The 57105-nt window shown below is 70.4% G+C and carries 53 protein-coding genes, 2 pseudogenes and 1 riboswitch (1 of these 56 cut by a window edge); of the genes and pseudogenes, 44 read left to right on the forward strand and 11 right to left on the reverse strand.

Annotated features, from left to right (window positions below; all coding sequences use genetic code 11):
• Window positions 1-294: 294 nt before the first annotated feature.
• From AB0D53_RS33835 to ftsH, 5 genes are all read left to right on the forward strand, one after another.
• Window positions 295-1647: an ammonium transporter gene (locus tag AB0D53_RS33835; RefSeq protein ID WP_362453061.1), complete on the forward strand. Its 1353-nt coding sequence runs from the start codon at window positions 295-297 to the stop codon at window positions 1645-1647.
• Window positions 1644-1982, forward strand: a complete 339-nt coding sequence (locus AB0D53_RS33840; protein ID WP_362453062.1) for a P-II family nitrogen regulator — start codon at window positions 1644-1646, stop codon at window positions 1980-1982. Before AB0D53_RS33835 ends, AB0D53_RS33840 begins: the two co-directional genes overlap by 4 nt.
• 29 nt (window positions 1983-2011) lie before the next feature.
• Window positions 2012-4468: a [protein-PII] uridylyltransferase gene (locus AB0D53_RS33845; protein WP_362453063.1), complete on the forward strand. Its 2457-nt coding sequence runs from the start codon at window positions 2012-2014 to the stop codon at window positions 4466-4468.
• A gap of 113 nt (window positions 4469-4581) precedes the next feature.
• Window positions 4582-6129, forward strand: a complete 1548-nt coding sequence (gene ffh, locus AB0D53_RS33850) for a signal recognition particle protein (protein ID WP_329815066.1) — start codon at window positions 4582-4584, stop codon at window positions 6127-6129.
• A gap of 211 nt (window positions 6130-6340) precedes the next feature.
• Window positions 6341-8254: an ATP-dependent zinc metalloprotease FtsH gene (ftsH, locus tag AB0D53_RS33855; RefSeq protein WP_362453064.1), complete on the forward strand. Its 1914-nt coding sequence runs from the start codon at window positions 6341-6343 to the stop codon at window positions 8252-8254.
• Between the two features lie 16 nt (window positions 8255-8270).
• On the opposite strand, the gene AB0D53_RS33860 is transcribed toward ftsH, so the two are convergent.
• Window positions 8271-9131: a methyltransferase domain-containing protein gene (locus AB0D53_RS33860; RefSeq protein WP_362453065.1), complete on the reverse strand. Its 861-nt coding sequence runs from the start codon at window positions 9129-9131 to the stop codon at window positions 8271-8273.
• Between the two features lie 237 nt (window positions 9132-9368).
• Between AB0D53_RS33860 and proS the strand changes: the two genes are divergently transcribed.
• From proS to AB0D53_RS33955, 19 genes are all read left to right on the forward strand, one after another.
• A complete protein-coding gene (gene proS / locus AB0D53_RS33865; RefSeq protein ID WP_362453066.1) occupies window positions 9369-10784 on the forward strand; it encodes a proline--tRNA ligase in 1416 nt (471 codons plus the stop codon).
• A gap of 228 nt (window positions 10785-11012) precedes the next feature.
• On the forward strand, window positions 11013-11606 hold the full coding sequence (locus tag AB0D53_RS33870; protein WP_030928573.1) for a hypothetical protein: 594 nt from the start codon (window positions 11013-11015) through the stop codon (window positions 11604-11606).
• Between the two features lie 157 nt (window positions 11607-11763).
• Window positions 11764-12207 carry a 30S ribosomal protein S16 gene (gene rpsP / locus AB0D53_RS33875; RefSeq protein WP_093545055.1) on the forward strand — a complete coding sequence of 148 codons (444 nt, stop codon included), beginning with the start codon at window positions 11764-11766 and terminating at the stop codon, window positions 12205-12207.
• Between the two features lie 2 nt (window positions 12208-12209).
• Window positions 12210-12449, forward strand: a complete 240-nt coding sequence (locus AB0D53_RS33880) for an RNA-binding protein (RefSeq protein ID WP_005311361.1) — start codon at window positions 12210-12212, stop codon at window positions 12447-12449.
• Between the two features lie 79 nt (window positions 12450-12528).
• The gene (gene rimM, locus AB0D53_RS33885; protein WP_362453067.1) at window positions 12529-13110 is read left to right on the forward strand and encodes a ribosome maturation factor RimM; all 582 of its coding nucleotides are present in this window, start codon (window positions 12529-12531) and stop codon (window positions 13108-13110) included.
• Window positions 13110-13931 carry a tRNA (guanosine(37)-N1)-methyltransferase TrmD gene (gene trmD, locus AB0D53_RS33890; protein ID WP_329815061.1) on the forward strand — a complete coding sequence of 274 codons (822 nt, stop codon included), beginning with the start codon at window positions 13110-13112 and terminating at the stop codon, window positions 13929-13931. The genes rimM and trmD overlap by 1 nt, the downstream gene beginning before the upstream one ends.
• Window positions 13932-14059: 128 nt before the next feature.
• Complete coding sequence (gene rplS / locus AB0D53_RS33895; RefSeq protein WP_329815060.1) at window positions 14060-14410, forward strand: 50S ribosomal protein L19; 351 nt, start codon at window positions 14060-14062, stop codon at window positions 14408-14410.
• Between the two features lie 45 nt (window positions 14411-14455).
• Complete coding sequence (gene lepB, locus AB0D53_RS33900; RefSeq protein WP_362453068.1) at window positions 14456-15226, forward strand: signal peptidase I; 771 nt, start codon at window positions 14456-14458, stop codon at window positions 15224-15226.
• A complete protein-coding gene (lepB, locus tag AB0D53_RS33905) occupies window positions 15219-16307 on the forward strand; it encodes a signal peptidase I (RefSeq protein ID WP_362453069.1) in 1089 nt (362 codons plus the stop codon). Before lepB (AB0D53_RS33900) ends, lepB (AB0D53_RS33905) begins: the two co-directional genes overlap by 8 nt.
• Window positions 16216-17106, forward strand: a complete 891-nt coding sequence (gene lepB, locus AB0D53_RS33910) for a signal peptidase I (RefSeq protein ID WP_362453122.1) — start codon at window positions 16216-16218, stop codon at window positions 17104-17106. The genes lepB (AB0D53_RS33905) and lepB (AB0D53_RS33910) overlap by 92 nt, the downstream gene beginning before the upstream one ends.
• 545 nt (window positions 17107-17651) lie before the next feature.
• Window positions 17652-18467: a signal peptidase I gene (gene lepB, locus AB0D53_RS33915; protein WP_362453071.1), complete on the forward strand. Its 816-nt coding sequence runs from the start codon at window positions 17652-17654 to the stop codon at window positions 18465-18467.
• Window positions 18468-18519: 52 nt separating this feature from the next.
• Entirely contained in the window at window positions 18520-19263 is a 744-nt protein-coding gene (lepB, locus tag AB0D53_RS33920) for a signal peptidase I (protein ID WP_362453072.1), read from the forward strand.
• On the forward strand, window positions 19253-19741 hold the full coding sequence (locus tag AB0D53_RS33925) for an NUDIX hydrolase (protein ID WP_362453073.1): 489 nt from the start codon (window positions 19253-19255) through the stop codon (window positions 19739-19741). Before lepB (AB0D53_RS33920) ends, AB0D53_RS33925 begins: the two co-directional genes overlap by 11 nt.
• A gap of 64 nt (window positions 19742-19805) precedes the next feature.
• A complete protein-coding gene (locus AB0D53_RS33930) occupies window positions 19806-20114 on the forward strand; it encodes a DUF2469 domain-containing protein (RefSeq protein ID WP_003965949.1) in 309 nt (102 codons plus the stop codon).
• A 127-nt stretch (window positions 20115-20241) separates the two neighbouring features.
• Window positions 20242-20601 (forward strand): YraN family protein, encoded by a 360-nt coding sequence (locus AB0D53_RS33935; protein WP_329815054.1) that lies wholly within the window; start codon window positions 20242-20244, stop codon window positions 20599-20601.
• A complete protein-coding gene (locus AB0D53_RS33940) occupies window positions 20601-22226 on the forward strand; it encodes a YifB family Mg chelatase-like AAA ATPase (protein WP_362453075.1) in 1626 nt (541 codons plus the stop codon). The genes AB0D53_RS33935 and AB0D53_RS33940 overlap by 1 nt, the downstream gene beginning before the upstream one ends.
• A complete protein-coding gene (gene dprA / locus AB0D53_RS33945) occupies window positions 22223-23383 on the forward strand; it encodes a DNA-processing protein DprA (protein ID WP_362453077.1) in 1161 nt (386 codons plus the stop codon). Before AB0D53_RS33940 ends, dprA begins: the two co-directional genes overlap by 4 nt.
• A gap of 240 nt (window positions 23384-23623) precedes the next feature.
• On the forward strand, window positions 23624-24460 hold the full coding sequence (gene whiG / locus AB0D53_RS33950) for an RNA polymerase sigma factor WhiG (RefSeq protein ID WP_362453079.1): 837 nt from the start codon (window positions 23624-23626) through the stop codon (window positions 24458-24460).
• A 117-nt stretch (window positions 24461-24577) separates the two neighbouring features.
• The gene (locus AB0D53_RS33955) at window positions 24578-25144 is read left to right on the forward strand and encodes a helix-turn-helix domain-containing protein (protein ID WP_362453123.1); all 567 of its coding nucleotides are present in this window, start codon (window positions 24578-24580) and stop codon (window positions 25142-25144) included.
• An 89-nt stretch (window positions 25145-25233) separates the two neighbouring features.
• Here the strand turns inward: AB0D53_RS33955 and AB0D53_RS33960 are convergent.
• Window positions 25234-25878: pseudogene (locus AB0D53_RS33960) on the reverse strand (M23 family metallopeptidase); the annotation flags it as partial.
• Between the two features lie 286 nt (window positions 25879-26164).
• Here AB0D53_RS33960 and rpsB point away from each other — a divergent pair.
• The 10 genes from rpsB (at window position 26165) to AB0D53_RS34010 (ending at window position 36728) form a co-directional block, all read left to right on the forward strand.
• Window positions 26165-27067 (forward strand): 30S ribosomal protein S2, encoded by a 903-nt coding sequence (gene rpsB / locus AB0D53_RS33965; protein ID WP_362453080.1) that lies wholly within the window; start codon window positions 26165-26167, stop codon window positions 27065-27067.
• Between the two features lie 99 nt (window positions 27068-27166).
• Entirely contained in the window at window positions 27167-28003 is an 837-nt protein-coding gene (tsf, locus tag AB0D53_RS33970) for a translation elongation factor Ts (protein WP_362453081.1), read from the forward strand.
• Between the two features lie 159 nt (window positions 28004-28162).
• A complete protein-coding gene (pyrH, locus tag AB0D53_RS33975; protein WP_266911580.1) occupies window positions 28163-28939 on the forward strand; it encodes a UMP kinase in 777 nt (258 codons plus the stop codon).
• Window positions 28940-29117: 178 nt separating this feature from the next.
• On the forward strand, window positions 29118-29675 hold the full coding sequence (gene frr, locus AB0D53_RS33980; RefSeq protein ID WP_072487217.1) for a ribosome recycling factor: 558 nt from the start codon (window positions 29118-29120) through the stop codon (window positions 29673-29675).
• Complete coding sequence (locus AB0D53_RS33985; protein WP_362453082.1) at window positions 29675-30760, forward strand: phosphatidate cytidylyltransferase; 1086 nt, start codon at window positions 29675-29677, stop codon at window positions 30758-30760. The genes frr and AB0D53_RS33985 overlap by 1 nt, the downstream gene beginning before the upstream one ends.
• 93 nt (window positions 30761-30853) lie before the next feature.
• Window positions 30854-31960, forward strand: coding sequence for a 23S rRNA (adenine(2503)-C(2))-methyltransferase RlmN (gene rlmN, locus AB0D53_RS33990; protein ID WP_072487215.1), 1107 nt, complete (start codon window positions 30854-30856; stop codon window positions 31958-31960).
• A 55-nt stretch (window positions 31961-32015) separates the two neighbouring features.
• Window positions 32016-32132: riboswitch (TPP riboswitch) on the forward strand.
• Window positions 32133-32206: 74 nt separating this feature from the next.
• Complete coding sequence (locus AB0D53_RS33995; RefSeq protein WP_362453083.1) at window positions 32207-33319, forward strand: thiamine ABC transporter substrate-binding protein; 1113 nt, start codon at window positions 32207-32209, stop codon at window positions 33317-33319.
• 125 nt (window positions 33320-33444) lie between these two features.
• Window positions 33445-35058, forward strand: a complete 1614-nt coding sequence (locus AB0D53_RS34000) for an iron ABC transporter permease (RefSeq protein ID WP_362453084.1) — start codon at window positions 33445-33447, stop codon at window positions 35056-35058.
• A gap of 2 nt (window positions 35059-35060) precedes the next feature.
• Complete coding sequence (locus AB0D53_RS34005; protein WP_362453086.1) at window positions 35061-36086, forward strand: ABC transporter ATP-binding protein; 1026 nt, start codon at window positions 35061-35063, stop codon at window positions 36084-36086.
• Between the two features lie 189 nt (window positions 36087-36275).
• Window positions 36276-36728: an SRPBCC family protein gene (locus AB0D53_RS34010; protein ID WP_362453087.1), complete on the forward strand. Its 453-nt coding sequence runs from the start codon at window positions 36276-36278 to the stop codon at window positions 36726-36728.
• A 10-nt stretch (window positions 36729-36738) separates the two neighbouring features.
• On the opposite strand, the pseudogene AB0D53_RS34015 reads toward AB0D53_RS34010, so the two are convergent.
• From AB0D53_RS34015 to AB0D53_RS34035, 5 genes and pseudogenes are all read right to left on the reverse strand, one after another.
• A pseudogene (locus AB0D53_RS34015) lies at window positions 36739-37806 on the reverse strand (Rossmann fold nucleotide-binding protein).
• 52 nt (window positions 37807-37858) lie between these two features.
• Complete coding sequence (locus AB0D53_RS34020) at window positions 37859-39043, reverse strand: hypothetical protein (protein ID WP_362453089.1); 1185 nt, start codon at window positions 39041-39043, stop codon at window positions 37859-37861.
• Complete coding sequence (locus AB0D53_RS34025) at window positions 39025-39762, reverse strand: ATP-binding cassette domain-containing protein (protein ID WP_362453091.1); 738 nt, start codon at window positions 39760-39762, stop codon at window positions 39025-39027. Before AB0D53_RS34025 ends, AB0D53_RS34020 begins: the two co-directional genes overlap by 19 nt.
• Before the next feature lie 279 nt (window positions 39763-40041).
• Window positions 40042-41421, reverse strand: coding sequence for an aspartate aminotransferase family protein (locus AB0D53_RS34030; RefSeq protein WP_329814219.1), 1380 nt, complete (start codon window positions 41419-41421; stop codon window positions 40042-40044).
• Window positions 41406-41897 carry an Lrp/AsnC family transcriptional regulator gene (locus AB0D53_RS34035; protein ID WP_176729251.1) on the reverse strand — a complete coding sequence of 164 codons (492 nt, stop codon included), beginning with the start codon at window positions 41895-41897 and terminating at the stop codon, window positions 41406-41408. The genes AB0D53_RS34030 and AB0D53_RS34035 overlap by 16 nt, the downstream gene beginning before the upstream one ends.
• A gap of 178 nt (window positions 41898-42075) precedes the next feature.
• On the opposite strand from AB0D53_RS34035, the gene AB0D53_RS34040 reads away from it, so the two are divergent.
• The 3 genes from AB0D53_RS34040 to AB0D53_RS34050 all read left to right on the forward strand — a co-directional run bounded on the left by AB0D53_RS34040 (window position 42076) and on the right by AB0D53_RS34050 (window position 45476).
• Window positions 42076-43515, forward strand: a complete 1440-nt coding sequence (locus AB0D53_RS34040) for a gamma-aminobutyraldehyde dehydrogenase (RefSeq protein WP_362453092.1) — start codon at window positions 42076-42078, stop codon at window positions 43513-43515.
• A gap of 189 nt (window positions 43516-43704) precedes the next feature.
• Window positions 43705-44865, forward strand: a complete 1161-nt coding sequence (locus AB0D53_RS34045; RefSeq protein WP_362453124.1) for an extracellular solute-binding protein — start codon at window positions 43705-43707, stop codon at window positions 44863-44865.
• A gap of 53 nt (window positions 44866-44918) precedes the next feature.
• Window positions 44919-45476 carry a hypothetical protein gene (locus tag AB0D53_RS34050; protein WP_362453094.1) on the forward strand — a complete coding sequence of 186 codons (558 nt, stop codon included), beginning with the start codon at window positions 44919-44921 and terminating at the stop codon, window positions 45474-45476.
• Between the two features lie 89 nt (window positions 45477-45565).
• Here AB0D53_RS34050 and AB0D53_RS34055 read toward each other — a convergent pair whose 3' ends face one another.
• The 3 genes from AB0D53_RS34055 to AB0D53_RS34065 all read right to left on the reverse strand — a co-directional run bounded on the left by AB0D53_RS34055 (window position 45566) and on the right by AB0D53_RS34065 (window position 48334).
• Window positions 45566-46369, reverse strand: a complete 804-nt coding sequence (locus tag AB0D53_RS34055; protein ID WP_362453095.1) for an SAM-dependent methyltransferase — start codon at window positions 46367-46369, stop codon at window positions 45566-45568.
• Window positions 46370-46437: 68 nt separating this feature from the next.
• Complete coding sequence (locus tag AB0D53_RS34060) at window positions 46438-47142, reverse strand: glycerophosphodiester phosphodiesterase (RefSeq protein WP_362453096.1); 705 nt, start codon at window positions 47140-47142, stop codon at window positions 46438-46440.
• Window positions 47143-47164: 22 nt separating this feature from the next.
• Complete coding sequence (locus AB0D53_RS34065; RefSeq protein WP_362453097.1) at window positions 47165-48334, reverse strand: adenosine deaminase; 1170 nt, start codon at window positions 48332-48334, stop codon at window positions 47165-47167.
• Here AB0D53_RS34065 and AB0D53_RS34070 point away from each other — a divergent pair.
• Window positions 48333-49061 carry a DUF4190 domain-containing protein gene (locus AB0D53_RS34070; protein WP_362453099.1) on the forward strand — a complete coding sequence of 243 codons (729 nt, stop codon included), beginning with the start codon at window positions 48333-48335 and terminating at the stop codon, window positions 49059-49061. The genes AB0D53_RS34065 and AB0D53_RS34070 overlap by 2 nt on opposite strands.
• 114 nt (window positions 49062-49175) lie before the next feature.
• Here the strand turns inward: AB0D53_RS34070 and AB0D53_RS34075 are convergent, their stop codons facing one another.
• On the reverse strand, window positions 49176-49724 hold the full coding sequence (locus AB0D53_RS34075) for an NADAR family protein (protein ID WP_362453100.1): 549 nt from the start codon (window positions 49722-49724) through the stop codon (window positions 49176-49178).
• A gap of 207 nt (window positions 49725-49931) precedes the next feature.
• On the opposite strand from AB0D53_RS34075, the gene AB0D53_RS34080 reads away from it, so the two are divergent.
• The 6 genes from AB0D53_RS34080 to AB0D53_RS34105 all read left to right on the forward strand — a co-directional run.
• Entirely contained in the window at window positions 49932-51446 is a 1515-nt protein-coding gene (locus tag AB0D53_RS34080; RefSeq protein ID WP_362453101.1) for a gamma-aminobutyraldehyde dehydrogenase, read from the forward strand.
• A 42-nt stretch (window positions 51447-51488) separates the two neighbouring features.
• The gene (locus tag AB0D53_RS34085) at window positions 51489-52739 is read left to right on the forward strand and encodes a spermidine/putrescine ABC transporter substrate-binding protein (RefSeq protein ID WP_362453102.1); all 1251 of its coding nucleotides are present in this window, start codon (window positions 51489-51491) and stop codon (window positions 52737-52739) included.
• Window positions 52740-52814: 75 nt separating this feature from the next.
• A complete protein-coding gene (locus tag AB0D53_RS34090) occupies window positions 52815-53963 on the forward strand; it encodes an ABC transporter ATP-binding protein (protein WP_362453103.1) in 1149 nt (382 codons plus the stop codon).
• Window positions 53960-54889 (forward strand): ABC transporter permease, encoded by a 930-nt coding sequence (locus tag AB0D53_RS34095; protein ID WP_362453105.1) that lies wholly within the window; start codon window positions 53960-53962, stop codon window positions 54887-54889. The genes AB0D53_RS34090 and AB0D53_RS34095 overlap by 4 nt, the downstream gene beginning before the upstream one ends.
• On the forward strand, window positions 54889-55689 hold the full coding sequence (locus AB0D53_RS34100; RefSeq protein ID WP_093540672.1) for an ABC transporter permease: 801 nt from the start codon (window positions 54889-54891) through the stop codon (window positions 55687-55689). Before AB0D53_RS34095 ends, AB0D53_RS34100 begins: the two co-directional genes overlap by 1 nt.
• A 24-nt stretch (window positions 55690-55713) precedes the next feature.
• Window positions 55714-57105: the 5' portion of an FAD-dependent oxidoreductase gene (locus AB0D53_RS34105; RefSeq protein ID WP_362453106.1), read on the forward strand. It continues 24 nt past the right edge of the window; the window shows 1392 of its 1416 coding nt (coding positions 1-1392); it begins with the start codon at window positions 55714-55716; its stop codon lies off the right edge, out of view.

Genomic DNA, 57105 nt, shown 5'->3' on the forward strand with positions numbered 1-57105 from the left:
GGTGGTCGGCGTGGCCGGTTCGCGTTGCCGTGCCCGTACGCAAGAGTCGTAACCGCACCGTATGCGGCCCCGGCCGCGGGGTGGGCCCGGCACCGGTCGCGCCACCGGCGGTTCATGGCGGCGTAACACACCCGACCTCTTCGTCACCGCCGTGAAACACCGTGCGGCATCGGCGGAAACCGCGCTGGGTGAATCTCGTGGCCATAACCGGCCCGCACCTTTTCCCAGTGGTCCCGCACGTGGTGCCGCTCCCAATCGCCCGCACGCGGCCGCACCGACGACGAGGAGACGCCGATGCCCCCAGGCATCACGACGCTTGCCGCAGACACCCCGACCCTGTCTGCCGCCAACACCGGGTTCATGCTCATCTGCTCCGCCCTGGTGATGCTCATGACCCCCGCCCTGGCCTTCTTCTACGGAGGCATGGTCCGCGTCAAGAGCACCCTCAACATGCTGATGATGAGCTTCATCAGCCTCGGGATCGTCACGGTCCTGTGGGTGCTCTACGGATTCAGCCTCGCCTTCGGCGCCGACATCGGCTCCGTCTTCGGCTGGAGCTCGGACTACCTCGGCCTCAGCGGGATCGGCGTCACCCAGCTCTGGGACGGTTACACCATCCCGGTCTACGTCTTCGCCGTCTTCCAGCTGATGTTCGCCGTGCTCACCCCGGCCCTGATCAGCGGCGCCCTCGCCGACCGGGTCAAGTTCACCTCCTGGGCCCTGTTCATCACGCTCTGGGTCACCGTCGTCTACTTCCCCGTCGCCCACTGGGTCTGGGGCGCGGGCGGCTGGCTGTACGAGATGGGGGTCATCGACTTCGCGGGCGGTACCGCCGTCCACATCAACGCCGGTGCGGCGGCGCTCGGCGTGATCCTCGTCATCGGCAAGCGCGTCGGCTTCAAGAAGGACCCGATGCGGCCGCACAGCCTGCCGCTCGTCATGCTCGGCGCCGGTCTGCTCTGGTTCGGCTGGTTCGGCTTCAACGCCGGCTCGTGGCTCGGCAACGACGACGGCGTCGGCGCGGTGATGTTCGTCAACACCCAGGTCGCCACCGCCGCCGCGATGCTCGCCTGGCTCGGCTACGAGAAGCTGCGCCACGGCTCCTTCACCACCCTCGGCGCGGCCTCCGGCGCGGTCGCGGGACTCGTCGCCATCACCCCGTCCGGCGGCGCGGTCAGCCCGCTCGGCGCCATCGCGGTCGGCGCGATCGCCGGTGTGCTCTGCGCCATGGCCGTCGGCCTGAAGTACCGGTTCGGCTACGACGACTCGCTGGACGTGGTCGGTGTCCACCTCGTCGGCGGCATCGCGGGCTCCCTCCTCGTCGGCCTCTTCGCCACCGGCGGCGTCCAGTCCGACGCCAAGGGCCTCTTCTACGGCGGCGGCCTCGAACAGCTCGGCAAGCAGGCCGTCGGCGTCTTCGCCGTGCTCGCGTACTCTCTGGTCGTCTCCGCGGCCCTGGCCTTCCTGCTGGACCGGACGGTCGGGATGCGGGTCCCCGAGGACGACGAGATCTCCGGCATCGACCAGGTCCAGCACGCCGAGACCGCGTACGACTTCAGCGGAGCGGGGGGCGGCGCGGCCGCGCGCACCACGAGCCCGGCCCCGGGCAGCACGGCAGCAGCGAAGACGAAGAAGGTGGACGCATGAAGCTCATCACCGCAGTCGTGAAGCCGCACCGGCTGGACGAGATCAAGGAGGCCCTCCAGTCCTTCGGCGTCCAGGGCCTCACGGTCACGGAAGCCAGCGGATACGGACGCCAGCGCGGCCACACCGAGGTCTACCGGGGCGCCGAGTACACCGTCGACCTCGTACCCAAGATCCGTATCGAGGTCCTGGTCGAGGACGAGGACTCCGAACAGCTCATCGACGTCGTCGTGAAGGCCGCCCGCACCGGCAAGATCGGTGACGGCAAGGTCTGGAGCGTGCCGGTCGACACCGCGGTCCGGGTACGGACCGGCGAACGCGGCCCGGACGCACTCTGACCGACGCTCCCGAGACGAAAGGCAGCCGGGTGACGAGCACCGGAACGACCACCGAGTCCGCGGACTCGCAACCCGGCGGCTACGCGGCGGCCCGGCTGCGCCTCCTCCAGGGGAAGGCGCGGTCCGGGCCGCCGCGCCGCGCCGCCCTCGCGTCGCTCACCGACGACTGGCTCACCGCGCTGTTCACCGCCGCCGCCGGACAGGCGGGTGTCCACGGTGCCGCCCTCGTCGCCGTCGGCGGGTACGGACGCGGCGAACTCTCCCCGCGCAGCGACCTCGACCTGCTGCTCCTGCACGACGGGAACGCCGACCCCGCGGCCGTCGCCGCCCTCGCCGACCGCGTCTGGTACCCGGTCTGGGACCTCGGCCTCGCCCTCGACCACTCCGTACGCACCCCCGCCGAGGCCCGCAGGACGGCCGGCGAGGACCTCAAGGTCCAGCTCGGACTGCTCGACGCCCGGCCCGTCGCCGGGGACCTCGGACTCGTCGCCACGATGCGCACCGCGATCCTCGCCGACTGGCGCAACCAGGCCCCCAAGCGCCTGCCCGCACTCCATGAGCTCTGCCGCGAACGCGCCGAACGCCAGGGCGAGTTGAGGTTCCTCCTCGAACCCGACCTCAAGGAGGCCCGCGGCGGACTGCGGGACGCCACCGCCCTGCGCGCCGTCGCCGCGTCCTGGGTCGCCGACGCCCCCCGCGAAGGGCTCGCCGAAGCCCGCCGCATCCTGCTCGACGCCCGCGACGCCCTCCACCTCACCACCGGCCGCGCCACCGACCGCCTCGCCCTCCAGGAACAGGACCAGGTCGCCGGCGAGCTCGGCCTGCTCGACGCCGACGCCCTGCTCCGCCAGGTCTACGAGGCCGCCCGCACCATCTCGTACGCCACCGACGTCACCTGGCGCGAGGTCGACCGCGTACTGCGCGCCCGGTCCGTGCGCCCCCGGCTGCGGGCCATGCTGGGAGGCGGGCGGGGGGCCGCGCCGGAACGCACCCCGCTCGCCGAGGGCGTCGTCGAGGCCGACGGCGAGGTGGTCCTCGCCCGCACCGCCCGCCCCGAACGCGACCCCGTGCTCGTGCTCCGCGCCGCCGCCGCGGCCGCCCAGGCCGAGCTCCCGCTCTCCCGCCACGTCGTACGCCGGCTCGCGACCGCCGCGCGCCCGCTCCCGGTGCCCTGGCCCGCCGAGGCCCGCGAGGAACTCGTCACCCTCCTCGGCGCGGGCGAGGCCACCGTCCCCGTCTGGGAGGCGCTCGAAGCCGAAGGACTGATCACCCGGCTGCTCCCGGACTGGGAACGCGTCCACTGCCGTCCCCAGCGCAACCCCGTCCACACCTGGACCGTCGACCGCCACCTCGTCGAAGCGGCCGTCCGCGCCTCCGCCCTCACCCGCCGTGTCCACCGCCCCGACCTCCTCCTCGTCGCGGCCCTCCTGCACGACATCGGCAAGGGCTGGCCCGGCGACCACTCCGCGGCCGGTGAGGTCATCGCCCGGGACATGGCCGCCCGGATCGGCTTCGACCAGCACGACGTGGGTGTCATCGCCACCCTCGTACGCCACCACCTGCTGCTCGTCGAGACTGCCACCCGGCGCGACCTCGACGACCCGGCGACCGTCCGCTCGGTCGCCGACGCGGTCCGGAGCACCACCACCCTGGAGCTCCTGCACGCGCTCACCGAGGCCGACGCCCTCGCCACGGGGCCCGCCGCCTGGTCGGCCTGGCGCGCCTCCCTGGTCGCCGACCTCGTGGGGCGGGTCGCCGCCGTGCTCGCCGGCCAGGCCCCGGAGGAACCGGAACCCGCCGCACCCGGCGCCGAACAGGAGCGCCTCGCCGTCGAGGCCCTGCGCACCGGCGGACCCGTACTCGCCCTGCACGCCCGGAGCGAGGCCCCGGACGAGGACGGCGAACCGGAACCCGTCGGCGTCGAACTCCGGATCGCCCTGCCCGACCGGCCCGGCGTGCTGCCCGCTGCGGCCGGCGTCCTCGCCCTGCACCGCCTCACCGTGCGCGCCGCCGACCTGCGCGCCGTGGAGCTCCCCACCGAGCTGGGCGAGAGCGCGGACCTGCTGCTGCTCAGCTGGCGGGTCGCCGCCGAGTACGGCTCACTGCCGCAGGCCGCCCGGCTCCGCGCCGACCTCGTGCGCGCCCTGGACGGCTCCCTGGACATCCGGGCCCGGCTCGCCGAACGCGAGGCCGCCTATCCGCGGCGCCGCGGGGTGAAGGCCCCGCCGCCGAGGGTGACCGTCGCGGCGGCCGGCTCCCGGCTGGCCACCGTGATCGAGGTACGGGCCCAGGACGCCCCGGGACTGCTGCACCGGATCGGCCGGGCGCTGGAGAACAGCGGGGTACGGGTGCGCAGCGCGCATGTGTCGACCCTGGGCGCGAACGCGGTGGACGCCTTCTACGTCACGGACACCGACGGGAAGCCGCTGCCCGAGGAGCGGGCGTTCGCCGTGGCGGACGCGGTGGAGGCCGCGCTGCGGGCCTGAGGCGTGCGGCCCGCGTCCGGGATTTCCCGGGCAGGGGCCATCGTTTCTTCCGAGCCGGATACCCTGGGGTACCGAATCCACTTTGCCCCCGACCCTGAGGACCGACGAGCGCCGTGTTCGATACTCTCTCCGACCGCCTTGCCGCGACTTTCAAGAACCTCAGGGGCAAGGGCCGCTTGTCCGAGGCGGACATCGACGCCACGGCTCGCGAGATCCGTATCGCCCTGCTCGAAGCGGATGTCGCGCTGCCCGTCGTCCGCGCCTTCATCGCCAACGTCAAGGAGCGGGCGCGCGGCGCCGAGGTCTCCCAGGCGCTGAACCCGGCCCAGCAGGTCGTCAAGATCGTCAACGAGGAGCTCGTCGGGATCCTCGGCGGCGAGACCCGGCGGCTGCGGTTCGCCAAGAACCCGCCCACCGTGATCATGCTCGCCGGTCTCCAGGGTGCGGGTAAGACCACCCTCGCCGGAAAGCTCGGCCTCTGGCTCAAGGGCCAGGGCCACTCCCCGCTGCTCGTCGCCTGTGACCTCCAGCGTCCCAACGCCGTCAACCAGCTCAGCGTCGTCGCCGACCGCGCCGGTGTCGCGGTGTACGCGCCCGAGCCGGGCAACGGGGTCGGTGACCCGGTCCAGGTCGCCAAGGACTCGATCGAGCACGCCCGTACCAAGCAGTTCGACGTCGTGATCGTCGACACCGCGGGCCGCCTCGGTATCGACCAGGAGCTGATGCAGCAGGCCGCGGACATCCGCGACGCCGTCAGCCCGGACGAGATCCTCTTCGTCGTCGACGCGATGATCGGCCAGGACGCGGTCAACACCGCCGAGGCCTTCCGCGACGGCGTCGGCTTCGACGGCGTGGTGCTCTCCAAGCTCGACGGCGACGCCCGTGGTGGTGCGGCCCTGTCGATCGCCCATGTCACGGGCAAGCAGGTCATGTTCGCGTCGAACGGTGAGAAGCTCGACGAGTTCGACGCCTTCCACCCCGACCGCATGGCGTCCCGCATCCTCGACATGGGTGACCTGCTCACCCTGATCGAGCAGGCGGAGAAGACCTTCAGCCAGGAAGAGGCCGCCAAAATGGCCTCCAAGCTGGCGTCCAGCAAGGGCAAGGACTTCACGCTCGACGACTTCCTGGCCCAGATGGAGCAGGTCAGGAAGATGGGCTCCATCTCCAAGCTGCTCGGCATGCTGCCCGGCATGGGGCAGATCAAGGACCAGATCAACAACATCGACGAGCGCGACGTGGACCGCACCGCCGCGATCATCAAGTCGATGACCCCGAAGGAGCGCGCCGAGCCGACGATCATCAACGGCTCGCGCCGGGCCCGCATCGCCAAGGGTTCCGGCGTCGAGGTCAGCGCGGTGAAGAACCTGGTGGAGCGTTTCTTCGAGGCCCGCAAGATGATGTCGAAGATGGCCCAGGGCGGCGGCATGCCGGGGATGCCCGGGATGCCGGGCATGGGCGGTGGCCCCGGCCGGCAGAAGAAGCAGGTCAAGCAGGCCAAGGGCAAGCGCAAGAGTGGCAACCCGATGAAGCGCAAGGCCGAGGAGCAGGCCGCGGCGGCCCGTCGCGAGCAGGCGGCGCAGGGCGGCGCGTTCGGCCTGCCGGCGCAGGACGACAAGAACTTCGAGCTGCCGGACGAGTTCAAGAAGTTCATGGGCTGAACCGGCCCGTTGCCCGACGGGCCATGACGGCCCGGTGATCTCCCCGAAGGGGGCGCCCGCTTTCCGGCGGGCGCCCCCTTCGGCGTACGTCCGCCGCGGCCACGGCTGTCGTACGCCGTCCCTCCAAGCGCCCATCCGGCAGACTCTGGGAGGGCTTTGCCCGCATTCCTCCCTTACTGTCGCTTCAACGGCTGTCGGCAGAGGAGCGCGCGTGACCAACCCCGTACCTCCCCGCGACCGGACCGATCAGCCCTGGCGCTCCGAGGGCGCCCCGCCGCCCCCGACACCCGGCCGGAAGATGCCGGGAGGCTGGGGCGGACTGCTGCTGACCGCGCTGGCCGTCTATCTGATCGCCAATCTGGTGCTCTCCTTCTTCAACGGGGAGGAGGAGCGGACGATCGCGTACACCGAGTTCAGCAAGCAGGTCACCTCGGGCAATGTCTCCAAGATCTACTCCAAGGGCGATGCCATCGAGGGGCAGCTCAAGAAGGAGGCGAAGGTCCCGGGGAGCGACGAGAAGTACACCAAGTTCGTCACCCAGCGGCCGGCCTTCGCGGACGACAACCTCTGGGCCGAACTGGTCAAGGACGACGTCACGGTCACCGCCGAGCCGGTCGTCCAGCAGCGCAGCTTCCTCGCCAACCTGCTGATCTCGCTCGCGCCCATGCTGCTCCTCGTCGTGCTCTGGGTGTTCATCGCCCGGCGGATGTCCAGGGGCATGGGCGGCGGGATGGGCGGCTTCGGGCGCAAGCCCCCGCCCAAGCCCGTCGAACTGGAGGGCGCCAAGCGCACCACCTTCAAGGACGTGGCCGGTATCGACGAGGTCGAGGGCGAGCTCAACGACGTCGTGGACTTCCTGAAGAACCCGCAGGCGTACCGGAGGATGGGCGCCCGGATGCCCGGCGGGGTGCTGCTGGCGGGACCGCCCGGCACCGGCAAGACCCTGCTGGCCAGGGCCGTCGCCGGGGAGGCCGGAGTGCCGTTCTTCTCGGCGTCGGCCTCCGAGTTCATCGAGATGATCGTCGGCGTCGGCGCGAGCCGGGTCCGGGAACTCTTCGCGGAGGCGCGCAAGGTCGCCCCCGCCATCGTCTTCATCGACGAGATCGACACCATCGGCCGGGCCCGGGGCGGCGGCTCCGGCATGGGCGGCCACGACGAGCGCGAACAGACGCTCAACCAGATCCTCACCGAGATGGACGGCTTCTCCGGTTCGGAGGGCGTCGTCGTGCTCGCCGCCACCAACCGCGCCGACGTGCTCGACCCCGCGCTCACCCGGCCCGGCCGCTTCGACCGGATCGTCCAGGTCAGCCCGCCGGACCGGAGCGGCCGGGAGGCGATCCTGGAGATCCACACCCGGCAGATCCCGCTGGCCGACGATGTGAATCTGGCCCAGGTGGCCGGTACGACCCCCGGGATGACCGGCGCGGATCTGGCCAACCTGGCCAACGAGGCCGCGCTCCTGGCGGTCAAGCGTCAGCAGTCCGAGGTCACCCAGCCCGACTTCTCGGACGCCCTGGAGAAGGTCCAGCTCGGCGCGGAACGCTCACTGGTCATGTCCGAGGAGGAACGCCGCCGGACCGCGTACCACGAGAGCGGCCACGCCCTGCTCGGCATGGTCCAGCCCGGCGCCGACCCGGTCCGCAAGGTCACCATCGTGCCGCGCGGCCGTGCCCTGGGCGTCACGCTCTCGACGCCGGACGCCGACAAGTACGCGTACACCGAGGAGTATCTGCGCGGCCGCATCGTCGGGGCGCTCGGCGGCATGGCGGCCGAACAGGTGGTCTTCGGCATGATCACCACCGGCGCCGAGAGCGATCTGGAACAGGTCACCAACCTGGCCCGCGGCATGGTCGGCCGCTGGGGCATGAGCCACAAGGTGGGCAGGCTGACGGCGATCCCGGGCGACGCCCAGCAGGCGTACGGACTCTCGGCGGCCCCCGCCACGCTCGACGCCGTGGACGGCGAGATGCGGCGGATCGTCGACGAGTGCTACGAGGTGGCCTGCCGGCTCCTGCGCGAGAACCGGGACCGGCTGGACTCGCTGTCCGCCGCGCTCCTGGCCAACGAGACCCTGGACGAGGCCCAGGCCTACCGGGCGGCCGGCATCACCCGCCTGTCCAAGTAGCGGACCCCGCGGTCGCTCAGGTGGTGCACACGAGATAGCGGAAGACGTTCGGCATCCAGATCGTGCCGTCCCGGCGCCGGTGCGGGTGAAGGGCCTGCTCGACCTCCTTCTCCACCCGGGCCCGGTCCGTCGCCAGCACCGCCGCGTCGAAGAGCCGGGTGGAGAGCAGCCCACGCACCGCGCTGTCCGTGTCCGCGTACCCGAACGGGCAGGCCACCCGGCCCGAGCCGTCGGGATTCAGGCCGGCCCGGAAGGCCAGCTCCTCCAGGTCGTCCCGGCCCGACGGCCGCCAGCCGCCGGTGCGCGGGGCCCGGTCCCGGTCGGAGAGCCGCCCCGCCACCCGCAGCACGGGCGCCGTCGCGCAGCGCTCCGGCGGACCCCAGCCGGTGAGCACCACGGTGCTGCCCCGGGCGGTCAGCGGCATCGCGGACCGCAGCGCGGCCACCAGCCCCTCGCCGTCGTCGCAGGAGCAGCCGATCGGGGTGAACGCGGTGATCAGGGTGTACGGCGTTCCGTCGGCCGGCCGGGCCATGGACGGATCACCCTCCAGCAGCCTCGGGTGCCCGGCCGGCGGCCCGGCATCGCTCCCGCCATCGGGCAGCAGCCGGGCCCGGGCGAGCGCCAGCCGTTCGGGATCGGTGTCCACTCCGGTGACGCGCGCCCCGCGGGCGGCCGCGATCAGCAGCGCGAGACCGGAGCCGCAGCCGAGGGAGAGCAGCCTGGTGCCGGCTCCCACTTCGAGCCGCTCGTACACCGCCTCGTACAGCGGTGCCAGCATCCGCTCCTGGATCTCGGCCCAGTCACGGGCACGGTCTGCGGGGTCCGTCCGGGTCGACGTCTCCGCGTGGCTGTGGTGCCGGACGAGCGTTGGTGTCATGGAAAGCGCCCCAATCCGCCGAAGGTCGGCCGAGTCCGGTCGGTAGTGCCCGAGTGGTTGCCCCCGTGCTGTCCGCCCCCGCTTCCCCCCGTATGTCAGAGAACTGCGCATCCGCCGCCGCGTCCAGGGGGCCGATGGCAATGGTTGCGTGGAGCGGTGCTGCGTCCGTGGGGAAGGCCCGTGGCCCCGGGGCCCGTCGCCCCGTGCGGCGGGCCGTGTCGCCGTACGATGCGCGCCATGGCAAAGCCACCCGTTCTCACGCCCCAGGCCGAGGACTTTCCCCGCTGGTACCAGGATCTGATCAACAAGGCAGAACTCGCGGACAACGGCCCGGTGCGCGGCACCATGGTCATCCGGCCGTACGGATACAGCCTGTGGGAGCGGATGCAGCAGGAGATGGATGCCCGGATCAAGAAGGCCGGCGCCCGCAACGCCTACTTCCCGCTCTTCATCCCCCAGTCTTACCTGACACGCGAGGCCGAGCACGTCGAGGGCTTCGCGCCGGAACTCGCGACGGTCACCCACGCCGGCGGGAAAGAGCTCGAAGAGCCCGTGGTGGTGCGGCCGACCTCCGAAACGATCATCAACGAATACTTCTCGAAGTGGGTGCAGAGCTACCGCGATCTGCCGCTCCTGATCAACCAGTGGGCGAACGTCGTGCGCTGGGAGATGCGCCCGCGGGTCTTCCTCCGTACGACGGAATTCCTCTGGCAGGAGGGCCACACCGCCCATGCCACCGACGAGGAGGCCCGGGAGTTCGCCGCGTACATCCACCGCGAGGTGTACGCCGACTTCATGGTCAATGTGCTCGGTATCGACGTGGTCCTCGGCCGCAAGACCCCGGCCGAGCGGTTCGCCGGGGCCGTCAACACGCTCACGCTCGAAGCGATGATGCGGGACGGCAAGGCCCTGCAGATGGGTACGAGCCACGAGCTCGGCACCAACTTCGCCAGGGCCTTCCACACCAGCTACCTCTCCAGGGAGGGCAGGCAGGAACTGGTCCGGCAGACCTCGTGGGGCTCCTCGACCCGGATGGTCGGCGGGCTGATCATGGCCCACGGCGACGACCACGGGCTCCGGGTTCCGCCGAGGCTCGCGCCCGTCCAGGCCGTCGTGCTCGCGGTCAAGGAGGACGAGGCCGTGCTGGGCGCGGTCCGGTCCCTCGCGGGGCGGCTGCGCGCGGCGGGGATCAGGACCGAGGTCGACGACCGCACCGACACCCCGTTCGGCCGCCGTGCGGTCGACTGGGAGCTGAAGGGCGTGCCGGTGCGGATCGAGATCGGCCCGCGCGACCTGGCGGACGGCACCGCGATGCTGGCCCGGCGCGTTCCCGGCGGGAAGGAGCCGGTACCGGCCGAGGCCCTGCCCGCGCTGCTCCCGGCGGTCCTGGAGGAGGATCAGGCGGCGCTGCTGCGGGAGTCCCGGAGCCGGCGCGAGTCGGCCACCAGCGAGGCCGCGACCGTGGAGGAGGCCGTGGAGGCGGCGGTCGCGGGCGGCTGGGCCCGGATCGCCTGGTCGTCGCTCGGCCCGGCGGGGGAGGCCCGGCTCGCGGAACACGGGGTGTCCGTACGGTGCCTGGTCGCCGGGGACGGGTCGGTGCCCGACTCGGACGACGCGCCCGGTACTGTCGCCCTGGTGGCACGCGCCTACTGACGCCCCGCCCCGCCGCCCGGCGCCTCCGCCGCCCCGGCGTACGGTGGCCGCCTACGCGCCCGGCGTACGCGTCGCTACGTACCACCTTGGTGCGAGCTGTGAGGCTTCTCCGCAGTTCTGCGCACCCGCCCTCGTCGGGACGCATCAAGGGCAACTGACTGGTACGTGCAAATTATTTGGGATGGCCCGGAATCGGAACACCGGGGCACTCGTGCTCGTTGTCACGACGTGAGCACGACACCACCTGTACTTGCCGCAGAGCTGGCGCAGGCGTGGGCCGACATTCAGCGGTACCACCCCGAGCTGCCGGATCTTGCCGCGCCCGAGTCCCTGATCGGAGAGTCCTCGTCCGCCTGCGGCGCCGAGCTCTCCTTCGAGCGACTGCTGCACGAGGCAGTCCACGGCATCGCCGCCGCGCGAGGCGTCCGCGACACGTCGCGCGCCGGCCGCTACCACAACCGCAGATTCCTCGCGATCGCCGAGGAGCTGGGCCTCGACCATGCCGAGGAGCCCCACCCCAGCAGCGGCTTCTCGCTCGTCACCCTCAACCCCGAGGCCAAGCGCCGCTACCGCCCGACGATCGAGCGGCTGCAGCGTGCCCTCAAGGCGCACACCGTCGCCACCGCCGCCGACACCAAGCGTTCCTTCCGCGGGCCGGCCGCCCGGCACGGCTCCTCCGGCGGAGGCGTCCGCGTCAAGGCCGTCTGCGACTGCGGACGCAATGTGCGGGTCGTCCCGTCGGTCCTGGCGCAGGCGCCGATCGTCTGCGGAGGCTGTGGAAAGCCCTTCCGGATCCCGGAAGCCGCAGTCGCGGTGGGGTGACCCGACGCGGTGTGGCACAATGGCTAGCTGTACTCGACAGTCGCACAGGACCCCTCTCTCCTCCGGCTGACGCGTCCATCGGGCACCCGAGTACCGCAACCCCACGTGGCATCTTCGTTGTGCCCAACCACGTCATAGACCAGGAGACACCACTTCCGTGGCAGTCAAGATCAAGCTGAAGCGTCTGGGCAAGATCCGTTCGCCTCACTACCGCATCGTCGTCGCCGACTCCCGTACCCGCCGTGACGGCCGGGCCATCGAGGAGATCGGCCTGTACCACCCGGTGCAGAACCCCTCGCGCATCGAGGTCAACTCGGAGCGTGCGCAGTACTGGCTGTCTGTCGGCGCCCAGCCGACCGAGCCGGTTCTCGCGATCCTGAAGCTCACCGGTGACTGGCAGGCCCACAAGGGTCTTCCGGCCCCCGCGCCGCTGCTGCAGCCGGAGCCCAAGGCCGACAAGCGCGCCCTGTTCGAGGCTCTGACCAAGGACGGCGGCGACGAGTCCAAGGGCGAGGCCATCACGCAGAAGGCGAAGAAGGCCGACAAGAAGGCGGACGAGGCTGCTGACGCGGCTGCGCCCGCCGAGTCGACCGAGGCCTGAGCATGCTCGAGGAGGCTCTCGAGCACCTCGTGAAGGGCATCGTCGACAACCCTGACGATGTGCAGGTCGCCTCGCGCAACCTGCGCCGTGGTCGCGTGCTCGAGGTCCGGGTCCACCCGGACGACCTCGGCAAGGTGATCGGCCGCAACGGCCGCACCGCACGCGCGCTGCGTACCGTCGTGGGCGCCATCGGCGGCCGTGGCATCCGCGTCGACCTCGTCGATGTGGATCAGGTTCGCTGAAAGAGTTGAACACCGGCACGGGCCGGGGAGGGCCTTGCGCCCACCCCGGCCCGTCGTCGTACGACAGGAGAGACACAAGGTGCAGTTGGTAGTCGCGCGGATCGGCCGTGCCCATGGCATCAAGGGCGAGGTCACCGTCGAGGTCCGTACGGACGAGCCGGAGCTGCGGCTCGGGCCCGGGGCCGTGCTCGCCACCGAACCGGCGGGCGCCGGACCGCTGACGATCGAGACCGGCCGGGTGCACAGCGGACGGCTGCTGCTGCGCTTCGAGGGCGTACGCGACCGTACGGCTGCCGAGGCCCTGCGCAACACGCTCCTGATCGCCGAGGTCGACCCGGCGGAACTCCCCGAGGATCCCGAGGAGTTCTACGACCATCAGCTCATGGACCTCGACGTGGTCCTCGCCGACGGCACCGAGGTCGGCCGGATCACGGAGATCACGCACCTGCCGTCCCAGGACCTCTTCATCGTCGAGCGGCCGGACGGCAGCGAGGTGATGATCCCGTTCGTCGAGGAGATCGTCAGCGAGATCGATCTGGCCGAGCAGCGTGCGGTGATCACCCCGCCGCCCGGCCTGATCGACGCGAGCCAGGCCGTGATCGCCTCCGCGCGGGACGAAGAGGGCGACGACGAGGCTCCCGCGGCCGGGAAGGACGCCTGATGCGCCTCGATGTCGTCACGATCTTCCCCGAGTACCTGGAACCGCTGAACGTCTCCCTGGTCGGCAAGGCCCGCGCACGCGGGCGTCTGGACGTCCATGTGCACGACCTGCGCGACTGGACGTACGACCGGCACAACACCGTCGACGACACCCCGTACGGCGGCGGTCCCGGCATGGTCATGAAGACCGAGCCGTGGGGCGAGGCGCTGGACGACGCCCTGGCCGGCGGGTACGAGGCCGGGGCGCACTCCCCGGTGCTCGTGGTGCCCACGCCGAGCGGCCGCCCGTTCACCCAGGAGCTCGCCGTCGAGCTCTCCGAGCGGCCGTGGCTGATCTTCACGCCGGCCCGCTACGAGGGCATCGACCGGCGGGTGATGGACGAGTACGCCACCCGGATGCCGGTGATCGAGGTGTCCATCGGCGACTATGTGCTGGCCGGCGGGGAAGCCGCGGTACTGGTGATCACGGAGGCGGTCGCCCGGCTGCTGCCCGGGGTGCTCGGCAACGCCGAATCGCACCGGGACGACTCCTTCGCCCCGGGCGCGATGGCCAATCTGCTGGAGGGGCCCGTCTACACCAAGCCGCCCGAGTGGCGCGGCCGGGAGATCCCCGAGGTGCTGCTCAGCGGTCACCACGGGCGGATCGCCCGCTGGCGCCGGGACGAGGCGTTCCGTCGTACCGCCCTCAACCGGCCCGATCTGATCGAGCGCTGCGAGGCCGCGGGGTTCGACAAGAAGGACCGCGAGATGCTGTCCATCCTCGGCTGGGCGCCCGAGCCCGGTGGCCGATTTTGGCGCAGGCCCGAGGCCGTGGAACAATAGGCCGCTGCTGTACGTCCGGCGTGCGCCCCTGCCACAGGGGGAACGACGCCCGCCCGACGCGATCAGCACCCCCATTTCTCACTATCTCCCGTCGATGACCTGTGGCATCGGCGAAGAAAGCAGACAACATGGCTTCCCTGCTCGATGGCGTCAACGCCGCATCGCTGCGCACCGACATCCCGTCGTTCCGCCCCGGTGACACCGTCAACGTCCACGTCCGAGTGATCGAGGGCAACCGCTCCCGTATCCAGCAGTTCAAGGGCGTAGTCATCCGTCGCCAGGGTTCGGGCGTCAGCGAGACCTTCACGGTCCGCAAGGTCTCCTTCAGCGTCGGCGTCGAGCGCACCTTCCCGGTGCACAGCCCGATCTTCGAGAAGATCGAGCTCGTCACCCGCGGTGACGTCCGTCGCGCCAAGCTGTACTACCTCCGTGAGCTGCGCGGCAAGGCCGCGAAGATCAAGGAGAAGCGCGACAACTGAGCTGACTCCCAGGTCCACAGGACGGCCGGATAGGCTCTGGCCCCGATGGACACGGAAGCAAAGCCCTCGGAGCGCGATCGCTCCTCCGCACCCGCAACGGCGCCGGAGGAGGGGTCGCGCTCCTCGCGTATCCCGGATCGGCCGGCCGCCCCGATGACCTGGCGCCGGACCGCGGCGCTCGGTGCCGTCTGCGCGGTCTTCGTGCTGCTCCTGAGCAACTACGTGGTGCAGCCCTTCCTGATCCCCAGCGGCTCGATGGAGCCCACGCTGCGGGTGGGGGACCGGGTGCTGGTGAACAAACTGGCGTACCGTTCCGGCTCCGTGCCGCAACGCGGCGACGTGGTGGTCTTTGACGGCACCGGATCCTTTGTGCAGGAGCCCCCGCGGACGAATCCCGTCACCGGTCTGATGCACTCGGTGGCCGCGTCCCTGGGCCTCGTGGAGCCCGCCGGGACCGACTACGTGAAGCGGGTGGTGGGCGTGGGCGGCGACCGGGTGGTCTGCTGCGACAAGCGGGGCCGGATCGAGGTGAACGGCCGGCCGCTCACCGAGGGCTATCTGTATCCGGGGGACGCGGCCTCCGGGGTCCGCTTCGACATCGTCGTCCCCGACGGCACGCTGTGGGTGATGGGTGATCACCGGAGCAAGTCCCGCGACTCGCGTGACCACCTGGGGGAGCCGGGCGGTGGCATGGTCCCCGTCGACATGGTGATCGGCCGGGTGGACTGGATCGGCTGGCCGCCCAGCCGGGTGGGCTCGCTGCCGGACGGTGCCGCCTTCTCCGCCGTGCGGACGCCGGGCGGGGGTCATGGGTAACCGCGGTCGCGGACGGCGCGAGCCGTCCGGCCCTGGAATACCGTCGTCCGGTACCGGGGCGTCCCTGGCCGGAACGGGGCCGACGGCGGCGCGTTCGCTGCCCACCAGGGCGGAGCGTCGCAAGCTGGCCCGCAAGGTCCGGCGACGGCGGCGCGGGGCCGCCGCGCGGGAGATACCGCTGCTCGTCCTGGTGGCACTGCTCATCGCGCTCGTGCTCAAGACCTTCCTGGTGCAGGCCTTCGTGATCCCTTCGGGATCGATGGAGCAGACCATCCGGATCGGTGACCGGGTGCTCGTGGACAAACTGACGCCCTGGTTCGGATCCAGGCCCGAGCGCGGCGACGTCGTCGTCTTCAAGGACCCGGGGCGCTGGCTGAACCAGGAGAACGCCGGCAAGAAGGAGTCCCCCGTCGTCGTCAAGCAGGCGAAGGAGGTGCTGACCTTCATCGGGCTGCTGCCCTCCGACGACGAACAGGATCTGATCAAGCGGGTGATCGCGGTCGGCGGCGACACGGTGAAGTGCTGTGGCAAGGACGGCAGGATCAGTGTCAACGGCGTACCGCTCGACGAGCCCTATCTTTATCCGGGGAATCCTCCGTCCCTCATCAAATTCGAGGTAAAGGTTCCGCAGGGCCGGATTTTCGTGATGGGTGACCACCGGTCCGACTCCGCCGATTCCCGCTATCACCTGGATGAGCCGGGACACGGCACGGTCTCCGAGGACGAGGTCGTGGGACGGGCCGTCGTGATCGCCTGGCCCTTCGGCCACTGGCGAAAACTGGAGAAACCGACGACCTTCGGTCAGGTCGCGGACGCGCGCGCCGGGACCGCCGCCGCGCCGGGCCCGTCGAATAGTGTGTCGTCTCGGGATCCGAACGGAATGAGTCCTCTCCCGACCCCTGCGGAACTTCCGCTCGTTATGGGAATGGTGGGCCTGCACCGGCTAGGGCGCAGGCGGTGGCACGGAATAAGGAGTGGATGTGGGGGATTTGGCCGTCGGCGCACGATCCGGACACGAAGAACCCGAGGACCGGCCGGATCATTCGGGTACTGCCGGGGCGACGGGCCACGCGGGGAGTGACGGCGACACCCCGGACGGCCGTGGCAGGCCGGGGGGGAAGCCACGCTCCTTCTGGAAGGAGCTGCCGCTGCTCATCGTCATCGCACTGGTTCTCGCGCTGCTGATCAAGACGTTCCTGGTGCAGGCGTTCTCGATCCCCTCGGACTCGATGCAGAACACGCTCCAGCGGGGCGACCGGGTGTTGGTCGACAAGCTGACGCCCTGGTTCGGATCGGAGCCCGGGCGCGGCGAGGTCGTGGTCTTCCACGACCCGGGCGGCTGGCTGGACGAGACCCCGGAGGTCCATCCGAATGTGGTCCAGAAATTCCTCAGCTTCATCGGGCTGATGCCGTCCGTCGAGGAGAAGGACCTGATCAAGCGGGTCATCGCCATCGGTGGCGACACGGTGGAGTGCAAGGAGAACGGCCCGGTCGTGGTCAACGGCAAGGCCTTGGACGAGCAGTCGTTCATCTTCCCGGGCAACACTCCCTGCAACGACGCGCCCTTCGGCCCGATCAAGGTGCCCGAGGGCCGGATCTGGGTGATGGGCGACCACCGCCAGGACTCCCGCGACTCCCGCTACCACCAGGAGCTGCCGGGCAACGGGACGGTCTCCAACGACGAGGTGGTCGGCCGGGCCATCGTCGTGGCGTGGCCGATCAACCGCTGGGCGACCCTGCCCGTCCCGAAGACCTTCGATCAGCCGGGTCTGAACGCGGCGATGGCCGCGGCGCCCGGCGCGATCGGCCTCGCCGGAGCGATTCCGATCGTGCTCTGGCGACGCAGGCGAGCCGGCCTGGTTTCCGGTCGGCAGCAGTGACTGATGGTCTGCCATGAGCCCTTGGACCGTGCCGATCGACGGGGTGAGTGATGTCTTTGATGTCATTGCGACCAAGGCATCGGCAAGATCGAGTAAATGTGCGGATGCCCGACGGGCGTTCTTCATAGGATCTTGACGGCCGATCAGTACAACTGCGCAGAGTGTGAGGATCTCCGTCCGGGCGGGTCCGGCCCCTACCCGTCCACGGTGGGACCGGTGGTTTCGGCTCCGGCCGGACGGTACGGAAGCACCGCCCTCCGGTTGCTCGGCGAGCACGTCGAGCAACCGGAGGGCGGTTGCCGGTGGTGGGAGGCCGGGGATGCCCGGTGACACACCGTCGGCAAAGCGGTCGGGGACGCAGGAGCGCTGCGGAACTCCCGCTCGTTGTTCGGGGCAGTGGGCCTTTGAACGGACAGGGCCCTGGAGCAGGCCTGGGCGCAGAGTGAGGACTGGATGTGAGTGACGTGGCTGCCGGTGCACGACCTGGACACGAAGAGCCCGCGAAGGGGCCCGACCAGTCCGCTGAGTCCGTCTCCGCTCCGCCGGTGGAGGCTCCGGGCCAGGACGGGGACGGAGACCGGGACGAGGGCGGTGCGAAGGTCAGGAAGCAGCGCCCCTTCTGGAAGGAGCTGCCGCTGCTGATCGTCGTCGCGCTGGTTCTCGCGCTGCTGATCAAGACGTTCCTGGTGCAGGCGTTCTCGATCCCCTCGGACTCGATGCAGAACACGCTCCAGCGGGGCGACCGGGTGATGGTGGACAAGCTGACGCCCTGGTTCGGTTCGGAGCCCGAGCGCGGCGAGGTGGTCGTGTTCCACGATCCTGACAACTGGCTGGCCGGGGAGCCGACCCCCGAGACGAACGCGGTGCAGGACTTCCTGAGCTTCATCGGGCTGATGCCGTCGTCCAAGGAGAAGGACCTGATCAAGCGGGTCATCGCGGTCGGCGGCGACACCGTGCAGTGCGCGAAGGGCGGCCCGGTCGTGGTCAACGGGAAGGCGCTCGACGAGCCCTACATCTTCCCGGGCAACTCGGCGTGCGACGACAAGCCCTTCGGGCCGTTCCAGGTGCCCGACGGCAAGATCTGGGTGATGGGCGACCACCGGCAGAACTCCTTGGACTCGCGCTATCACACCGACGAGGCGACCAAGGGTTTCGTGCCCGTCGACGATGTCGTGGGGCGGGCCGTGGTGGTGGCATGGCCCATCAACCGCTGGGCGACCCTGTCGGTCCCGGACACCTTCGACCAGCCGGGGATCGGCGCGGCCGCGGCCCTGGCCCCGGGGGCACTCGGTGTGGCCGGTGCGCTGCCCCTCGTACTGCTGCGCCGCAGGAGGCTGACCAGCGGGCGTACCGCCGGGTAGGGTGCCGACTCGGATCAGCGATTGTCGATCTCCGAGGTGGGGGGACGCTGGGATGAGCGGAAAAGGACGTACGGGTGACGGTCACGGCCGGCTCGGCAGCATGCTGTCCGGGCTGGCCGTGGCCGTCGGCTGTGTGCTCTTCCTCGGCGGGTTCGCCTGGGGGGCGGTGGTGTACAAGCCGTACACCGTGCCGACCCGGTCGATGACCCCGACGGTGCACGCCGGTGACCGGATACTCGCGCAGCGGATCGACGGGAGCGAGGTGCACCGCGGCGACGTGGTCGTCTTCACCGATCCCGCGTGGGACGCCAACCTGCCGATGGTGAAGCGGGTCGTCGGGATCGGCGGCGACAAGATCGCCTGCTGCGGGAAGGACGGCCGGCTCACCGTCAACGGCAAGCCCATTGATGAACCGTATCTGCATGTGAAGGACCCCGCCTCGGCCCAGAACTTCACGGCGGAGGTCCCCAAGGGGAAGCTCTTCCTCCTGGGCGACGAACGCACCGCCTCACTGGACTCCCGGGTCCACCTGGACGACGCGGGACAGGGCTCCGTCCCCCGCGACGCGGTTCAGGCCCGGGTGGATGCCGTCGCCTGGCCCATGAACGGCATGGTCGAGCGTCCGCAGGCCTTCGCCTCCCTCCCCGGCGGGGTGTCGTCGCCCGGACCGCTGAGGCTTCAGCTCGGCGCGGTGCTCGTGGGCGTGGCGCTCATCCTGGGCGGCGCGGCATACGGCCCGATCGCGGCACGGTCCGCCCGGAAGAGGCGCGCGAAGGAGCCCGCCGGTGCGCGTTGAGAAGCGGAAGGTCGCCCGTGTGGTGCTCCTGGACCCCGATGACCGCATCCTCCTGATCCACGGGTTCGAGCCCGGGGATCCGCGGAGCACCTGGTGGTTCACGCCCGGTGGCGGTCTGGAGGGCGACGAGACCCGGGAGCAGGCCGCGCTGCGCGAACTGACGGAGGAGACCGGCATCATTGATGTCGAGCTGGGCCCCCTCCTCTGGCAGCGGATGTGCTCGTTCCCGTTCGACGGACGCCGCTGGGACCAGGACGAGTGGTACTTCCTGGCGCGTACGACGCAGACCGCCACCGACACCAGTGGGCTGACCGGGCTGGAGCAGCGCAGTGTCGCGGGTCTGAGGTGGTGGACCTCCGCCGAACTGTCGGCGGCGCGTGAGACGGTGTACCCGACCAGGCTCGCCGAGTTGCTGCGCACGCTGCTCGACGAGGGTCCTCCGCATACGCCACTGGTTCTGGACCCCGAAATCGCCTAAGCGCCCGGGGGGCCCGGGGCCTGGCGCACAATGGGGGGACGCACGGCTGAAGGGGAACATGCCAATGAGCGCCGAGGACCTCGAAAAGTACGAGACCGAGATGGAGCTGAAGCTCTACCGGGAGTACCGAGATGTCGTCGGTCTGTTCAAATATGTGATCGAGACCGAACGGCGCTTCTACCTCACCAACGACTACGAGATGCAGGTGCACTCGGTCCAGGGCGAGGTGTTCTTCGAAGTATCGATGGCGGACGCCTGGGTCTGGGACATGTACCGGCCCGCGCGGTTCGTCAAGCAGGTACGTGTGCTGACGTTCAAGGACGTCAACATCGAGGAGCTCAACAAGAGCGATCTCGAACTTCCGGGTGGCTGAGCCCACTCCGGGAAGGGAGTGATTCGCACATCCGGGTGGCCGGGTTATCCACAATCCCGGAGTTGTCCACCAAGATCCACAAGCCGGGGCCGGACGCGTCAGAGTCGGTCCCGGAGGTGGTGCCGAAATGAACGCACGGGGGGCACTCGGGCGGTACGGCGAGGATCTGGCGGTGCGGCTGCTGGCCGGGTCCGGCATGTCCGTACTGGAGCGGAACTGGCGCTGTCGCGCCGGTGAGATCGACATTGTCGCGATGGACGGCGACGCACTCGTGGTCTGCGAGGTGAAGACCCGCAGGGCGGGTGCCTTCGAGCACCCGATGGCGGCCGTCACGCCGGTCAAGGCGGAGCGGCTGCGGAGGCTGGCCGGCATCTGGCTGGACCGGCACGGCGGTCCGCCGCCCGGTGGGGTCCGGATCGACCTGGTCGGAGTGGTGCTGCCCAGGCGCGGAGCGCCCGTCGCCGAGCATGCGCGGGGGGTGGCCTGATGGGGTTCGCGCGGGCGTGCTCGGTGGCGCTCGTCGGCGTCGAGGGCGTGGTGGTGGAGGTCCAGGCGGACCTGGAGGCGGGGGTGGCCGCGTTCACCCTGGTGGGGCTGCCGGACAAGAGCCTGGTGGAGAGCCGGGACCGGGTCAGGGCCGCGGTGGTGAACTCCGGGGCCGAGTGGCCGCAGAAGAAGCTCACGGTGGGCCTGTCACCGGCCTCCGTGCCGAAGGGCGGTTCCGGGTTCGACCTGGCCGTCGCCTGCGCGGTGCTGGGGGCGGCCGAGCGGATCGATCCGGCGTCCATCGCCGATGTGGTGATGATCGGCGAACTCGGGCTCGACGGCCGGGTGCGGCCGGTGCGCGGCGTGCTGCCCGCCGTGCTCGCCGCGGCGGAGGCCGGATACCGGCAGGTGGTCGTGCCCGAACAGACCGCGGGGGAGGCGGCGCTGGTCCCCGGCGTCTCCGTCCTCGGGGTACGGAGCCTGCGGCAGTTGATCGCCGTGCTCTGCGAGGAACCGGTGCCCGACGAGCGGGAGGCGCGCGACGAGGGGCGCCCCGACACCATGCTGGCCGGGCTGATGGTGCCCGGCGCGGGTATCGGTACCGGGCTCACCCGCGGGGCCGGGCAGGGCGAGGGGAACCCACCCGATCTGGCGGACGTGGCGGGGCAGGAGCGGCCCCGCAAGGCTCTGGAGGTCGCCGCGGCCGGCGGTCACCATCTGCTGCTCTCGGGACCGCCGGGCGCAGGCAAGACCATGCTGGCCGAGCGGTTGCCGGCGATCCTTCCGGCGCTGACCAGGAAGGAGTCCCTGGAGGTGACCGCGGTGCACTCGGTGGCGGGCATCCTGCCGCCGGGGGAGCCACTGGTCGCCAGGCCGCCCTACTGCGCGCCCCACCATTCGGCGACGATGCAGTCGCTGATCGGCGGGGGCAACGGGCTGCCGCGGCCCGGCGCGGTCTCGCTGGCCCACCGGGGGATTCTCTTTCTGGACGAGGCGCCCGAATTCTCCGTGCGAGCACTGGACGCGCTGCGCCAGCCGCTGGAATCGGGGCACGTGGTGGTGGCACGCAGCGCCGGTGTGGTGAGGCTGCCCGCCAGATTCCTGATGGTGCTGGCCGCCAACCCCTGCCCGTGCGGCCGGCACAGCCTCGGCGGGGCCGGCTGCGAATGCCCGCCGTCGGCGGTCAGGCGCTACCAGGCACGACTCTCCGGGCCACTGCTCGACCGGGTGGATCTGCGGGTGGTCGTCGACCCGGTCAGGCGCCAGGACCTGATGGGCCAGGGCGGCCGGGGCGAGCCGACCGCCTCCGTCGCGGCCCGGGTCCGGGAGGCCAGGGCCCGGGCCGCCGACCGGCTGGCGGGCACCGCGTGGTCCTCCAACAGCGAGGTGCCCGGCCATGAGCTGCGGACCAGACTGGTCGCGGCACCGGGCGCGCTCATGGAAGCCGAACGGGACATGGAGCGGGGCCTGCTCACCGCACGGGGCCTGGACCGGGTGCTCCGGGTGGCGTGGACGGTCGCCGATCTGCGCGGCGCCGACCGCCCGGACGCCTCCGATGTCGCGGTGGCGCTGGAACTGCGGACGGGGATCCCGCGGGGCGCCCTGATGAACGCGGGGGTGTCATGACGGTGAGCGGTCAGGAGCGGCTGGCGCGGGCCGCCCTGACCCGCATCATCGAGCCGGGGGACGAGCGCGGTGGCCGCTGGCTGCGCGAGTGCGGTGCCGTCGAGCTGGTGCGGCGGATCACCACCCGGGACGGCACCGCGGAGCAACTGAGCGGAATGACCCCGAAACGGCTCGCCGGATACCGGCTACGGGCCGAAGGCGTCGACCCCGGCCAGGACCTCTCGGCGGTCGCCGCGCTCGGCGGGCGGTTCGTCTGCCCCGGGGACCGGGAATGGCCCACCCAGCTCGACGACCTCGCGGACGCCAGGCCGACCGGCCTGTGGGTGCGGGGCCCCCGCGATCTGCGGCTCTGGGCGCTGCGCTCGGTCGCCGTGGTCGGCGCCCGCGCCTGCACCCCCTACGGATCGCACATGGCGGCCGGCCTCGGCGCGGGACTCGCGGAGCTGGGATGGGTGGTCGTGTCGGGAGCCGCGTTCGGGGTCGACGGGGCGGCGCACCGGGGCGCGCTCGCCGCCGGCGGGGCGACGACGGCGGTACTGGCCTGCGGGGTGGACGTCCCCTACCCCCGGGGACACGCCGAACTGATCGGGCGAATCGCTGAACAGGGGCTCGTCATCGGCGAATTGCCGCCATCCGATCATCCCACCCGCAGCAGATTCATTCTCCGGAACCGGGTCATCGCCGCGTTGACGCGCGGGACGGTCGTGGTCGAGGCCGAATACCGCAGCGGTTCACTGGTCACCGCGCGCTGCGCACAGCGGCTGGGCCGCTTCACCATGGGCGTGCCGGGCCCCGCCACCAGCGGGCTGTCGGCAGGGGTCCATGAACTCCTGCGCGGAGAGGCCGTCCTGGTGACCGATGCCTCGGAAATCGCCGAACTGGTGGGGGACATCGGCGAACTGGCTCCGGTCAGGCGAGGCCCCGTGCACCCCCGGGACCTGCTGGACGCGGTCTCCGCCAGAGTTCTCGACGCACTGCCGTACCGGGGCTCCGTCAGCGGGCGGGACGTGGCCCGCACCGCCGGAACCAGCACCGACGAGGCGCTCGGCAGGCTGTACGAACTGCACTCACTGGGGTTCGTCGAACGGGATGGCGATGGATGGCAGTTGACGCCGCGGCCGACTTGCAACGGCGACGCGCGGCGAGGCGGTACTTGACCTGGAGCATTCGGGTGAAAAGGTGATGCAGATGACCTCGGCGGATCCTTCAGCGGCGCCTCCGGGGCCGGCGCACACGGCGACGGCCCCGGACCCCAGTCATGTCGGACCGGCCGGAATCGCACGGCGCCGATCACCTATCCTGCGCGGACCGCGACATCACAGTCACGCTACGCTCGCAAGGATTTCGACTCAGACATACGTCCCAGCACTTCACAGCAGAACGGCTCAAGGCACCACATGCCCCAGCACACCTCCGGGTCTGACCGCGCGGCAGTACCACCGGCTGCGCGTGGCACTGTGCGCCCCCCTGCGCCCTCCTCGCTCGACGAGTTGTGGCGTTCGTACAAGTCCACGGGTGACGAGCGGCTGCGGGAGCAGCTGATCCTGCACTACTCACCGCTGGTGAAGTACGTCGCGGGCCGGGTGAGCGTGGGCCTGCCTTCCAACGTCGAACAGGCGGACTTCGTCTCCTCGGGGGTCTTCGGACTGATCGACGCGATCGAGAAGTTCGACATCGAGCGCGCGATCAAGTTCGAGACATACGCGATCACCCGCATCCGCGGCGCGATGATCGACGAACTGCGGGCGCTGGACTGGATCCCGCGCTCGGTGCGGCAGAAGGCGCGGGCCGTGGAACGCGCCTACGCCACGCTGGAGGCGCAGCTGCGGCGTACCCCCTCCGAGGCGGAGGTCGCCGCGGAGATGGATATCGCGCTGGAGGAACTGCACGCGGTTTTCAGCCAGTTGTCGCTGGCGAACGTGGTCGCGCTGGAAGAGCTGCTGCATGTCGGCGGCGAGGGCGGCGACCGGCTCAGCCTGATGGACACACTGGAGGACACCGCCGCCGACGATCCGGTGGAGGTCGCCGAGGACCGCGAGCTCAGACGCCTGCTCGCCCGGGCCATCAACACGCTTCCGGAGCGAGAGAAGACAGTCGTGACGCTCTACTACTACGAGGGCCTCACCCTCGCCGAGATCGGCAATGTACTCGGCGTCACCGAGAGCCGGGTCAGCCAGATCCACACCAAATCCGTGCTCCAGCTGCGCGCGAAACTGGCCGACGCCGGACGCTGAGAGACGCTCGCGGCCGTGCCGGTCATGGCCGCTTCGGCCACGGATCGGGGCCGTACCCGTTCTCTCGAACAGCGGTCGCCGTAGAGTGGACACGTGCCCAGGATTCGAGCGGCCTCGGTGGCCGAGCACCGGACCATGCAGCGCGGCGCCCTCCTGGACGCCGCACGCTCCCTGCTGTCCGAGGGCGGTACGGAGGCGTTGACCTTCCCCGCACTCGCCGAACGCACGGGCCTCGCCCGGTCCTCCGTGTATGAGTACTTCCGCTCCCGCGCGGCCGTGGTCGAAGAGCTCTGCGCCGTCGACTTCCCCGTCTGGGCGGCCGAGGTCGAGAACGCGATGGAGCAGGCCACCACACCCGAGGACAAGATCGAGGCCTATGTGCGCCGGCAGCTCGATCTCGTCGGGGACCGCCGCCACCGGGCGGTCGTAGCCATCTCGGCCAGCGAGCTGGACGCCGGGGCACGCGAGAAGATCAGGGCCGCGCACGGCGGGCTGATCGCCATGATCGTCGAGGCGCTCGGCGACCTCGGCCACGCCCAGCCGAGACTGGCGGCGATGCTGCTCCAGGGTTCGGTGGACGCCGCGGTGCGACGTATCGAACTGGCTGTGGCAGAGGAGCCGTCCGTGATCGCGGACACCGCCGTCGCCATGATTCTCCGAGGCGTGCAGGGCGCACAGGACTGACGCCGCCGCGTCGCGGCGAGCGCGAGCAGAACGCCGGGGGCGGCGAGCCCGTCCCCGGTCCCCATCGCCGAGCGCCCGGACCCGGGCTCGGGTTCGGGCACCCCGAACACCGGAAGCAGCCGGGACGGGCCCCGCCGAAGCAGCGACGGCGGCAGCAGTGACAGCGGATCCAGATAGGTGTCACCGCGCCGCAGCCCCCAGTGCAGACAGCCCGACGCGCAGTGGAAGGGCCCCGTCTCCACGACCGCCACCACCTGCTCCGCCGTCACCTTCTCGCCCTTCGTGACGAGAGCGCGCACCGGTTCGTACGTGGTCCGAAGCGGCGGATCGCCGCTTCCGGCCACCTCGATCGCCAGCACCCCGCGCCCCGCCACACGTCCCGCGAACGACACCTCTCCCGGTGCGGCGGCGAGGACCGTCGCCCCCGGCTCCGTGGCGAGGTCGACGCCGCGGTGCCCCCGCCCGTAGGGACCGGCCGGGGGCTCCCACCCGCGTACGACCGCGGGCCTCCCCGCCAACGGCCAGGCCCGGTCGCCGTCCGCCGCCGGTGCGGGAGCCGGTGCCGGAACGGGCGCGGGGACGGGGGCCGGTGCCCGTGCGGTGGCGACCGACGGGCCGCACACCACCGCCAGCAGGACCACCACCGCCACCACGAGTGCCTCCCGCAGATGAAGGGAAGCGGGCTCCGGGGAACCGGCCGGACCGGTCGGATCAGTTGTGCTCGGATCAGGCATGCATCGCATGGCAGAACCGTCCCGCAGTCCCACGATCCGCGGGGATCATGAACCGGATCTGTGGACAACCAGCCGGTTGTGGACAGCGCCGTCACCCGGCACCCGGGCCGTCCCGTACACTTCCTATGGCGATCCGGGTCACCGGGTCGACTTCGCACGCCCCGCCACCTCCCTCTCTGCGGACGGTGGCCGCGCTCCTCGGTCCCTCGTGGCACGGCGCGTCGGGGCGTCAGGCGCGACAGCAATCCTGCGGTCGCGACAACCGAGCACCTCAAGGAGTACGGCCATGGCCGTCGTCACGATGCGGGAGCTGCTGGAAAGCGGCGTCCACTTCGGTCACCAGACCCGTCGCTGGAACCCGAAGATGAAGCGCTTCATCTTCACCGAGCGCAACGGCATCTACATCATCGACCTGCTCCAGTCGCTGTCGTACATCGACCGCGCCTACGAGTTCGTCAAGGAGACCGTCGCCCACGGCGGCTCCATCATGTTCGTGGGTACGAAGAAGCAGGCCCAGGAGGCCATCGCCGAGCAGGCGACGCGCGTCGGCATGCCGTACGTCAACCAGCGTTGGCTCGGTGGCATGCTCACCAACTTCTCCACCGTCTACAAGCGCCTTCAGCGTCTGAAGGAGCTCGAGCTCATCGACTTCGAGGACGTGGCCGCCTCCGGCCTCACCAAGAAGGAGCTCCTGGTCCTCTCCCGCGAGAAGGCCAAGCTGGAGAAGACCCTCGGTGGTATCCGCGAGATGCAGAAGGTGCCGAGCGCCGTCTGGATCGTCGACACCAAGAAGGAGCACATCGCCGTCGGTGAGGCGCGCAAGCTCCACATCCCGGTCGTCGCGATCCTCGACACCAACTGTGACCCCGACGAGGTCGACTACAAGATTCCGGGCAACGACGACGCGATCCGCTCCGTCACCCTGCTCACCCGCGTGATCGCCGACGCCGTCGCCGAGGGCCTCATCGCCCGTTCCGGTGCCGCCACCGGTGACTCGAAGCCGGGCGAGAAGGCCGCCGGCGAGCCGCTCGCCGAGTGGGAGCGCGACCTGCTCGAGGGCGACAAGAAGGCCGACGCCGAGGTGCAGACCTCCGCCGAGACCGAGAAGGTCGCGGACGCCGAGGCCGCCGCGGCCCCCGCCGCCGAGGCTGCTGCCGAGGCTCCGGCCGCGGACGCCGAGCAGGCCTGACACCCGTCACGGCTGAAGACGGCGGGGGCCGGTGCCACAAGCACCGCCCCCGCCGTTCACCCGTAGATCTTTCAGACTTCGAGAGAGAAACACAGACTCATGGCGAACTACACCGCCGCTGACGTCAAGAAGCTCCGCGAGCTGACCGGCGCCGGCATGATGGACTGCAAGAAGGCGCTCGACGAGGCCGACGGTATCGTCGACAAGGCCGTCGAGGCGCTCCGTATCAAGGGCCAGAAGGGCGTCGCCAAGCGCGAGGGCCGTTCTGCCGAGAACGGTGCCGTCGTCTCCCTCATCTCCGAGGACCAGACGTCCGGTGTTCTGCTGGAGCTGAAGTGCGAGACGGACTTCGTCGCCAAGGGTGAGAAGTTCCAGAACGTCGCGAGCACCCTCGCCGCGCACGTCGCCGCCACCTCCCCGGCCGACATCCAGGCGCTGCTCGCCTCCGAGATCGAGGCCGGCAAGACCGTCCAGGCGTACGTCGACGAGGCCAACGCCAACCTCGGCGAGAAGATCGTCCTGGACCGCTTCGCGCAGTTCTCCGGCGCGTACGTCTCCGCGTACATGCACCGCACCATGCCCGACCTGCCGCCGCAGATCGGTGTTCTGGTCGAGCTGGACAAGGCCGACGCCGAGCTGGCCAAGGGCATCGCGCAGCACATCGCCGCGTTCGCCCCGAAGTACCTGTCCCGCGAGGACGTCCCGGCCGAGGTCGTCGAGGCCGAGCGCCGCGTCGCCGAGGAGACCACGCGCGCCGAGGGCAAGCCCGAGGCCGCGCTCCCGAAGATCGTCGAGGGTCGCGTCAACGGCTTCTTCAAGGAGGCCACCCTCCTCGGCCAGCCGTACGCGCTGGACAACAAGAAGTCCGTCCAGAAGGTCCTGGACGAGGCCGGTGTCACCCTGAAGCGCTTCTCGCGCATCAAGGTCGGCATCTGAGTCCGTCCGCGAACAACGGTGGACCCCGATAGGGTCTAGTGCAGTCGTCGGCCGCACTCACGCCGTACGACCGCAGATCTGACGAGGAGGCCATTGCCGCTGAGGGACACCAGACCCACCGGCAATGGCCTTCTTCGTATGTGCACGAGGAGAATCTCCATGAACAAGGGCGCGGACGCCGCACAAGGTGACCACAAGCGCGACGACGGCAAGGTGGCCGGACGCTTCATGCTGAAGCTGTCCGGAGAGGCGTTCGCCGGCGGCGGGGGTCTCGGCGTCGACCCCGACGTCGTACACGCCATCGCCCGGGAAATCGCGGCGGTCGTCCGTGACGGCGCGGAAATCGCGATCGTCATCGGCGGCGGCAACTTCTTCCGCGGCGCCGAGCTCCAGCAGCGCGGCATGGACCGGGCCCGGTCCGACTACATGGGCATGCTCGGCACGGTCATGAACTGCCTGGCGCTCCAGGACTTCCTGGAGAAGGAAGGCATCGACTCCCGCGTCCAGACCGCCATCACCATGGGGCAGGTCGCGGAGCCGTACATCCCGCTGCGCGCCGTGCGCCACCTGGAGAAGGGCCGCGTCGTCATCTTCGGCGCCGGCATGGGGATGCCGTACTTCTCCACCGACACCACCGCCGCCCAGCGCGCCCTGGAGATCGACGCAGAGGCCCTTCTGATGGGCAAGAACGGGGTGGACGGGGTCTACGACTCCGACCCGAAGAGCAACCCCGACGCGGTGAAGTTCGACGCGCTCGAGTACAGCGAGGTTCTCGCCCGCGATCTCAAGGTCGCCGACGCCACCGCCATCACGCTCTGCCGCGACAACGACCTGCCGATCCTCGTCTTCGAGCTCACCGCCACCGGCAATATCGCCCGCGCGGTCAAGGGTGAGAAGATCGGGACGCTCGTGAGTGACCGGAGCACCCGGGTCTGAGGACCGGGGGACCTTCCCGGAGTACCACGGGAGGGTCCGGGCCCCGGGGTCACCCCCGGGACCGGCCCCGAAGGATGGACAACGGCCTGCCGGTCGGACACCGTGCAGGTGAGGACGCGACGCAGGACCCGCCGGGCCCGGGCACGACGGGCCCACTCAAGACACGCAGGAGCACGTGGTGATCGAAGAAACCCTCCTCGAGGCCGAGGAGAAGATGGAGAAGGCCGTCGTCGTCGCGAAAGAGGACTTCGCCGCGATCCGCACCGGCCGTGCGCACCCCGCGATGTTCAACAAGATCGTCGCCGACTACTACGGCGCGCTGACCCCGATCAACCAGCTCGCCTCGTTCTCGGTGCCCGAGCCGCGCATGGCCGTCGTGACGCCGTTCGACAAGACCGCGCTGCGCAACATCGAGCAGGCGATCCGTGACTCGGACCTCGGCGTCAACCCGAGCAACGACGGCAACATCATCCGGGTGACCTTCCCGGAGCTCACCGAGGAGCGCCGCCGCGACTACATCAAGGTCGCCAAGGGCAAGGCCGAGGACTCCAAGATCTCCATCCGCGCCGTGCGCCGCAAGGCCAAGGAGACCCTGGACAAGCTGGTCAAGGACAAGGAGTCGGGCGAGGACGAGGTGCGTCGCGCCGAGAAGGAGCTCGACGACACCACTGCGAAGTACGTCGCGCAGGTCGACGAGCTGCTCAAGCACAAGGAAGCCGAGCTGCTCGAAGTCTGATGAACGACTCTTCCTGGGGCGCCCCGCAGGGAGCCGGCCACTGGGGTGCGCCCGAGATGCGGGCTGCCCCGGCGGGTCCTGCTTACGATGTGCATGACGCCCAGCAGACTCGGCCCATGCCCATCGTGCCGGACGATCCCGACGCAGGTAGAGACGCTTACGACCGTGATGACCGGGGCCAGGGGGCCGGACGCCTGAGCGGCGGCCCCCTGTTCCGTGACGAGAAGCCGCAGGAGCCCATGTCCACCGCGCCGCCGTCCCCGCAGAAGAAACGTGCGGGCCGTGACCTGCGAGCCGCCATAGGGGTCGGTGTGGGGCTCGGCGCCGTCATCGTCGCCTCGCTGTTCATCGTCAAGGCCGTCTTCGTCGGTGTCATCGCCGTCGCCGTCGTCGTGGGCCTGTGGGAGCTGACCTCCCGGCTCCAGGAGCGCAAGGGCATCAAGGCGCCGCTCGTCCCGCTGGCGGTGGGCGGCGCGGCGATGGTGGTCGCCGGCTACGCGAAGGGCGCCGAAGGCGCCTGGGTGGCGATGGCGCTGACCGCGCTCGCGGTGCTCGTCTGGCGGATGACCGAGCCGCCCGAGGGCTACCTCAAGGACGTCACGGCCGGTGTGTTCGCGGCGTTCTACGTACCGTTCCTCGCCACGTTCGTCGCCATGCTCCTGACCGCCGACGACGGGCCGCAGCGGGTGCTCACCTTCCTGCTGCTGACCGTGGTCAGCGACACGGGTGCGTACGCCGTCGGCTGGCGCTTCGGGAAGCACAAGCTCGCACCGCGCATCAGCCCCGGAAAGACCCGGGAGGGACTCTTCGGGGCCATCGCCTTCGCGATGGTGGCCGGTGCGCTGTGCATGCAGTTCCTGATCGACGGCGGTTCCTGGTGGCAGGGGCTGCTGCTCGGGCTCGCCGTCGCGGCCAGCGCCACGCTCGGCGACCTCGGCGAGTCCATGATCAAGCGGGACCTCGGGATCAAGGACATGGGCACGCTGCTGCCGGGGCACGGCGGCATCATGGACCGGCTCGACTCGCTGCTGCCGACCGCCCCGGTGGTCTGGCTGCTGCTGGTGCTGTTCGTCGGCTCCGGCTGAGATCGCGCCGCTGACCTGCGATTCTTCGAGTGCGGGCCCGCTGTCCACAGGACGGCGGGCCCGCACTGTTCCGTCTGCGACACTGGATGAACCATGCCTAAGCCCGGAGAACTCACTTTCGTCGCGCCCCGCGGAGCCAAGAAGCCGCCGCGGCACCTCGCCGACCTCACGCCCGCCGAGCGCAAGGAAGCCGTCGCCGCGATCGGCGAGAAGCCGTTCCGCGCCCAGCAGCTGTCGCAGCACTACTTCGCGCGGTACGCGCACGACCCGGCCGAGTGGACCAACATCCCGGCCGCGTCGCGGGACAAGCTCGCCGAGGCGATGTTCCCCGATCTGATGTCCGTGGTCCGCCACATCAGCTGCGACGACGACACCACCCGCAAGACGCTCTGGAAGCTGCACGACGGGACGCTCGTCGAGTCCGTCCTGATGCGCTACCCGGAGCGGGTGACGATGTGCATCTCCTCCCAGGCGGGATGCGGGATGAACTGCCCGTTCTGCGCGACGGGGCAGGCCGGTCTCGACCGCAATCTGTCGACCGCCGAGATCGTCCACCAGATCGTGGACGGGATGCGGGCGCTGCGCGACGGGGAGGTTCCCGGCGGCCCGGCGCGGCTCTCCAACATCGTCTTCATGGGCATGGGCGAGCCGCTCGCCAACTACAACCGGGTGGTCGGCGCGATCCGCCGGCTGACCGACCCCGAGCCGGACGGGCTGGGGCTCTCGCAGCGTGGGATCACCGTCTCCACGGTGGGCCTGGTGCCCGCGATGCTCCGCTTCGCCGACGAGGGCTTCAAGTGCCGACTCGCCGTCTCGCTGCACGCCCCGGACGACGAGCTGCGCGACACCCTCGTCCCCGTGAACACGCGCTGGAAGGTGGGTGAGGTGCTGGATGCCGCGTGGGAGTACGCGGAGAAGTCCGGCCGCCGCATCTCCATCGAGTACGCGCTGATCCGTGACATCAACGACCAGGCCTGGCGCGGTGACCGGCTCGGCCGGCTCCTCAAGGGCAAGCGGGTGCACGTCAACCTGATCCCGCTGAACCCCACGCCCGGTTCCAAGTGGACCGCCTCGCGGCCCGAGGACGAGAAGGCGTTCGTCGAGGCGATCGCGGCCCACGGGGTGCCGGTGACCGTGCGGGACACCCGTGGCCAGGAGATCGACGGAGCCTGCGGGCAGCTGGCGGCGGCCGAGCGCTGAGGCCACTCCCGAACGGGCCCGGGAGCCCGTGTAGCCTGGGCCCGAAATCAACTTCATATTCCGACAGGGGAGCGCCACAGCGCTGAGAGTGCGGCACCGAGGACAGGTCGGCCGCAGACCCTCTGAACCTCGCCCGGGTCATTCCGGGTAGGAAGTTCGGTCATCAACTCATGCTGTTGCGCCCTGCCCGCTTCTCCGCGGGCGGGGCCGCGTCTCTTCCTGGCCAAAACCCAGGAGGAATCCACAATGAGCACCACTCGCAGGACCAAGCAGCTCGCGGCATCGGCCGCCGCCGCCGCGCTCGGCGTCACCGCACTCGCCGGGTGCGGCAGTTCCGGCGATCAGTCCGCCGGATCCGGCGGCACGAAGGGCCCGGCCTCCAAGACCGTGACCCTCGTCAGCCACGACTCCTTCAACGCCTCCAAGGACGTACTGAAGGAGTTCACCGCGGAGACCGGCTACACCGTGAAGGTGCTGAAGAGCGGTGACGCGGGTGTCGCGCTCAACCAGGAGATCCTGACCAAGGGCTCCCCGCGCGGCGACGTGTTCTTCGGCGTCGACAACACACTGCTCTCCCGCGCCCTCGACAGCGGGCTCTTCACGCCGTACGAGGCGAAGGGCATCGACCGGGTCGCGGCGGACACCCTGCTCGACGCGGACAAGCACCGGGTCACCCCGATCGACACCGGCGACATCTGCGTCAACTACGACAAGAAGTACTTCGCCGACAAGAAGCTCGCGCCGCCGCAGTCCTTCGCCGACCTGGCGAAGCCCGCGTACAAGAACCTCCTCGTCACCGAGAACGCCGGAACGTCCTCGCCCGGCCTCGGTTTCCTCCTCGGCACCGTCGCCACCTACGGCGAGAAGGGCTACCAGGACTACTGGAAGAAGCTGAAGAGCAACGGCGTCAAGGTCGTCGACGGCTGGGAACAGGCGTACAACGAGGAGTTCTCCGGCTCCGCGGGCGGCAAGAAGGCCAAGGCCGACCGGCCGCTCGTCGTCTCGTACGCCTCCAGCCCGCCCGTGGAGGTGCTGTACGCGAAGCCGCAGCCGGCCGAGGCGCCGACCGGTGTCGCCACCGGGACCTGCTTCCGGCAGATCGAGTTCGCCGGCCTGCTGAACGGTGCGAAGAACGAGGCGGGCGGCAAGGCCCTGCTGGACTTCCTGATCGGCAAGAAGTTCCAGGAGGACATGCCGCTCAACATGTTCGTGAACCCGGTCACCAAGGACGCGAAGCTGCCGGAGCTCTTCACGAAGTTCGGCGCGACGGTGGACAGGCCGACGACCGTGGCCCCGGACCTCATCGCCAAGAACCGTGAGCAGTGGGTCCAGTCGTGGTCCTCGCTCGTAGTGAAGTAACGAAGACCCCCGTACGCGGACCGGCCGCGGGCGGGGAGGCTCCCCGCGGCCGGCCGGTCCGGCCTTCGCGGGCGCGGGGCGCTCGTGCGAAGGCCCGGCGCGGGAACGCGGTGCGGCTCGGCCTGATGGCCGTGCCCCTCGCGTTCTTCGCGCTGTTCTTCGCCTACCCGGTCGCCGCGATCGTCGGCCGCGGCCTGAAGGTGGACGGCGTCTGGCAGTTCGGCCGGATCGGCGAGGTGCTGACCCGGCCGGACATCCGCGAGGTCCTCTGGTTCACCGGCTGGCAGGCGCTCGCCTCGACCGCGCTGACCCTGTTGATCGCGCTGCCGGGCGCCTATGTCTTCGCCCGTTTCGACTTCCCCGGCAAACAACTGCTGCGGGCGGTCGTCACGGTGCCGTTCGTCCTGCCGACCGTGGTCGTCGGTACGGCCTTCCTGGCGCTGCTGGGGCGTGGCGGATTCCTCGACGAACTCTGGGGCGTACGGCTCGACACCACCGTCTGGGCGATTCTGCTCGCCCATGTCTTCTTCAACTACGCGGTGGTGGTCCGGACGGTCGGCGGGCTGTGGGCCCAGCTCGACCCCCGGCAGGAGGAGGCCGCCAGGGTGCTGGGCGCGGGACGGTTCGCCGCCTGGCGTCGGGTCACCCTGCCGGCCCTCGCGCCCGCCGTGGCCGCGGCCGCGCTGATGGTCTTCCTCTTCACCTTCACCTCCTTCGGTGTCGTGCAGATCCTCGGTGGTCCCGGTTTCTCCACGCTGGAGGTGGAGATCTACCGGCAGACCGCGCAGCTGCTCGCCCTGCCGACGGCCGCCGTGCTGACACTGGTGCAGTTCGCCGCGGTCGGCGCGATCCTCGCCGTGCACGCGTGGACCGTACGGCGCCGGGAGGCCGCGCTGAAGCTGGTCGACCCGGCGCAGACCGCGCGCAGTCCTCGCGGCGCCGGGCAGTGGGCGCTGCTCTGCGGGGTGCTGCTGACCGTACTGCTGCTGATCCTGCTGCCGCTCGGGGTACTCGTCGAGCGCTCCTTCGACACCGGCGGCGGGCATGGTTTCGACTTCTACCGTGCCCTGGCGTCCGTGGACGCGGGCGGTGGTACGTTCCTGGTCGCGCCGCTCGAAGCGATCTGGAACTCCTTGCAGTACGCGCTGGTCGCGACGGTCATCGCGCTCGTCATCGGCGGGCTGGCCGCCGCGGCGCTGACCCGGCGCGCCGGGCGCCTCGTGCGCGGCTTCGACGCGCTGCTGATGCTGCCGCTCGGGGTGTCCGCGGTCACCGTCGGCTTCGGCTTCCTGATCACGCTGGACAAGCCCCCGCTGGATCTGCGGACCTCCTGGATCCTGGTGCCGCTCGCCCAGGCGCTGGTCGGTGTGCCCTTCGTCGTACGGACCATGCTGCCCGTGCTGCGTGCTGTGGACGGGCGGCTGAGGGAGGCCGCGGCGGTCCTCGGGGCGTCGCCGCTGCGGGCCTGGCGTGAGGTCGATCTGCCGCTGGTGCGGCGGGCGTTGCTGGTCGCGGCCGGTTTCGCGTTCGCCGTCTCGCTCGGCGAGTTCGGCGCGACGGTGTTCATCGCGCGGCCCGACCGCCCGACGCTGCCGGTCGCCGTGGCCCGGTTGCTGGGGCGGGCCGGGGAGCTCAACTACGGCCAGGCGATGGCCCTCAGCACCATCCTGATGGTGGTCTGCGCCGTCTCGCTGCTGCTGCTCGAACGTATCCGCACGGACCGGTCCGGGGAGTTCTAGAGATGCTGACACTGGAATCGGCCATGGTCCGCTTCGGCGAGCGGGCGGCGCTCGACGCGGTGGACCTGGAGGTCGCCGAGCACGAGATCGTGTGTGTGCTGGGGCCGAGCGGGAGCGGCAAGTCCACTCTGCTGCGGGTGGTCGCCGGACTGCACCCGCCGGACAGCGGCCGGGTGTTGCTGGACGGCGCCGACCAGGCCGGGGTGCCGGTGCACCGGCGCGGTCTGGGCCTGATGTTTCAGGACCACCAGCTCTTCCCGCACCGGGACGTCGGTGCCAACGTCGCGTTCGGGCTGCGGATGCACGGGGTGTCGCGCCGCGACCAGGAGCGCAGGGTCGGCGAACTCCTGGATCTGGTGGGCCTGCCCGGCGCCGAACGGCGTGCCGTCGCCGCACTGTCCGGCGGCGAGCAGCAGCGTGTCGCCCTCGCGCGGGCCCTCGCCCCGCGCCCCAAGCTGCTGATGCTGGACGAGCCGCTCGGCCAGCTCGACCGCGGCCTGCGTGAACGGCTCGTCGTCGAACTGCGCACGCTCTTCGGGCAGTTGGGTACGACGGTGCTCGCCGTCACGCACGATCAGGGTGAGGCGTTCGCGCTGGCCGACCGGGTGGTGGTGATGCGCGACGGACGGATCGCCCAGGCGGGCACCCCGCTGGAGGTGTGGCAGCGGCCCGCCTCCGCGTTCGTCGCCCGGTTCCTCGGCTTCGACAACGTGGTCGAGGCGACGGTGAGCGGTGCCGTCGCCGACACGGTGTGGGGCAGGGTACCGGTGGCCGAGGGCTCGCCGCAGGGGGCGTGCGACCTGCTGGTGCGTCCGGCCGGGGTCCGGATCGGCGCCCCGGACGAGGGGCTGCGCTGCGTGGTCGGGACACGTACGTTCCGGGGCAACCACGTCGCCGTACGGCTGTTGCCGGAGCGCGGTCCGGTCCTGGAGGCGGAGTGCGCGCTGCGGGACGCGCCCGAGGAGGGCGCGGCGGTCGGGGCGGGCTTCGACGCGGCGGAGACCGTCGTGCTGCCCGCCCGCTTCTGACCGGGCGCGTTCACCGCACCGGATCAGAAGCGGGCGGCCCCGGTCGCGGGATCCGGCCGCCGGCCGGACGATTGCCTGATGCCCCGGAGCGCGGTTCCGGTAGCCCCCGGGGTCCTTCGGCACGTCCTCGCGGGCAGTCCCCGGGGGGCGTGCGGCAGATCCGGAACGACTCCGGGAAGGACAGGGACAATGACCGAGTCAGCACGCGAGGGCATCGACATCACCCGCATCCTCGACGCCCCGCGGGAACGCGTCTTCGAGGCCTGGACGACGCCCGAGCACTTCGCGGCCTGGTTCGGCGGCGACGCCGAGGTGCCGCTCGACCGGGTGTCGATGGACGTCAGGCCCGGCGGCGACTGGAGCCTGGTCATGGTGGTACCGGGCACCGAGATGCCGTTCCACGGGGTCTATCGGGAGGTGGTGGCACCCGAGCGGCTGGTGTTCACGATGAAGGACGCCTCCGCGCCCGCGGACGGTGACGGCGAGATCATCACCGCCACCTTCACCGAACGCGGCGGCAGAACCACCGAGCTGGTCTTCCAGCAGCGCGGCGGCAACCTCACGCCCGAGCAGTACGCGGCGGCCGAGGACGGCTGGGAGGCATTCTTCGACGCGTTGGTGGCCCGGCTCGCGTCCTTCTGACCGGGTGGTCCTACGCCGCCGACAGCCGGGCGAGTGTCCCGGGGCCTCGTCCGCCGTGTCCAACGAGCGCGATCCGGGACTCCATCGCCCGGCCGGCGGCGTGCGAGTCCAGTGATCGAGGCCGACCAGCACCATCGGGGTCGGTCCGCCGAGGGGGCCGTAGTGGTTCGGCGTCGCGTTGTCGAAGATCTCCTGTACGGTGCCGGCCGCGCCGGGCAGGAAGATCACGCCCACTGTGAAGAGGGCCAGCAGCCCGTCCTCGCGCGGTGCGTCGGCGAAGTACTTGGCGATGCGGTCCGCGAACGGGTTCGGCGGCTCGTGCCCGTAGAACCAGGTGGGGACGGAGACGGAATTGCCGCCCGGCCGGCGCCTGCGTACGTCGCGAAGGCGGCCGGCGCCCGGTCGGTGACCGACGGGGTGAACGAGGGCACCGCGGCCGGCACGGGGTCGGGGCGCGGCGCCGCGTACGCCCCGAGGTTCGCGGCCTCCATCGCGCCGGGCCCGCCGCCGGTCGCCACCGTGGGACCGTCCCGGGCCAGGGCCCGTCCCGGCCGGGCCGCCGCCGCGTACGGGGCGCTGCCTCGGGCCGTGGCGTGGCCGCCCAGCACCCCGACCACCCGGGCGCCGGTCGGGAACTCGTCCAGCGCGTCGGAGACCGCGTCGTCGTGGAGGGCCCGCAGCATCGAGGCGAGGGTGTCGCCGCCCGCCCGCGTCTGCCGGAACCAGCGGTGGGCGCGGGCGTCGGGTGTCGCCGCGTAGCCGCCGTCCGGCAGCCCGGCGCAGAGCGCGTCGGGGGAGTGGAGCAGGCCGCGGTACGGATCGAAGGGGGGCCGGGCACCGGCGGGAAGACGAAGGCGCCGTCGGCCCGTACTTTCGCGACCGTCCCGGGCGCCATCCGGCAGCCGAGGAGGACGGCGCCGGCCGTGTCGGCGGCCGACAGGTCGGCGCCGCGGTCGGTGAGGTCGACGGACTGGACCCGGTGGCCGGCGAGAGTCCCCGGGGCGACCGCCGCGTCGAATTCGGCGAGCGACTCGATCTCGGGGCCGGGCGGGGGACTGGCGTTGTCCGCATTGTCCACGTCGTCATGCTGTGCAGCCGCCGGACCGGCCCCGGTCCGGCGGCACGCGTCCTCAGGCCGTCAGCGGCAGTGCGGCCAGCTCCGCGATCAGCCAGGTCAGCGGGGCGAAGACGAGCAGCAGCGCGACGGTGCGCAGGGCCGTCGCGGCGCGCAGGGCCGACGCCGGGGCACCGAGCCGCAGCAGCGCCTGCGAGGTCTGCTCGCGCGCCTGCCTCGCCTCCAGGGCCGAGGTCAGCAGCGTCGCCGTCGTGCAGCCGAGAACGAGCACCGCGCCCAGCTCCGTGAGCGGGCCGAGGGGATGTGCGTCCGTCCCGTACAGCGCGTAGCCGGCCACGGCCGCGGAGAGCACCGCGCAGACCACGCCGAGCGGCCGGCCGATCCGGCGCGCCTCGTCCATCAGCACCCGGCCCGCCAGCAGACGTACGGCGCCGGGGCGGGCCGACTGCAGCAGCCGTCCGCACAGATGGGCCAGGCCCGGACCGGCCACGGCCAGCCCGACCGCCGTCAGCGTCCAGCCCACCAGTACCCCGGCCGGGGTGGCGTCGAGCCTGCCGGGCAGCGGGAGCAGGCTGTGACCGTCGCCCCGGCTCATGTACGCCTCGACGGCGAGGCCGGCCGCGGCCAGCGCCACGCCCCACGGCAGCCCCGTCGGGGGCGCCGCCGGATCGGGTGCCTCCGGCTCCGTCAGAACGTCCGAGGAGGTGTCGTCCGGGGCCGCCGTCGAGACCGGTCCGGCGCGCAGCGCGAGCGCGCTCGCACCGGCCGCGGCCACCGGGACCAGGGCCAGCAGCACGAGCACGGCGGCGAGCGGCAGCGGGGCCCCGGCATCGAGCGGCCCGGCCGCGGCGCCGTCGAAAGGCAGCCCGGTCAGGTCACCGCGCAGATGCAGGAAGAACAGCAGCGCCACCATCGACCCGAGGGTGCAGGAGACGGCGGTGGAGACCGCGGCGAGCAGGGCGAGCCGGACCGGCCCGAGGCCCACGGCGGACAGTCCCGAACGCGGCCGGGTGCTCGGGTCCGTACGAGCCACCGCGACCGCGAACTGCACGGTGGCGGCGAGCGGCACGAAGCACCACAGCAGACGCAGCACTGCCGCGGTGGAGTGGGCGGGGTGCCCCGACGCGTAGCTCAGGGTGCACAGCAGGAGGAAGCCGACTCCGGCGGAGGCGGCGGCGACCAGCAGCCGCCGCAGCAGGACCAGCGGATGGGAACCCCGGGCTAGACGGAGAGCGAGCACGCCGCACGGCCCTCCGTATCGGATACGGCGGGCAGGGCGACGGTGGCGACGCGGCGGCCGTCCAGCAGCGGGACCGTGCGGTCGGCGAGGGCGGCGATCTCCGGGTCATGGGTGGCGAGCACGATCGTGATGCCGTGCGAACGGGCCGCGCTGGTGAGGGTGCGCAGCACGTGCGTACGGTCGCTGCGGTGCAGGGTCGCGGTCGGCTCGTCGGCGAAGATCACCGTGGGGGCGGCGGCCAGGGCACGGGCCACGGCGATCCGCTGGCGCTGCCCCTGGAGCAGGGTGTGCGGCCGCTGCTTGGCACAGCCGCCGATGTCGAGCCGCTCCAGCCACTCCAGGGCGGCCTTCTTCGCCTCCCTGCGCGGGGCGCCGCGCAGGAGCAGCGGAAGGGCCGTGTTCTCCCAGGTGTTCAGCTCGGGCACCAGCTGGGGCTCGGGGGCGATCCAGCCGAACCTGTCGCGGCGCAGTCGTTCGCGCAGCCGGGGCCCCATGGTGTGGACGGGGACGCTGTTGAACCACACCTCGCCCTGCTCGGGCACCAGCTGACCGGACAGGCAGTGCAGCAGGGTCGTCTTGCCGCAGCCCCGGGGGCCGGTCACGGCGAGGATCTCGCCGTCACGGACGCCCAGGGAGACGCCGCCGAGCGCGGGTGAGCCGTTGTGGGAATGGTGCAGGGAACGCGCCCAGATCACGTCGTTGTCCGGCGGGGCCACCATGGCGTACACCTCGGTTCAGATCGTAATTCCCGTCCCCCGTACGGGGGAACGAAGAGAAGGCCGATCGGTCACTCGGCACCGTAAGGATTCGAACCGCGGTGAGCGCACAGCACACGGCCCGGATGCGCCCCTTCCCACTCGAATGGGCGCATCCGGGCCGTGTGGACCGTATGAGGATGACGGCTGGAAGCCGGTCAAGCAGTGGTCAAGCGATGGTCAAGCCGGATGGCCGCCCGACCGGCGGCCGATCCGTGGTCGGCCGGCCGGTCGTGGTGCCGGTCAGAGCTTGGTCCATGCCTCCGTGAGGACGGTGCGCAGGATGCCCTCGATCTCGTCGAACGTCGACTGGTCGGAGACCAGCGGCGGCGCGAGCTGGACGACCGGGTCGCCGCGGTCGTCGGCCCGGCAGTACAGGCCGTTGTCGTACAGCGCCTTGGAGAGGAAGCCGTACAGTACGCGCTCGGTCTCCTCGTCGGTGAAGGTCTCCTTGGTGGCCTTGTCCTTCACCAGCTCGATGCCGTAGAAGAAGCCGTTGCCGCGGACGTCGCCGACGATCGGCAGGTCGAGCAGCTTCTGCAGCGTCGTGAAGAAGGCGTTCTCGTTGTCCAGGACGTGCTGGTTGAGGCCCTCGCGCTCGAAGATGTCGAGGTTGGCGAGGCCGACCGCCGCGGAGACCGGGTGGCCACCGAAGGTGTAGCCGTGCAGGAAGGTGTTGTCACCCTCGTAGAACGGCGCGGCGATGCGGTCCGAGACGATGCAGGCACCGATCGGGGAGTAGCCCGAGGTCATGCCCTTGGCGCAGGTGATCATGTCCGGCACGTAGCCGAACTTGTCGCAGGCGAACATCGTGCCGAGGCGGCCGAAGGCGCAGATGACCTCGTCGGAGACGAGCAGCACGTCGTACTTGTCGCAGATCTCGCGGACGCGCTGGAAGTATCCGGGCGGCGGCGGGAAGCAGCCACCGGCGTTCTGCACCGGCTCCAGGAAGACCGCGGCGACGGTCTCCGGGCCCTCGAAGAGGATCTCCTGCTCGATCTGGTCGGCGGCCCAGCGGCCGAAGGCCTCGGGGTCGTCGCCGTGGATCGGGGCGCGGTAGATGTTGGTGTTCGGCACCTTGTGCGCGCCGGGGACCAGCGGCTCGAAGGGGGCCTTCAGGGCCGGCAGGCCGGTGATGGACAGGGCGCCCTGCGGGGTGCCGTGGTAGGCGACCGCACGCGAGATGACCTTGTACTTGGTCGGCTTGCCCTGGAGCTTGAAGTACTGCTTGGCCAGCTTCCAGGCGGTCTCCACGGCCTCGCCGCCACCGGTGGTGAAGAAGACCTTGTTGAGGTCGCCCGGCGCGTAGTCGGCAAGGCGCTCGGCCAGCTCGACGGCCTTCGGGTGGGCGTAGGACCACACCGGGAAGAAGCCCAGCTCCTGGCCCTGCTTGTAGGCCGCCTCGGCGAGCTCGTGACGGCCGTGACCGGCGTTGACCACGAACAGGCCGGAGAGGCCGTCCAGGTAACGCTTGCCCTGGTCGTCGAAGATGTAGGTGCCCTCGCCACGCACGATGGTGGGAACGGGCGCCTTCTCGTAGTCCGACATGCGGGTGAAGTGCATCCACAGGTGGTCGTACGCGGTTCGGCTGAGGTCCTTGCTCACGGCTATCGGGTTCCCCACATATAGGTCTGCTTCTTGAGCTTCAGGTACACGAAGCTCTCGGTGGAGCGCACACCGGGGAGGGCCCGGATGCGTTTGTTGATCGTTTCCAGCAGGTGGTCGTCGTCCTCGCAGACGATCTCCACCATCAGGTCGAAGGAGCCCGCGGTCATCACCACGTACTCGCACTCGGCCATGGCCGACAGCGCTTCCGCGACGGGATCGAGGTCTCCCTCGACATTGATGCCGACCATCGCCTGCCGCCGGAATCCCACGGTGAGGGGATCGGTGACGGCGACGATCTGCATCACGCCCTGATCGAGCAGCTTCTGGACGCGCTGTCGCACGGCCGCCTCGGAGAGGCCGACGGCCTTGCCTATCGCGGCGTACGGACGGCGTCCGTCCTCCTGGAGCTGCTCGATGATTGCGAGGGAGACGGCATCGACCGCTGGTGACGATCCGTTCCCGGTCCTGGAGTCTGCGCTGCGACTGGCCACGCATCCACTGTGCACCGGGACTCGTCTGTCTGGCAACCCCAGATCGATGAAATTCGTTGTTTGAAGGTCCGAATCTAACTGAATCCGAAGTTGACGGCGGTTGGGCATGTCGAAAGCGACACCCGAGCGACTACCCTGGGCATCTCACCCATTGGACGTGTCGACAGGAGGGGTGGTTGTGACCACCGAGGTGCGCCGTCTGCGCAACTACATCAACGGAGAATTCCGGGACGCCGCTGACGGGCGGACCATCGATGTGATCAACCCGGTGACGGAAGAGGTCTACGCGACCTCGCCGCTCTCCGGGCAGGCCGATGTCGATGCCGCGATGGACGCCGCCGCGGCCGCTTTCCCCGCCTGGCGCGACGCCACGCCCGCCGAGCGCCAGAAGGCCCTGCTGAAGATCGCGGACGCCTTCGAGGAGCGCGCCGAGGACCTCATCGCCGCCGAGTCGGAGAACACCGGCAAGCCGCTGGAACTCACCCGCACCGAAGAGGTCCCCCCGATGGTGGACCAGATCCGCTTCTTCGCGGGTGCGGCGCGGCTGCTCGAAGGCCGCTCGGCCGGCGAGTACATGGAGGGCCTGACCTCCATCATCCGGCGTGAGCCGGTCGGTGTCTGCGCGCAGGTCGCGCCGTGGAACTACCCGATGATGATGGCCGTCTGGAAGTTCGCCCCGGCGCTCGCCGCGGGCAACACCGTCGTCATCAAGCCGTCCGACACCACCCCGGCGTCGACCGTGCTGATCGCCGAGATCATCGGCCAGATCCTCCCCAAGGGCGTCTTCAACGTCATCTGCGGCGACCGCGACACCGGCCGTGCGATGGTCGAGCACGCGACCCCGGCGATGGCCTCCATCACCGGCTCGGTACGGGCCGGCATGCAGGTCGCCGAGTCCGCCTCCAAGGACGTCAAGCGGGTCCACCTGGAGCTCGGCGGCAAGGCCCCGGTCGTCGTGTTCGAGGACACCGACATCGCCAAGGCCGTCGAGGGCATCTCCGTCGCGGGCTACTTCAACGCCGGCCAGGACTGCACGGCCGCCACCCGCGTCCTGGTCCACGAGTCCATCCACGACGAGTTCGTCACCGCGCTCGCCAAGGCCGCCGCCGACACCAAGACGGGGCAGCCGGACGACGAGGACGTGCTGTACGGCCCGCTCAACAACGCCAACCAGCTCAAGCAGGTCAGCGGCTTCATCGAGCGGCTCCCCGCGCACGCCAAGGTCGAGGCGGGCGGCCACCGGGTCGGCGACAAGGGCTACTTCTACGCCCCGACCGTCGTCTCCGGCCTCAAGCAGGACGACGAGATCGTCCAGAACGAGGTCTTCGGCCCGGTCATCACCGTCCAGAAGTTCACGGACGAGGCCCAGGCCGTGGAGTACGCCAACGGCGTCGAGTACGCCCTGGCCTCCTCGGTGTGGACCAAGGACCACGCCCGCGCCATGCGGATGTCCAAGAACCTCGACTTCGGCTGCGTGTGGATCAACACCCACATCCCGCTCGTCGCCGAGATGCCGCACGGCGGTTTCAAGAAGTCCGGCTACGGCAAGGACCTCTCCGCGTACGGCTTCGAGGACTACACCCGCATCAAGCACGTCATGACCTCGCTCGACGACTGATATCCCGTCAGCAGACAGGTCACGGCCCCGGGCGTACGCCCGGGGCCGTCCCCGTTCGCCGGCGCCGATCCGTCCCCCGGCATCGACAGGGTGTGCGGACGGAGCGTGTGCCGCTGGACGGTTGGTCCATTGCCCGCCCCGCCGGCCGACCGGCATCCTGCGCAGGTGCGAGCCATCCCGAAGAACCCCATGTCCCGCCGGTCCCTGCTGCGCGCCCTCGGAGCCACGGCCGCCGGTGTCACGCTGGCCGGCTGCGGAGTGCCCGCCGCCTATGTGGAGCCCGGCGACCGTGCCGGCCGCGACGCCTCGGCGAGCGACCACACGCTGCACTTCGCGAACTGGCCCCTCTACATCGACACCGACGAGGATTCGTCGAAGCGGCCCACCCTCGACGCCTTCGAAAGGCGGACCGGGATCTCCGTCACGTACACCGAGGAGATCAACGACAACGACGAGTTCTTCGGGAAGATCAGCCCGGCGCTGATGAACCACCAGGAGACCGGCCGCGACCTGATCGTCATCAGCGACTGGATGTCCGCCCGGTTCGTACGGCTGGGCTGGGTGCAGGAGATGGACCGGGCGAAGCAGCCGAACGTCGCCAAGTACCTGGACCCGCAGCTGCGCTCACCCGCCTTCGACAAGGGCCGGATGCACAGCGTCCCCTGGCAGTCCGGGATCACCGGCATCGCGTACAACCGCAAGAAGCTCGGCCGCGAGATCAAGCACCTGAGCGATCTGTGGGCGGACGACCTGCGCGGCAAGGTGACGCTGCTGTCCGGGCTCGACGAGTCCTTCGCCCTGCTGATGCAGGGCAACGGCATCGACATCACCCGCTGGCAGCGGGACGACTTCTACCAGGTGTGCGACCAGATCGAGAAGCTGGTGAGGAAGCGGCACATCCGCCGCTTCACCGGCAACGACTACATCAAGGACCTGTCGACCGGCGATGTGCTCGCCTGCCAGGCCTACTCCGGTGACGTCATCCAGCTCCAGGCCGACAACCCGGAGATCGAGTTCGTCGTCCCCGAGGAGGGGGCCGAACTCTGGTCGGAATCGCTCATGATCCCCAACCTCGCGCGCCACAAGCGCAACGCGGAGAGGCTCATCGACTACTACTACGAGCCGGAGGTCGCCGCCGAGCTGGCGACCTGGGTCAACTACGTCTGTCCCGTGCCGGCCGCCCGTGAGGTGCTGGCCTCCGCCAAGGACGAGGAGACCGCCGCCCTCGCCGAGGATCCGCTGATCTTCCCCGACGACGCGATGCGCAAGCGCCTCGCGATCGCCCGCGACATCACGTCCGAGGAACGCACCGAGTTCGCGAAGAAATGGAACTCGATCGTCGGGCTCTGAGCCCTGTCAGGGGTGGCGCAGGGGGCCGGTGGACACGGGCGTACGCTGCGGACATGAGCGAGCGAAGAGCCCTGCTGAGGCGCATACGCGTGTGGTTGGCCGTCTTTGTCGTGTGTCTGGTCCTGAGCGGGCTGACCGCCTTTCCGCTCGTCCACGAACTCCACTGGGCCGAGGATCTGTTGAGGTCCTCGGCCTCTCCCGTGCCGGAGCACTTCCCGGCACTGATGGAGTGGATCACCAAGGTCCGCACCGGCCTCGACGAGGCCGACGCGAAGTACCCCTTCGTGCTGTACGGCACCGACTGGCTGGCCTTCGCGCATCTGGTCATCGCGGTCGCCTTCTACGGCCCCTACCGCGACCCGGTCCGCAACATCTGGGTCATCGAATTCGGCATGATCGCCTGTGCCGGGATCATCCCGCTCGCGCTGATCTGCGGGCCCATCCGTGGCATCCCCTTCTGGTGGTCCGTCATCGACATGTCGTTCGGGATCTTCGGGGTCGTCCCGCTGCTCGTGGTGCGCCGCATGATCAAGCAGCTGGAGGCCCTGGAGCGGACTCCGCGCGCGGAGCCCGCGCCGACGGCCACCGTGCCGACCGGGCCGGCGGCCTGAATCACCCGGCCGACGGGGCGCCGAAGGCCCCCAGGGTGCGTCCGCGCACTCCCGCCGCGATGTCCCGTATGCGCATCGGACCGGCCCCGTCAGGGCTTCCGCGCCACCGCGCCGAACTGCGCCACGCGCGCCGCACCGGGCTCGGCCCGCCACCGCGCGCACGAGACGATGCCCGGCTCCACGAGGTCGAGCCCCGCCAGGAACCCGGCGAACTCGGCGCGGCCGCGGGCGGTGATCGGCGGGGTGGCGTTCTCGTTCCAGAACCGCATCGCCGCCTCGTTGCCCTCGCCGCCCAGCTCCAGCGTGGGGTGGGTGAGCACCAGATGGCTGCCGGAGGGCAGCGCGCCCATCAGCGTGCGCACGATGCGCCGTGCCTCGTCCGTGTCGAGGACGAAGTTGAGGATGCCCAGGAGCAGGACGGCGACCGGCCGCTCCAGGTCCAGTGTCGGCTGCGCGGCCCGCAGGATCCGCTCCGGGTCGCGGGCGTCCGCGTCGACGTACACGGTCGCGCCCTGCGGTGAGCCCGCCAGCAGCGCGCGGGCGTGCGCCAGCACGGCCGGGTCGTTGTCGACGTACACGACACGGCAGTCGGGGGAGGTGCGCCGGGCGACCTCGTGCGTGTTCCCGGCGGTCGGCAGACCGGTGCCGATGTCCAGGAACTGCCTGATTCCCGCCTCACCGGCCAGATACCGGACCGCCCGCCCCAGGAACGCCCGGTCGGCGCGCGCCACTTCGCCGATGCTCGGGTACATGGCGGTGACCCGGTCGCCGACCGCACGGTCCACCGGGTAGTTGTCCGTGCCGCCGAGCCAGTGGTTCCAGACCCGTGCGTTGTGGGCGGCGTCGGAACGGACGCGGTCGTCGGGAACGGGTGTGGTGCGGGGATCGGTCACGGCGCTGCTCCTCCTGCTCCGGGCCCGGCATCACGGACGATGGGGGCAGGCCCATGATGCCGGACCGGTCAGGAGGAGCCGTGGGCCGGGGAGTTGGCGAGGACGTCCCGCAGGACGTCGATCCGGTTGGTGGTGATCGAGTCGACGCCGTGCCGCACCAGGCGGCGCATGGTCCGCCTGGTGTCGGCCGTCCACACGGAGACCAGCAGCCCGTCCCGGTGCAGACGGTCCGTCAGGTCCCGGTCCACCAGCCCGAACCGGTAGTTCAGCCAGCGCGGCCGCACCGCGTCGAGCAGCGTGACGCGCGGCGGCGCGAGGGTCGTCCAGGTCATGGCGATCTCGGCGTCCGGGTCGGCTGCCCGCACCCGGAGCATGGCGTCGGGACCGGCGCAGTAGTACACCCGCTCGCCGGCCCCGCACTCGCGCACCACGTCGGTGATCCTCGGCACGGAGCCGTCCGTGGAGCCGGGCAGATCGATCATGATCCGGTGCTCCCCGGCGGCGAGCAGCGCCTCGTGCAGCGTGGGCACACCGCCCCGGGTCAGCTCAGTGAGCTCCTGGCGGGTGAGCCGGTCGAGCCGCACGTCGTGGCCCCACAGCCGCTTCAGCGTGGAGTCGTGCAGCAGGACCGGTACGCCGTCGAGGGTGACCCGTACATCGATCTCGACCGCGTCCGCCCCCCGTCCGAGAGCGGAGCGGATCGAGGGGAGTGTGTTCTCGCGGACACGGTAGGGATCGCCGCGGTGGGCCACGGCGGTGACTGAGGTGACCATGGGGTCATTGTGACCACCGGGGTCACCGGCCGGCGCGCTCCAGCCAGTCGGCCGTGTACGTGTCGATCTCGGCGGCCAGCCTCCGCTTGCCGGCCGCGTCGAGGTAAGAGGCCTCGACCGCGTTCTTCGCCAGCGAGGCGAGACCCCGCTCGTCCAGACCGAGCAGCCTGGCGGCCACCCCGTACTCGTTGTTGAGGTCCGTGCCGAACATCGGCGGGTCGTCGCTGTTGATGGTGACCAGGACGCCCGCGTCCACCATCTCCTTGACGGGGTGCTGCTCGATGTCCGCCACCGCGCGGGTCGCGATGTTCGAGGTCGGGCAGACCTCCAGCGCGATGCGGTGCTCGGCGAGATGGGCCAGCAGCTTCGGGTCCTGGACGGAGCTGGTGCCGTGGCCGATGCGCTCGGCACGCAGATGGGTCAGCGCGTCCCAGACGGTCTGCGGTCCGGTGGTCTCCCCGGCGTGCGGCACGGAGTGCAGGCCCGCGGCGATCGCGCGGTCGAAGTACGGCTTGAACTGCGGGCGCTCCACACCGATCTCCGGACCGCCGAGACCGAACGAGACGAGCCCCTCGGGCCGCAGGTCCACGGCGAGCCGGGTGGTCTCCTCGGCGGCTTCGAGCCCGGCCTCGCCCGGAATGTCGAAGCACCAGCGCAGCACGACGCCCAGCTCGGCCTCGGCGGCCTTGCGGGCGTCCTCTATGGCCTCCATGAACGCCTGCTCGGGGATGCCGCGCCGGGTCGAGGAGAACGGGGTCACCGTCAGCTCCGCGTAGCGGATGTTCTGCCGCGCCATGTCGCGGGCGACCTCGAAGGTCAGCAGGCGGACGTCCTCCGGGGTGCGGATCAGGTCCACGACGGAGAGATACACGTCGATGAAGTGCGCGAAGTCCGTGAAGGTGAAGTAGTCGGCGAGCGCCTCGGGGTCGGTGGGGACCTTGGAGTCGGGGTGGTGCGCGGCCAGCTCGGCGACGATGCGGGGCGAGGCGGAGCCGACATGGTGGACATGCAGTTCGGCCTTGGGCAGCCCCGCGATGAAGGGGTGCAGATCGGTCATCGGACTCTCCGGGGCGTGGGACGGTTCGGGTGCCGGGCACGGTCGGCCGGGCAGGGGACGGGGATCATCGTAGGCCGGGGCCACCGGTGGGCGGCGGGGCCGTAGCATGACGGGACCACGATGGGGGAGGCCCATGTCAGACAACACAGAGCAGCCCGAGGGCGGGGCCGCGCCGCGCGATCCGTGGGCTCCGCCGGAGAGCAAGGTGCCGCTGGAGAAGCCGGCCGGTGACCCTCGCCCGCCCGCTGTGCACCAGCAGCCCACGGTCACCTCGATGCCGGGTCCCGGGGACGGCCCCGCACCGGCCGACGCACCGCCGCCGGCGTTCGGTTCGCCGGCACAGACCGGGCCGGTGCCCGGAGCCGGATTCGGCCCCGCTCCCGGCGAGGTGCCGCCGCCACCGGTCGGACCGAACGGACCGGGCCAGCAGGTCCCGCCGGCCGGACAGTACGGATACCCGGCCGCACCCCCTCCGCAGTACGGCGGCTACCCGGGGTACCCCGGGTACAACCAGGCGCCCTGGGGCGGTCCGCCGCCCGCCAACGGCATGGGAACCGCGGCCATGGTGCTCGGCATCCTGGCCGTCTGCATGTTCTGCGTCTACGGGATACCCAGCCTGATCCTGGGCGTACTGGCCCTGATCTTCGGCATCCTCGGCCGCAAGCGGGTGCAGCGCGGTGAGGCGAACAACAACGGTCAGGCGCTCGCCGGGATCATCACGGGATCCATCGGCATCGTCCTCGGTGTGGCGATCATCAGCTTCTTCATCTGGATGTTCACCACCCACATCGAGGAATTCGAGGACAGCGGCAGCAGCGACGACCCGTACGCCACGTCCCTGGTCGTCGACGTCAGCCGGTAGCAGCGTCCGGGCGCCGGTGCCGGACCCCCGCGGTACCGGCGCCGCGCGATATCCGCCGATGGCCCGGCGGGGCCGTGTCCCGGCCCCGCCGGGCCGTCGGACGTCCGGGGTGCCTCATGACCCGCGCAGCTCCGCCCGCGCGTCCATCAGCGCGAACCCCAGCAGGTTCAGCCCCCGCCAGCCGGCCGGAGCCCCCGCCCGCGGGTCGTCCGCCGCCAGGCCGATGCCCCAGATCCGGTCCATCGGGCTCGCCTCGACCAGCACCCGGTCCCCGGTGTTCAGCAGGAACTCCCGCAGCTCCGGATCGCCGCCGAACTTGTGCACACTGCCGGCCACCACCAGCGCGAACCGCTCGCGCTCCCATGTCGCGTCGTCGAAACCGCGGACCAGCCGGCCCACCTTCTTCGCCGCCGCCGGGCTCTTCGCCGCCAGCGCCGAGGCCTCCGACTCCGCATCGCCGAACAACCGGGCCTTGGCGGCCATCATCCAGTGCTCGGCCGAGGCGTACCGCACACCGTCGACCGTGAAGGGCGACGGCCACCACTGGCTGAGACAGCTCGCGCTCATGCGGCCGTCGGGCCGGGGACGGTGCCCCCAGAAGTGCAGGTACTTCACCTTCTCGCCGCGCGCGGTCCGCGCAAGGAGATCGTCCATGTGTTCCATGACATGCGATTCTGGCATTCGCCACTGACACTCCGTACGGGGAATTCCGCACCGACGCGACACATGGTCGACAGATTCCGTCGCGTAACCAAAAGGCAACAACGGAATCACTTGTTGGGGTTGATCCCCTCTGCCAGGATCGGCACTCAAATCGAGCAGAGGCTACGCCGACCCCGCGCTCCGGGGCACTCGGCGGAGGAGAACGTCATGGGCAACGGCATCCAGGTGCGGGACCGCTTCGCGGACGGCGCACAGTACATCGGCGGAAAGCTGCGGTCCGGAACATCGGGACGTCACCACGACGTGGTGAACCCGGCGACGGGCGAGACCGTCTACAGCTACGAGCTGGCGGGCACCGCCGACGTGGACGCCGCCGTGGCGGCCGCACGCGAGGCGTTCCCCGGCTGGTCGGGCACGACGCCCGCCGAGCGGTCCGAGGCGATGCACCGCTTCGCCGCCGTACTCGCGGAGCAGGCGGAGGACTTCGCGTACGTGGAGTCCCTCCAGTGCGGCAAGCCGATCAAGCTCTCCACCGAGTTCGACGTGCCCGGCACCGTGGACAACACCTCCTTCTTCGCCGGCGCCGCCCGCCACCTGGAGGGCAAGTCGGCCGCCGAGTACGACGGCGACCACACCTCGTACGTACGCCGTGAGGCGATCGGGGTCGTCGGCTCCATCGCACCCTGGAACTATCCGCTCCAGATGGCCGCCTGGAAGGTCCTCCCGGCCGTCGCCGCGGGCAACACCATCGTTCTCAAGCCCGCCGAGATCACCCCGCTGACCTCGCTGATGTTCGCCCAGGCGGCCACCGAGGCGGGCATCCCCGACGGTGTGATCAATATCGTCACCGGCGCGGGCAAGGACGCCGGGGAGCACCTGGTCGGACACCCGGACGTGGTCATGACGTCCTTCACCGGCTCCACCGCCGTCGGCAAGCGGGTCGCGGAGATCGCCACCTCCACCGTCAAGCGCCTCCACCTCGAACTCGGCGGCAAGGCCCCCTTCGTCGTCTTCGACGACGCCGACCTCGAAGCGGCGGTCAACGGTGCGGTCGCCGGAGCGCTCATCAACACCGGCCAGGACTGCACCGCGGCCACCCGCGCCTATGTCCAGCGCCCGCTGTACGACGCCTTCGTCCAGGGGGTCGCCGCGCTCATGGAGACCGTCCGGCTCGGCGACCCCTTCGACCCGTCGACCGACCTCGGCCCGCTGATCAGCCACGCCCAGCGGGACCGGGTCGCCGGATTCGTCGAGCGGGCCCGCGCCTACGCCACCGTCGTCACCGGCGGCGAGGTCCCCGGCGGCGAACTGGCGGCCGGTGCCTACTACCGGCCGACGCTGGTCGCCGGAGCCGCCCAGGACAGCGAGATCGTCCAGTCGGAGATCTTCGGCCCGGTCCTGGTCGTGCTGCCCTTCGACACCGACGACGAGGGCATCCGCCTCGCCAACGACACCCCGTACGGACTCGCCGCCTCCGCCTGGAGCCGCGACCTGTACCGCGCGAACCGCGCCACCCGTGAGATCAAGGCGGGCTGTGTCTGGGTCAACGACCACATCCCGATCATCAGCGAGATGCCGCACGGCGGATACAAGGCCAGTGGCTTCGGCAAGGACATGTCCTCGTACTCCTTCGAGGAGTACACGCAGGTCAAGCACGTCATGTACGACAACACCGCGGTCGCCCGCAAGGACTGGCACCGCACGATCTTCGGGGACCGATAACCCGGCCGACCCCGGCCACACACACCCGGAAGGGCAACGCGCATGGAGCAGTACGAGCCGGAGCGTCTCTCCGCGGCCCAGACGGCCGCGATGCGACGCAGCCTCACCAACGGCCGGGGCGCTCTGACCCGCCGATCGCTGATCCGCGCCTCCGGCATGGGGGCGCTGGCGATCGGCGGGCTGGGCACGCTGAGCGCGTGCGGCATCCCGCCTGCCAAGCGGGAGGGGGACGCCGCCGCGGCCTCCGACGACCACTCGGCCGAGGAGAAGCAGGTCAACTTCTCCAACTGGACCGAGTACATGGACGTCACCGACGACGGCAAGCACCGGCCCACCCTGGAGGCGTTCGCCGAGCGCACCGGGATCAAGGTCAAGTACACCGAGGACATCAACGACAACGTCGAGTTCTTCGGCAAGATCAAGCCGCAGCTCGCAGCCGGCCAGGACACCGGCCGCGACATCATCTGCGTCACCGACTGGCTGGCCGCCCGCATCGTCCGCCTCGGCTGGGCGCAGAAGCTCGACGCCTCGCACCTGCCGCACGCCTACGCCAACCTCTCGGCCCAGTTCCGCTCCCCGGACTGGGACCCCGGCCGTGCGTACTCGTACCCCTGGGCGGGCATCCCCACCATCATCGCCTACAACTCCAAGGCGACCGGCGGCCGCAAGGTCGACTCCGTCAGCCAGCTGCTCGACGACCCGAAGCTCAAGGGCCGGGTCAGTTTCCTCTCGGAGATGCGCGACACCGTCGGCATGACCCTGCTCGACATGGGCAAGGACCCCGGCAACTTCACCGACGCCGACTACGACGCCGCGATCGGCCGGCTCCAGAAGGGCGTCGACAAGAACCAGATCCGCCGCTTCACCGGCAACGACTACACAGCGGACCTCGACAAGGGCGACATCGCCGCCTGCGTCGGCTGGGCCGGCGACGTCATCCAGCTCCAGGCCGGCAACCCGGACATCAAGTACGCCATTCCGGCCGCGGGCTACGTCATATCCAGCGACAACCTGCTGGTCCCGGTGAAGGCCCGGCACAAGACCAACGCCGAGAAACTGATCGACTACTACTACGAGCCGTCGGTCGCCGCGAAGCTCGCCGCGTACATCAACTTCGTCTGCCCGGTCGACGGGGTCCGCGACGAGCTGGCGAAGATCGACCGGGCGATGGCCGACAACGTCCTGATCCTCCCGGACCGGGAGATGGCGTCCCGGTCGCACGCCTTCCGCTCCCTGACCAGCAAGGAAGAGACGGCGTACGAAGAGAAGTTCGCCAAGCTCATCGGCGCCTGACCGCCGCGCCCTCCCCGCCCCACCCGCTCCCACGATCTCCCCTGATCTCCCTCTGACACACTGGGACCGCGATCCATGACACAGCAGCAGACCGGCGGCGACGTCCGCCTCACCGGGATCAGCAAGACGTACGGCTCCTTCGCAGCCGTCAAGCCGCTCGATCTGACCGTCCCGCAGGGCTCCTTCTTCGCGCTGCTCGGCGCGTCCGGCTGCGGCAAGACCACCACCCTGCGGATGATCGCCGGTCTGGAGGAGGCGACCACCGGCACGGTCTCGCTCGGCGGCCAGGACATCACCGGGCTCCCTCCGTACAAGCGGCCCGTCAACACGGTCTTCCAGAGCTACGCGCTCTTCCCGCACCTCGACATCTCGGAGAACGTCGCCTTCGGTCTGCGCCGGCGCGGCATCAAGTCGGTGAAGAAGCAGGTCGACGAGATGCTGGACCTCGTCCAGCTCGGCGACTTCGCCAAGCGCAAGCCGCACCAGCTCTCCGGCGGCCAGCAGCAGCGCGTCGCCGTCGCCCGCGCCCTGATCAACCACCCGCAGGTGCTGCTGCTCGACGAACCGCTCGGCGCCCTCGACCTCAAGCTGCGCCGCCAGATGCAGCTGGAGCTCAAGCGCATCCAGACCGAGGTCGGCATCACCTTCATCCACGTCACCCACGACCAGGAGGAGGCCATGACCATGGCCGACACCGTCGCGGTGATGAACGGGGGCCGCGTCGAGCAGCTGGGTGCCCCCGCCGACCTGTACGAGAACCCCAGGACGACCTTCGTCGCCAACTTCCTCGGCACCTCCAACCTCATCGAGGGCGAGGTCGTCTCCGCGGACGCGGACATAGTCGTGGCCGCGGGCGGCGGGAAGCTGCGGCTGCCCACCGACCGGTGTACGGCCCCGACCAGCAAGGGCGGCAAGCTGCTACTGGGCGTCCGCCCGGAGAAGATCTCGCTCGCGCACGCCGACGACGCGGACGCGATCGCCGACGGCCGCAACCGGGTCACCGGCCGGATCGTCGACTCCAGCTTCATCGGGGTGTCCACGCAGTACGTGGTGGAGAGCCCGGCCGGCAAGGCGCTCCAGGTCTACGAGCAGAACATCGAGCGCGACGCGCGGCTCACCCCCGGTGCCGAGGTCGTGCTGCACTGGAACCCGGCGCACACCTTCGGGCTGGACGCCGCCCAGGACATCGACGCCGGTGTGGAGACGGTGGAGGACGCGGCGTGACCGTCACCAAGGAGGCGCCACCGGCGCCCGTCACGGCGGAGCTCAGGGTACGCAAGCCCTCCACCCGCAAGCGTCTCGTCCCGTACTGGCTGCTGCTCCCCGGCATTCTGTGGCTGGTGGTCTTCTTCGCGCTGCCGCTGGTCTACCAGGCGTCGACCTCCGTGCAGACCGGATCCCTGGAGCAGGGATTCGAGGTCACCTGGCACTTCCAGACGTACTGGGACGCACTGACCGACTACTACCCGCAGTTCGTCCGGTCGCTGCTGTACGCGGGCACCGCCACCCTGCTGTGCCTGCTCCTCGGCTACCCGCTCGCCTACCTCATCGCGTTCAAGGCCGGGCGCTGGCGCAACGTCGTACTGGTGCTGGTCATCGCGCCGTTCTTCACCAGCTTCCTGATCCGCACGCTCGCCTGGAAGACGATCCTCGCGGACGGCGGCGCGGTCGTCGACGTACTGAACACCCTGCACGTCCTGGACGTCACCAGCTGGCTCGGCTGGACCGAGTCCAACCGGGTGCTGGCCACGCCGATGGCGGTGGTCTGCGGTCTCACGTACAACTTCCTGCCGTTCATGATCCTGCCGCTCTACACCTCGCTGGAGCGGATCGACGGCAGGCTGCACGAGGCGGCCGGCGATCTGTACGCCACGCCCGCCACCACCTTCCGCAAGGTGACCTTCCCGCTCTCCATGCCGGGTGTCGTCTCCGGGACGCTGCTCACCTTCATCCCGGCCAGCGGTGACTACGTCAACGCGGAACTGCTGGGCTCCACCGACACCAAGATGGTCGGCAGCGTCATCCAGACCCAGTTCCTGCGGGTCCTGGACTATCCGACGGCGGCCGCGCTCTCCTTCATCCTCATGGCGGTCGTCCTGATCATGGTCACCGTCTACATCCGCCGCTCCGGGACGGAGGACCTGGTCTGATGCCCGTACTGCGCTGGATTCGCCGGAATCTGATCGTCATCGCGGGTCTGCTGACCCTCGCGTACATGATCCTGCCGAACGTCGTCGTCATGGTGTTCTCGTTCAACAAGCCGAACGGGCGCTTCAACTACGCCTGGCAGCGCTTCTCCCTGGACGCCTGGAAGGACCCCTGCGGCGTCGCCGACATGTGCGGCTCGCTCTCGCTGTCCCTGCAGATCGCCGTCTGGGCCACCGTCGGCGCGACCGTGCTCGGCACGATGATCTCCTTCGCGCTGGTCCGCTACCGCTTCCGGGCACGCGGCGCGATCAACTCGCTGATCTTCCTGCCGATGGCGATGCCCGAGGTCGTCATGGCCGCCTCGCTGCTCACGCTCTTCCTCAACATGGGCGCACAGCTGGGCTTCTGGACGATCCTGATCGCCCACATCATGTTCTGCCTGAGCTTCGTCGTGACGGCCGTGAAGGCGCGCGTGATGTCGATGGACCCGAGGCTGGAGGAGGCGGCCCGCGATCTGTACGCCGGACCCGTGCAGACCTTCCTGCGGGTGACGCTGCCGATCGCCGCCCCCGGAATCGCGGCGGGAGCGCTGCTGGCCTTCGCGCTCTCCTTCGACGATTTCATCATCACCAATTTCAACGCGGGCTCCACCGTGACCTTCCCCATGTTCGTCTGGGGATCGGCACAGCGCGGCACGCCCGTGCAGATCAACGTCATCGGTACGGCCATGTTCATCATTGCCGTCATGGTGGTGGTCGTCGGCCAGCTCATCGCGAACCGGCGCAAGAACAGCGCACGATAGAAAGCCCTGAAGGAGTTGGAAACCATGGCCCCAGCTGCCATGCGTACTGCTGCACAATCACTCGCCGACGCGAAGCCCGTCTCGTTCTGGCTGGACGACCCGGGCAGGCCCGAGGCGCTGCCCGCGCTCACCGGTGACGAGCACTGCGATCTGCTCGTCGTCGGCGGCGGCTACAGCGGACTGTGGACCGCGCTGATCGCCAAGGAACGCGACCCGCAACGTGACGTCGTACTGATCGAGGGGCACGAGGTGGGCTGGGCCGCCTCGGGCCGCAACGGCGGATTCTGCGCCGCCTCCCTCACCCACGGCCTGCCCAACGGCCTGGAGCGCTGGCCGGAGGAGATCCACAAGCTGGAGGAGCTCGGCGAGCACAACCTCGACGCCATCGAGGCCGCCGTCGCCCGCTATGCGATCGACTGCGAATTCGAGCGCACCGGTGAAATCGATGTCGCCACCGAGCCCCACCAGCTCGAAGAGCTCCATGAATGGCACCAGGAGGCCGAGAAGCTCGGTTTCACCGGGTCGGAATTCCTGGACCGGGACGCGCTGCGTGCCGAGGTCGACTCACCGACATTCCTGGGCGGTCTCTGGGACCGCAGGGGCGTCGCCATGCTGCACCCCGCCAAGCTGGCCTGGGGCCTGAAGCGGGCCTGCCTCGATCTCGGAGTGCGGATCCACGAACACACCCGGGGCCTCGAACTCGCCAGGTCCACCACGGGAATGGCGGTCCGTACCCCGTACGGAAGGGTCTTCGCACGCCGGGTCGCACTCGGTACGAACATCTTCCCGTCGCTGGTCAAGCGGGTGCGCCCGTACACCGTGCCGGTCTACGACTACGCGCTGATGACCGAGCCGCTCACCGCCGACCAGCTGGCCTCCATCGGCTGGAAGAACCGCCAGGGGCTGGGCGACAGCGCCAATCAGTTCCACTACTTCCGTCTGTCGGCCGACAACCGGATCCTGTGGGGCGGCTATGACGCGATCTATCCGTTCGGCGGCCGGCTGAGCGCCGATCTCGATCAGCGTCCGGAGACCTTCCTCAAACTCGCGGGCCAGTTCTTCGACTGTTTCCCGCAATTGACGGGGGTCCGTTTCAGCCATGCCTGGGGCGGGGCGATCGACACCTGTTCGCGCTTTTCCGCATTCTTCGGCACGGCCCATCAGGGCCGGGTCGCCTATGCCGCCGGATTCACCGGGCTCGGCGTCGGCGCCACCCGTTTCGGGGCCGATGTGATGCTCGATCTGCTGGCGGGCGACCAGAATGAACGGACCGCGCTGGAAATGGTCCGCAGCAAGCCGATGCCGTTCCCGCCGGAGCCCTTCGCCTGGGCCGGGATCGAGCTCACCAAGAGGTCCCTGGCCAGGGCGGACAGTAATGGCGGGCACCGCAATCTCTGGCTGAGGACGATGGACAGG

The sequence above is a fragment of the Streptomyces sp. NPDC048295 genome (genome assembly GCF_040652135.1).
In the GTDB taxonomy this organism is placed as follows: Bacteria; Actinomycetota; Actinomycetes; order Streptomycetales; family Streptomycetaceae; genus Streptomyces.

Excerpts from the sequence above, each read along its gene's own strand:
- AB0D53_RS33835 (WP_362453061.1), top strand. The coding sequence starts at position 295 with ATGCCCCCAGGCATCACGACGCTTGCCGCAGACACCCCGACCCTGTCT.
- AB0D53_RS33840 (WP_362453062.1), top strand. The coding sequence starts at position 1,644 with ATGAAGCTCATCACCGCAGTCGTGAAGCCGCACCGGCTGGACGAGATC.
- AB0D53_RS33860 (WP_362453065.1), bottom strand. The coding sequence starts at position 9,131 with ATGACACCAACGCTCGTCCGGCACCACAGCCACGCGGAGACGTCGACC.
- proS (WP_362453066.1), top strand. The coding sequence starts at position 9,369 with ATGGCAAAGCCACCCGTTCTCACGCCCCAGGCCGAGGACTTTCCCCGC.
- AB0D53_RS33880 (WP_005311361.1), top strand. The coding sequence starts at position 12,210 with ATGCTCGAGGAGGCTCTCGAGCACCTCGTGAAGGGCATCGTCGACAAC.
- trmD (WP_329815061.1), top strand. The coding sequence starts at position 13,110 with ATGCGCCTCGATGTCGTCACGATCTTCCCCGAGTACCTGGAACCGCTG.
- rplS (WP_329815060.1), top strand. The coding sequence starts at position 14,060 with ATGGCTTCCCTGCTCGATGGCGTCAACGCCGCATCGCTGCGCACCGAC.
- lepB (WP_362453068.1), top strand. The coding sequence starts at position 14,456 with ATGGACACGGAAGCAAAGCCCTCGGAGCGCGATCGCTCCTCCGCACCC.
- lepB (WP_362453069.1), top strand. The coding sequence starts at position 15,219 with ATGGGTAACCGCGGTCGCGGACGGCGCGAGCCGTCCGGCCCTGGAATA.
- lepB (WP_362453072.1), top strand. The coding sequence starts at position 18,520 with ATGAGCGGAAAAGGACGTACGGGTGACGGTCACGGCCGGCTCGGCAGC.
- AB0D53_RS33930 (WP_003965949.1), top strand. The coding sequence starts at position 19,806 with ATGAGCGCCGAGGACCTCGAAAAGTACGAGACCGAGATGGAGCTGAAG.
- AB0D53_RS33935 (WP_329815054.1), top strand. The coding sequence starts at position 20,242 with ATGAACGCACGGGGGGCACTCGGGCGGTACGGCGAGGATCTGGCGGTG.
- AB0D53_RS33940 (WP_362453075.1), top strand. The coding sequence starts at position 20,601 with ATGGGGTTCGCGCGGGCGTGCTCGGTGGCGCTCGTCGGCGTCGAGGGC.
- dprA (WP_362453077.1), top strand. The coding sequence starts at position 22,223 with ATGACGGTGAGCGGTCAGGAGCGGCTGGCGCGGGCCGCCCTGACCCGC.
- whiG (WP_362453079.1), top strand. The coding sequence starts at position 23,624 with ATGCCCCAGCACACCTCCGGGTCTGACCGCGCGGCAGTACCACCGGCT.
- rpsB (WP_362453080.1), top strand. The coding sequence starts at position 26,165 with ATGGCCGTCGTCACGATGCGGGAGCTGCTGGAAAGCGGCGTCCACTTC.
- tsf (WP_362453081.1), top strand. The coding sequence starts at position 27,167 with ATGGCGAACTACACCGCCGCTGACGTCAAGAAGCTCCGCGAGCTGACC.
- pyrH (WP_266911580.1), top strand. The coding sequence starts at position 28,163 with ATGAACAAGGGCGCGGACGCCGCACAAGGTGACCACAAGCGCGACGAC.
- AB0D53_RS33985 (WP_362453082.1), top strand. The coding sequence starts at position 29,675 with ATGAACGACTCTTCCTGGGGCGCCCCGCAGGGAGCCGGCCACTGGGGT.
- rlmN (WP_072487215.1), top strand. The coding sequence starts at position 30,854 with ATGCCTAAGCCCGGAGAACTCACTTTCGTCGCGCCCCGCGGAGCCAAG.
- AB0D53_RS33995 (WP_362453083.1), top strand. The coding sequence starts at position 32,207 with ATGAGCACCACTCGCAGGACCAAGCAGCTCGCGGCATCGGCCGCCGCC.
- AB0D53_RS34000 (WP_362453084.1), top strand. The coding sequence starts at position 33,445 with ATGGCCGTGCCCCTCGCGTTCTTCGCGCTGTTCTTCGCCTACCCGGTC.
- AB0D53_RS34005 (WP_362453086.1), top strand. The coding sequence starts at position 35,061 with ATGCTGACACTGGAATCGGCCATGGTCCGCTTCGGCGAGCGGGCGGCG.
- AB0D53_RS34010 (WP_362453087.1), top strand. The coding sequence starts at position 36,276 with ATGACCGAGTCAGCACGCGAGGGCATCGACATCACCCGCATCCTCGAC.
- AB0D53_RS34025 (WP_362453091.1), bottom strand. The coding sequence starts at position 39,762 with ATGGTGGCCCCGCCGGACAACGACGTGATCTGGGCGCGTTCCCTGCAC.
- AB0D53_RS34045 (WP_362453124.1), top strand. The coding sequence starts at position 43,705 with ATGTCCCGCCGGTCCCTGCTGCGCGCCCTCGGAGCCACGGCCGCCGGT.
- AB0D53_RS34050 (WP_362453094.1), top strand. The coding sequence starts at position 44,919 with ATGAGCGAGCGAAGAGCCCTGCTGAGGCGCATACGCGTGTGGTTGGCC.
- AB0D53_RS34060 (WP_362453096.1), bottom strand. The coding sequence starts at position 47,142 with ATGGTCACCTCAGTCACCGCCGTGGCCCACCGCGGCGATCCCTACCGT.
- AB0D53_RS34070 (WP_362453099.1), top strand. The coding sequence starts at position 48,333 with ATGTCAGACAACACAGAGCAGCCCGAGGGCGGGGCCGCGCCGCGCGAT.
- AB0D53_RS34065 (WP_362453097.1), bottom strand. The coding sequence starts at position 48,334 with ATGGGCCTCCCCCATCGTGGTCCCGTCATGCTACGGCCCCGCCGCCCA.
- AB0D53_RS34075 (WP_362453100.1), bottom strand. The coding sequence starts at position 49,724 with ATGGAACACATGGACGATCTCCTTGCGCGGACCGCGCGCGGCGAGAAG.
- AB0D53_RS34080 (WP_362453101.1), top strand. The coding sequence starts at position 49,932 with ATGGGCAACGGCATCCAGGTGCGGGACCGCTTCGCGGACGGCGCACAG.
- AB0D53_RS34085 (WP_362453102.1), top strand. The coding sequence starts at position 51,489 with ATGGAGCAGTACGAGCCGGAGCGTCTCTCCGCGGCCCAGACGGCCGCG.
- AB0D53_RS34090 (WP_362453103.1), top strand. The coding sequence starts at position 52,815 with ATGACACAGCAGCAGACCGGCGGCGACGTCCGCCTCACCGGGATCAGC.
- AB0D53_RS34100 (WP_093540672.1), top strand. The coding sequence starts at position 54,889 with ATGCCCGTACTGCGCTGGATTCGCCGGAATCTGATCGTCATCGCGGGT.